This window comes from Nocardia sp. NPDC049737 (assembly GCF_040674755.1).
Classification (GTDB): domain Bacteria; phylum Actinomycetota; class Actinomycetes; order Mycobacteriales; family Mycobacteriaceae; genus Nocardia.
The window spans coordinates 1-57,671 of the sequence record NZ_JBFANH010000039.1; the positions used below are offsets into that span (position 1 = coordinate 1).

The window sequence follows — 57,671 nt, forward strand, 5'->3', positions numbered from 1 at the left end:
GCGACGTACCAGCATGTGCTCACCGTGCTGGGCTGGGACGGGACGCACGGCACGCCACCCGAACCCGTGCAGCAGCTGGCGCACGCGATCAACGCCGCCGGATACCACGCGGCGCAACTCAACGGATGGCAGATTCCCGCTGGCCGACAACTCGGCGACTGGCTCGCCGAGCACATGCGAAACGCGTTGGTGGACAGCACCCTCCATATGACCAACCCCGAGATCGCAACCATCACCGGCATACACAACGCGCTACGGAACGGCCACGACCTCAGCCCGCGCCAACTCGCCGCGATCCGAACGATGACCGAGGCAGCGCGGGCACAGGTCGCGAGCGACGCACCCGACACCCGCCAATCCACTGCCCCGACCACGAACAACACCACTTCCGAGACACGATCCGGCAGTCCTGCCGCATCCGCTCGGCAAGACCCCGGACAGACCGACTCCGAGCCGACACCCGCACCCACGCCGCCCGCAGGCACCCACGCCGCGGCACCCGCGAAGCCGGTCGTCGCCACCCGCTCGGCGTCCCACTCCAGAGCATCGGACCTGTTCCAGGACGAATCCTGGGTCGCGAATCCGCCCGGCAGCCGCCGCGACCCCGCAATGGTCACCGCTGTCGACCCCACCAACCCCATCGGACCGAGCGCACGCGTCCCGTACCGGCCAGCCGCCGCGGGCAACGACCCGGAGGTCACCGGGCACAGCGAAACCCCTGCTTCGCCCGCCCGACCGACCGTCTCTGATGAACCGGCTGCGCTCGGACCCGAGTCGACACCCCGAGATCCAGGCGAAAATACCGCAGCCGAATCGCCGCAGGTAAGCAACGTGGCCCACGCGGATTCGACCGACGCTCCGCAGCAACCCCTACCGTCCGATGCCCTGGACGAGCCCACCGACGACCTGATCGCCCTGCTGCCATTGGCGCAGCAGGGCAACCACCGAGCCACCCAGACCTTGAGACGACGCCTACGGCGCGGCACAACCCAGCGCGTGTCGGCCCTGCTCGGCTGGGATCCGACCCACGGCACACCACCGGGGCCGGTCCGACGGCTCGCATCCGCGATCAGCCTCACCGCGCTGCGTTCTGCCGAACGCGGCCGCTGGGCGGTCCCACAGGGCATGGATATCAGCGACTGGGTGTTCGCCGCAGCGCGAAATACATTGCTCGACAACCTCGCTCAACTGACTTCCGCCCAACGCCAACTCGTCACGAACGCCACCGACTCAGCACGCCACCGGATCGATCTCACTGACCGCCAGGCCGCCGAGATCGACCGGCTCACACGGCAGGTGCACCAACGTGCTCGCGCCGAAGAGCCGGCTTCGTCCGATCCGGTTTCACATTCCGAGCGCCGGGGCGATCTGGATCTGGACCGGACTTCCGCACCCGGTGATCCGGTCGACTCGGTGCCAGAGAATCCGCGCCAAGCCGACGGAATCGACGGTGACGCACCCGCATCCGCCGACCACACAACCGCGCCACCACCAGCAGCACCGACGACGGCGAACGACGTCGCGGATCGGGGCCCCAGCGAACTGAGCAGTCGCGAGCGCGAAGTACTACGCCTGATGGCTCAGGGTCTGTCGGCCGCGGAAGTCGGTGCGACGCTGACCTTGTCACCCACCACGGTCCACAGCTATCTCGCTCGCGCGGGAGAAAAGTTCCACACCAGTGGCGTGATCCCCACGATCTTGGCGGCCGCTCGGGCCGGGGAACTCGGTGATAACACCGAGCAGTTCGAGCCGGTCGAGCTGTCGGAGGCCGAAACCACGGTGGTCCAGATGGTGGCAGACGGCCGGACGAACAGAGACATCGCGACTGTGGTGGGGGCGGACCGGGTGACGCCATTGCTCGCCCAGCTGTACGAGACCCTGGATGTCGACACCAGGGTCGGCCTGGCGTTGGCAGCGCAACGCCGGGGACTGCTCGACGGCTCCGGTCCGGCTCCTACCGAAGCGCCGGGGAGCACCCCCGCCGCCGCACCGCATACCGAAGCCACCTCCACGCGGGCCGTTGCACCGGCGGTCGCGGATATCGGGGCGGCGAGTTCCCCGGGTCCAGAAGTCCTGCACGAACTTCGCGCCGAGTTGCGCAACGCGCGGGCCCGGACGCGGGCCGAGACGGCCGAGCTGTCCGACCTGTTGGACGTGGATCCCTATCTCGTTCGCCCGGGATCGGTTCTGCTGGCCCTGTACGTCGTCCAGCAACAGATCCGAGGCGGGAGCGTGGAACCCCAGGCCGTCGCCGCTGTGGCCGAACCGATTACGCGATGGATCCGATCATGGATCGAACTACATGACGACATCGAAACCGCGACCAACGAAGGTGCGAAGGTCGCTCGGGCCGATCCAGATGTTCAGCGGGACTTGATCAAGCGGAACGAACAGCTGGCTACTCGGCTCAGCCGATTGCTGGGACTTCCGAGGCGGAGTCCGATCGGCCACACGCCCGAGGACGATCCGCTTGCTGTGCTGCGTGAGGTCGTCAGTGTCACAGGCTCCTCGGAGATCGGTCGCCTCATCGATGCGGTCGCAGCCTTCCTCGACAACTACGGGAGCGACGAATCGGCGCCCGCTCTCGATGTCGTGCAGGTGCGGGCGATCCGTCGACGGTTGGCCGAGGCAATCGGATGCGCACCGCACGAGGTCGGTCGCGAAGAGCTGCTGGCGCTGGGGCTCAGCGCAGCCGAGGTGGACCGCGAGCCCAGCAGATCCGACATCGCCGAGTTGGCCACGGTGAGCGAATCATTCGTAGACGAAGTCCTGAACAGCGCCGAGCCGAGATATTCGGAGTCCGCGCAGCGGGTCTTGGTCGCGGCACAATGGCTGGGCTGCCTTGACACCTATGAGGATGTCATCGATCCGGAATACGTCGAACAGCGATTCGTTCCACCACACCTTGTCGACGGTAGGTTCGTACCGGCTTGGTTCGAGGATCAACCGCAGATGATCGACGTGGCGGAAAGCGTCGGTATGAATCTGTCGACGACCAGCCGGGCATTGCGGGGAATCGGAAGCCCCGGCGGGGTGCGTCGGGCACGCGCCGCAGCAGCCTCGGCCAAGTATTGGTATCACCCTGCCGGGCCGTCCGGCCCATCCACCGATGGACCGGCCCAACCCGGCTCGCCGCAGTCGCATGACGAATCGGAGCCGACCCCACCGGCCGCTCAGGTAGAGATCGACCGCGAGGAGTCGGGCACCCCCGACACGCCGCCAACTCCTTCGCCGACGGGTAACGGCAGCAACCTCAGCAAAGCCGCCTCCGCAGTGACATCCGGTTCCGCCACCGCATCGTGGATACCGCCTGCATACTCGTTGCCCGAATCCCCCGTTCCGCATCCCGACGCGGAAGCCGAGAAATACCTCAAACAGGCGATCGCGGCAGATTTGTTCCTGACCTATGGAATAGAAATAGTGGGTCTGGACAAGTCGACGATTTCGATAGATACGGCCCTATCGATCCGAAATGCGATCGTAGACGAGTTGACGGAGGACGACTCGGTTCGAATCGATGCGATCGTCGTCCTGCCCATTGAAAACGAAACATACGCTGCCACCGGACCATGGGGCGGCCCGGAACATCTCATTCTCCTCAACGAGACATATTTTGGAAACCCGGAAAGCTTTCGAGCTGGATTCAAAAGAAATGTCGAAGCGGGCTTGTTGAACGCACCGACCGGAGATCCCGCCTACGATCTTATCCGCCATGAAATAGCCCACTTGCGCGATCCATACCATTACTTGTCGAGGGAGGCAAAACCACGATACCCGGAACTCACCGAACAGCGGATCGCCGGCACGCTCCCCTCGGACGCTCGTTTCGATAGGCGACGCGACTACAGCGGCTGGCTGGAGGCAAAAGCGTTCGGCTTCCTGTACACCCATTTCGCGGGACTGAAGCAGGCGGGTGCCCTCCCGAAGGAAACTCGGTTCGACGAGTGGCTGGACCTGCTCGATGGTTATAGCCGAGAACTGAAGGAGCTGTTTCCGGGCGAAGGGCATGAGCAATCCCGGAAGCCGGGCGTAGCCGAGCCCACCCTCGGTGATCGCCCGGTCTTCAACCCGAAAGAGGCGCTCGCCGAGGCGAACAATGCATTCGGTAACAGCGCCCCCGCCGATTTCACCCACCCGGCCTACGCGCTACAGGCACTACTGCGTGGGATTCCGGTGGCGCAGGTATGGCGGGATGCGCAGCGGCGCAATGTGGTTGCCGCTGCCCGAGCACAGGACCGCGGACCGATTCCCGAAGCGTTCGGATTCCGCGCAAGCATGCGCCCCGATGGCGTACTGGTACGGCTGACTCGGAGATGGCGTGACCTGTCGCCCGACGAACAGCAGCAGATGAAGACCACCGATCCGATCCTGATGTGCGTCGGCCGGGACGGTCGACAGACCTTCGGATTGGATGAGCTGGCCCGCTCGGTGGATCGACAACGAGCCGAAATGTGGGGCGCCAATACCCACAGTCATGAATCCGATACCGGCGACCCGCTGCCCGGATTCTCCGAGTGGGAGCATGCACCGACCGGCGAACTGGGGCAATGGCTGCATGATATGTCCGAAACGGCCTGGCAGCGGGCCGATCTCCTGCGAGAGGTCCGGCAGCTGCTGGTCGGGACCGATGGACTGGCCGAATTCCTCGGTCTCGGAGCGTGGGCCGACGCCGGTGCCGCGCAGGCATACCTGGATGTGGTCGATCTGCGTGCCCGGGCCGAGGCAGCACTGTCCCATCCGGATACCGACGACCGGATACGAAGCCGGTTGCGGGCGTTGCTGAGTCATATCGATGCGATCATGCGGCGCTGCGCCGGTTTCGACGCCGAGTTGGCGTACGCGCGTACCCGAGCCGAACGGCAGGTGATGCGGCACGTCGCCGCTGCTCGCGGTGGTCTGTCGCTGGGTCCCTATGGACGGATCGTCGACGAGGTCGGGGTAGAGGTTTTCGAAGGCCGAGGGCAACCTTCCGAGGCAACCAACATACTGCGGGATATGCTGGAGCAGTTGGGGATTCCCGTGATAACGCGCCGCGTCCGGGTGGATTCGACCGGCCGAGTCCTGGTCGAGAAACCCCCAGAGCCGGTGCGGGCGTCGACCGCCGGACGCCAGGATCGACTGTGGCAGCTGTGTTCCCCGAACACCGACACACAACCGTTGTGGGCGGCCGACGAACCGGACGAGCCCTCGGCGAGGCCGCGGCAGCACAATGCATCGACAGCGGAGCTGCCGCAGGCCCAGCCCGTATGGGGCGCGCGGATCGCCGACGCACAGCGCAAGCTCGCCCGAACCGCAAAGGTTCGACGGCGGCTGTTCCCCGACCCGGTGGATCCGGACCGGATGACTCCGGCCGACGCTGCCAGACAGCGCATGCTGCTTGCGCGCCTGGAGATGCTCACCGAGTATCTGCGAACAGTCCGTATACAAGCCGCGGCCGCCGCGGCCCAGCAGTGCCTTGATCAATTGCCGGGACAACGAATCGGACGGTGGGCCAGGCTCGACGGCAATCTCCTCACCATCGCGGCCCCGTTCGCCGATCCCGACCATCTCCTGCCACTGCGGACCCGGGAAGCCTTGGCGCAGGCTGGGATTCGGGTCGAATACCGGCGTGTGCAGGTCGATGACCGAGGCCGCGCATGGTCCACCTCGTTCAGCCCGACGCGACTCGAACCGCAGCCCGTGACACCTGCCGGTCAGGCCGCACACTCACTCATCGACAACATCGTTTCCCACCTCGATCGGCTCCTCGAACGCCACGGCGTCACCAAATCATCCGGCGATCGAATCCCGTTGCCGCAGTTGCTCGATGACCGCACCAACCTGGTGGCCGAACGCGAGCGCGCGCGGGCAGCACGGGACCGATGGCGCGCGGCGCGCGACCGGTGGCCCACGGCGCGCGACGACGACACCGCATCGGCGCAGCAGCAAATGGCCGCTGCACACGCAGCACAATTCGAGCGCGAGTTCCACCGTCTCGACGCGGAGATCGCACGACTTACCTTGCTCGCGTTCGGTGCCGCCGAAGCCGACCCACAACTGCGCGCGCATCGAGAATCGTCCCGCCGCATGCTCCGATCCGACGCGAAGACGCAGAGCCTGGTCAGCGCCGCCCGCACACCCGAACTGCTGCAGGAAATTCGTGACCCGCTGGTAGAGCATCTCCTGACAGTCGCGCAGCGTCTCCGAGCAACTCTCGACCAGCCAGGCCCCACAGAGCCATTCGATACGACGGTGGCGCTGACGGAGATGTTGGAGGACATCAACAACCACCAAACCGGAGTGTCCTCCGATGCACCCGACGCAGATCGTCCCACCGGTACCGCGCAGGCCGGAGCCAACATCCACTCCGAACTCGCGCCGGCCGCCGCAAAGCCCCGGCAGCTACGCAAACCCCCTGCACGACAGGAGAATCCGGCCGAAGAGCGGTCTGCCGACCTACCGGACACCGCCAGCGCCGCCACCCCCGGCAATCGCCCGCTGTCCAAACGCCAGCAAGCAATCCACACATTGATCACCGAAGGCAAGACCAACGCGGAAATCGCCGACAGTCTGGGGATGCCGGTGGAAACCGTCAAAACCCACGTCCGGCGGATCCGTGACAAGCTCGGCGTGTCACGACGGAGTGAGCTCGCACCGCAGCCTGCCAGTTCCGCTGCCGCCGAAGAGTCTCCGCACAAACTGGCCGCGCATGTCCGCACAATATCTTCGATGCACCGGGCGGACACCGGTCCCGAACTATCCGGAATCGAGAGCGCGATACCGCGCGGAATCGCGGAGAGCAAGACATACACAGACCAGCCCACATCGACGCCATGGCAAAAGTCGCCCACGCAGCCGGACCGTGCCGGCACCGATCACGCCCTCGACCGCGTCGGCAGGCCAAGCGAATTCAGTGAGGCACCGCGCGGCAACCAGGACGATCTCGGCGTGCTGAACGCCTACGGAAAGGATATGAAGGGTCACGCTCACCGGCTACCGGGCGGCCGGAGGCGCGGCAGTGCCCAACGGGCGCAGGAGGACCCCGACAACCCGTGGTCCGCGCTGAAACGCAACGCCGGCAAGCGCTTCCGCCATGCTGGCGATACTCCGGCCGCCGACACGTCCGCCGAGACGAATCCGAACACCGAAGTCGACCCCGAGATTCCGGACCGCGCGCAGGCTCTGCTCGACCGGCTCGGGTGCGGGCCGGCCCAAGTGGAGCAACTGGCCGTAGGTGGCATCGCCGAACTGCGGAAGTACTTGGGACCGGACGCGGCGCTGTTGTCGTTGACGATGCCGGTGGATCCCCAAGATGTGGTCCAGGCGTCGGCTGCCCGTGCCACCGCGGTGGCTCGATGGTGGAACGCCCTCACCCACATTCAGCAGGCCGCGCTGATCCTGCGACATCCACATCAGATCGGCAACGCCGACGGTGTTCCGTACACCGTGCGGGACGAGGCGAACCGCCGATCGATCATCGACGACATCAAGGGCTTCCTGGAACGCAAGCCCGACGCCGACAACGAAGGACTTCTCACCGAAGCACGGGCCCTGCTCCGACTCGGACGGCCCGGCCACGTCCTCTCCCCCGAAGAGACCGTGCACCTGACCAACCTGGTGCGAACTCTGCAACACCTGGCCGCCCTGGAACAGGACGTGCGCGAGTTCGATTCGCCCCCAGTGCAATTGATCGCCTACGACGCGACCGCCTATGACGGCGACGGCCGCATCATCGTGTCGATCGACGATGCCGACAAAGCGGCGATCGTCACAAGGCAGCTCGGTGGAGTGGGTAATACGCTCCAGAAACTGCCGAAGCGTGCGCAGGCCGTCCTCGCGCAGTACGCGGAGTCGGCCCGACACAATCCGGGTGTCCCGACGGCCACCATTATCGATATCGGCTTCCATCACCCGAATACGGTCGAGGAGATCAGGTCGTCGGAACTTGCCGAACAGGGCGGCGATATCGTGGCCGCCGAGATCGCCGCCTACGACGCGACACGCGCGACCTGGGCGGGCCTACCCGGGGGCGCCGCACCGCCGCGACTGCGAACCGTGGTCGCGCACAGCTATGGCTCGACCACACTCTGCTACGCGGGAATGGGCCGCCGACTTGCCGCCCATATCGATCAGGTGGTCCTCACCGGATCCCCGGGGGCCGGGCCGATGGCTCACGCGGACGAATTCGGTATCGGTGCCGACAATGTCTTCGCCGTGGCCGACGATCGCGATCCGGTGACGCATGCCGGCGGCTCCGCCCCGCAGGCGACGGACCGGTATTTGGGCCTCAGCCGCGGCCGTAACCCGGTGGGCCGCTGGGGCGCGGTCCGGCTCGCCGCCGCTATGCCGTCGACCGTCCGCAGCGTCAAGCGGATCCATGGGGGCTATCTGATCTACCTCGATTCCGAGCTGCGCGTGCCGACGATATCGCTGCGCAATATCGCTCTGGTTTGCGCCGGTAAGGCCGACCTGGCCGAACGTGCACAGCACCGTCCACCCTCGGACGCGGCGGGACGACTACGTGACCTGTTCTGGTGGCGAGCGAACGCGACGGCACTGGCCGCGGCCATGGGCGCCGATGCGCCGGAATCCGAGGACGAGCCGAACATACTGCCGGACAATGGAACTCGGCGCGCCACCGGTCCGGTTACCCACGCGACCACCGCGTCGCCGTGGCAACGGTCCGACGCCGACGCCGGACGCGGACTCGAACCCGCACCTCACCGCCGCGGTGCCGTACCCGATGTGGTCGAGGCTCTCGACCTCCCCAAAGGCAAGCGCCCGGACCCGACCGGCCTCGATCTCGATCGAATCCCGGTGCTGCCCGGACAACACCGCATGGGGATGGTATTTGCCCGCGACCCGAACCTCGACGGTGACGCCCACGCGACGGGACCATCGGACGGACAGCCGAATCCGCCTGCCGAAGAACCGGTTTCGCTGCGCGAACTGCTCAGCACCAATAAGCCCTACCGGCAGCTGTACATCTCCAACGCCCTCACCGGCATCGGCGACAACGTACAACGGTCGGCGCTGCCGCTGCTGATGCTGGAGCTGACCGGCTCGCCGATGGCCGCCGGCTTGGCCTCATTCGCCGTGTTCATCCCGCAGGTCTTGTTCGAACTCCCCGCCGGCTACGTCGCCGATTTCCATGACCGGTGGCGGACAATGCTCATCGCACAGTCCGTCGGTCTGATGAGTACCGCGGGCGCCGGCGCGCTGGTCCTGTCCGGAGCGCGCGGGCATCTCGGCACTGCGCTCGCCGCGGCAACGATGGTCGAGGGTACAGCGACCATCTTCTACCTGCGCAGTCTCCGGTCGGTAGTCCTGGACCTGGTCACACCCGCGCAGCGCCCGCGAGCGAACCGCCTATCCGAAATCGAAGCCTCCATCGCGGCGACCGGCGGACGAGCACTCGGCCCCATCCTGCTGGATGCGGTGAAAACGTTGCCGTTCGCCGCCAATGGCGCCTCCTACGCATGGAACCTGGGAACGCTGTCTCGGCTGCGCGACGCCTTTCCGCGCCGCACCTCGGCGCCGACGCATGGCTTCCGAGATTCGGTGCGCCATATCGGCGAGGGTGTGCGGGCGGTATGGCAGGAGCCGTTTCTGCGCGAATATTCCGGTCTCACTCTGCTCACCAACGCGAGCTTCGCGGCCCTCAACCTCCGCACCGCCGCCGTGCTCGACGATGCCGCACTGCCCGGTGTCGCCGCCGGGGCGGTGTTGGCCGCCACGGGGGTGGGTGGCGTTGTCGGCGGACTGTTGCCGGTCCGGTTCATCGAGAAGGTGCGGGCCGATGTCGTGTATCCGGTGTCACTGGCTGGGTTCACGGGTGTCGCCGCGCTACAGGCGGTCAGCACCAACCCTATTGCGCTCGCAGCGGGCGCATTCGGTATCTCAGCGCTCGGTGTCAGCATGAACGCCAGGATTGCGTCTTACGAGCAGAATGTTCTTCCGCGCAGCGTCTATGGCCGGGCGACAAGCGCGAAAAGTCTGGTCCTCGGGGCCGGCCCCGCAATCGGCGGATTACTCGGCGGCGCCCTGTTGTCGTCTCAGGGCATCACGCCGGCCGGCTGGATTCCGGTGGCTGTCATCGGAGCCGCCGCAGCCGGGGCTGCCGCCCGCCGCGTGGTCAACCGCGGCGGTGGTTTACTCGGATTGCTTTGGCACCGAAAGGCGGTCTCGACCGAGAACGCTGCGACACCGGTCCCTGATCCGGTGACCGATGCCCAGCGGGCGCTGCCCGACCACGCGGATTCATTCACGCAAATTCAGGCAGGTTCCGACCGCGACTTCGCCGCCGCGGCGCACGCGTATCTATCGGATCTGATGACCGTCGCGCGGTATCACCTGACGCAGACCGGCGATCGCACCACCGGACTCGACCTGCTGAGCAGAATCACCGAAGTCCTGTCCGTGGTCGATACCCGGCTGACACTCGGGCAGGCACCGGGGACCGCCCATCGCGAGATACGCCGATTACACGGCGAGCTCACGTCGTTGCTCGACGACACAACGCAGGACCGCGGCGACGAAATAACGAACCTGGCGTCCAGCCGACTCGCGCCCTCGATGCCTGGCACGAACGCACTCGAACGAACACTGACCCGGCTCCGCCGCGTGGGTCACCCCCTCGAGGATTGCGTCAACCAAACATCGCGGGCAGCTTGGGCGCTCGGCGTCGACGCCGGAATCCAGCCCGCCCCAGGCGAAAACGACTGGGAAGCCCTGGAAGCAGCCATCACAGCACAGCTCGTCCCGGTGCATCCGCCGACCGGCGCGACCGTGGCCGATATGCTCGCGTCGAGCATCGAGGAGGTCCGCAACCGGGACAACGGAACCGACAGTATTGCGTTCCTCGTCGACGACGGCACCGAAATGCACAGCTGGCTGGTCACCGGAGTCGACGACGACGTCATCGTCTTCGACACCAACGTCGGGGACCCCGATCCAGACGCCGACCCAGACGCCGAAGAGCCGTCGACGCCCCGCATCCGAATGCTCGACAAGTGGGAGCAGCCCTACCCGCATATCGAGGAAGCCTTCGTCGCCCGTCTGAAATCCGCTGGCAACAAGCTGTCCGCCCGCGACGAACCGCTCCCCGACGCAGCCCGATCATTCCCGCGCCGAGGCCCGATCACGGGACCACCGGCGGCCTCCGACGCCGCTGCTGCCGCTGACAAAGTGCCACTCACCCGAACAGCGGGCACACAGCAGGAATCGGCGCGCGGCGCTACGGCACACACCGAACCCGAACCGCCGGACAATCCGAAGGCATTCACCGCCGAGGAACTCGAAACGATCGCCGACCTGAAGCGGCAACTGCTCGAGATCGATCCAGATGCCTTCTGGTATATCCGCGACCTGCCGATGCCGGAACCAGAGGACTTGTACGGCGACGAGTGGGTCAGCAATCGAGGGAAATGGTTCGACGCGTTGTTCTCGGGAGATATCAAGACGCTGCGCAAGGTGGAGCTCACCGAGAAGGACTTCCTCGAACTGGGACGGATACTCGAGCGATTTCCCGCCTATGTGACCCTGACCCTGCTCGTCGCAACGGGTCTGAAGGCCGAGCAGCTACTGCACCTGCCGCGCACCAGCCCTGGCTCACTGTTCTTCAAACAGGTCAAACGGGTGCAGGGCGATAAGACGACCATCGTGTACAAGTTCCGGACCATGCCCGAGGAAGAGCCGGAGCAACCGAGCAACCGCGACACCGCCGAGCGCATCAGCCGGGGGCAGCAGTTCGCACGCGACACATCGTTCGACGAACTGCCCCAGCTCCTGGCGATCGCGCGCGGCCGGATGCAGTACTTCTCGGGCAGGCCGATGCTCGACGGCGACCGCGAGCGGATGCGCGGAGTACTCACCCCCGAGGAATACAAGATCTGGAATGCGCACCTGAAAGACGACCTGTGGTCGGCACTGCACTTCCCCGGCTGCCGAGCGCTCGACCCCGATTCGGACGAGTACCTGCGCTCCCGGTATCTGGCCGCCCGACTCTGGTCGATGATCGGCAGTCGACGGGCCGAGGAATACATGATGAAGGTCGTCGACGGCTACTTGCTCGGCATTCTTCCCGGGAAATTGCGAGAGTTGGTGTGGGGCACCGGAACCGATGCCCTAGCCGGCATCGCACACGTGCTCGGAAGAATCGGCAACTGGACGCGGCGCGTGGCACTCAGCGTATTTCCGGATCCCGACACGCAGACGGCGGTCGGCGGCCCCCCACCGGATCCGACGGACGTCCCAGCGCGGGGCGCGATGCCCCCTGGCGCCGACACCATCGCGGCGGCCCTCGGCATCAGCCCGCGCCGTGCGCACGAGATCTGGGTGGACCAGGCGAACGCCTCCGTCCACGGCGGACCGAATCCTATGGTCCTCACCCAGTTCGGCCCTTGAGACGCCGGTCGCCGGGATGAGCCCGCCGACGAACCCGAACTGCTACCCGGCGCCCCCGGACGAAGCGCGGAACTCCGACGGACCCGCAATTGTTCGAAGCGGGCGAACACCAGCGAAGCGCCGAGTAGGACTAGGACTAGGCTTCGACCGACGGTAACAACGCCGAACGGAGAGGGCTGATATATGGCGTCCGCAACAGGATCCGCACAGATCGGGGTTACCGGCCTGGCGGTCATGGGTAGCAATATCGCCCGGAACTTCGCCAAGCACGGCTACACGGTGGCACTGCACAACCGCAGCATCGCCAAGACCGACGCCCTGCTGGCCGAACACGGCGGAGACGGCAACTTCGTGCGCACCGAGACGATCGAGGAGTTCGTCGCGGCACTGGAGAAACCGCGTCGGGTGCTGATCATGGTCAAGGCGGGCGATCCGACAGATGCGGTCATCGAGGAACTCGCCGCCGCGATGGAGCCCGGCGACATCATCATCGACGGTGGCAACGCGCTCTACACCGACACCATTCGCCGCGAGGCCGCCATGAAGGCGCGCGGATTGAACTTCGTCGGCGCGGGCATCTCCGGCGGCGAGGAAGGTGCGCTCAACGGTCCGGCGATCATGCCGGGCGGCCCGAAGGAATCCTACGAATCCCTCGGCCCGCTGCTCGAGTCCATCGCGGCGCAGGTGGACGGGACACCGTGCTGCACGCATATCGGCCCCGACGGCTCAGGACACTTCGTCAAGATGGTGCACAACGGCATCGAATATGCCGATATGCAGCTGATCGGCGAGGCCTATCACCTGTTCCGTGACGCGCTCGGCCTCGGCGCCAAGCAGATCGCCGATGTCTTCACGCAGTGGAACTCCGGCGAACTGGAGAGCTACCTCGTCGAGATCACCGCCGAGGTGCTGAACCACGTCGATGCAAAGACTGGTCAGCCGCTGGTGGATGTCATCGTCGACGCGGCCGAGCAGAAGGGCACCGGGCGCTGGACCGTGAAGTCCGCACTCGATCTGGGCATCCCGGTCACCGGAATCGCCGAGGCGGTTTTCGCACGTGCGCTGTCGGGATCGCGTGCGCAGCGCAAGGCGGCGGTCGGTCTCGCCGCGGGCAAGCTCGGCGAAAAGCCCACCGACGTCGCCCAATTCACCGAGGACATCCGCCAGGCGCTCTACGCGTCGAAGATCGTCGCGTACGCCCAGGGCTTCGATCAGGTCGCCGCGGGCAGCGCCGAATACAACTGGGACCTGCACCCCGGCGACCTCGCCACCATCTGGCGCGGCGGCTGCATCATCCGGGCCCGCTTCCTGAACCGGATCAAGGAGGCCTACGACCAGAACCCGGAACTGCCGAGCCTGATCCTCGCGCCGTACTTCCGTGAGGCGATCGAGACGGCAATCGACAGCTGGCGTCGCGTGGTCGCCACCGCCACGCTGCTCGGAATTCCGGTGCCCGCGTTCGCATCCTCGCTCTCGTACTACGACGCACTGCGCGCCGAGCGACTGCCCGCCGCCCTCACCCAGGGCCAACGCGACTTCTTCGGTGCCCACACCTACGAGCGCATCGACGCACCCGGCAAGTACCACACGTTGTGGAGCGGCGATCGCAGCGAGGTTTCGGCCGACTGATTCGAGGGCGATTCCCAACCGTGGCAACGCCTTACCGTGGTACGGGTGTCGCGGGATGAACCGAGGATAGTCTCGCGGCTGCCCGGAGTTCAGGACAGGATGGGCGACCGTGCTGATTGCGGCACGGTCGGTTCGGCGCGCTGCGTGCCGGACCGCTGAATGAGACACTCGGCGTCTCGGCCCTCCCTACCTATCGCCGATGCGGATATTTCGGTCCCGGATGGCGGATGATGTTGCCGCGCCACTGCCCTAGATTTCGAATTGCAGTAGTCCGGTCCCGGCGAAAGTCGGCCGGGCAGTGCATTCGAATGCTGCCGAGAGGTGTCGGGTATGCGGGTGATCGTGGTCGACGATAACGACGATGCGGGCGAGGCACTGGTGCACAAGCTGCGCCTGCGTGGGCATCATGTCGATCGCAAACGTCGGGGCGCGGATCTGCTGGTTACGCATCATCGCTATCACGCGGTCATCCTCGACCTCGATCTGCCGGATATGTCCGGGCTGACGGCGCTGCGCAAGCTGCGCGAAGTCAGCTCGGTGCCGGTGGTCGTGCTCACCGCGGATACCGATGAGCGTTCGGTGGTGCGGGCCTTGCGCAGTGGCGCCGACGACTATCTGGTGAAACCGCCGCGGGTGGCCGAGTTGGCGGCTCGGCTGTATGCGATCACGCGACGCATTCCAGTGGCCGCCGTCTCAGCGCCGACAACGGCGGTCGTCGCGGGCGATGTTCAGGTGGACCTGGAGACCGAGACGGTCGAGGTCGCCGGTCGACAGGTGCAGCTGACCCGGGTCGAGTTCGCGGTGTTGCGGGCCCTGCTCGAACAGCCCGGTGCGGCGGTCAGCCGTCAGCAATTGCTGGATCGTATCTGGGGAGATGCGTTCGTCGCGGTATCGCATTCGCTGTACGTGCACGTCAATGCGCTGCGAACCAAGTTGAACCGCCCGGGATTGATTACGACCATCCACAGCTACGGCTACCGATGGAATCCGGCTGCCGCCGCGGTGAATTCGGTCGATGCCGAAGCGGCGCTGACCATGAGCACGCTGGTGAGCCGCACCGCCCGACCGGGCACCGGATCCGCGATTTGCGACCACCGCACGGCGTCGACGCCGCGGCGAGTGACGCACTCGCAATCAAGCTAGTCGCACCGCACTGGCCTTCATTCGGGCCGTTCGATGAGCGTCAGCACCCATTCCGACGCGAAATTCCGGGATTCCGTGGATCAGCTCGGCACCGGGCGAACAGGCCGATCCTCAAACCATCAGGCTCGATCACCGTCGGCGATTGCGACCGCCGAGGATCAAGGCCACGGCCGGTACCGGTGCGCCACAGATCAACAGAGCGACACGGAAGCCAATACCGAACGCTACGACGAGTCGCGCCCGGGAAATGCCTTCCCGCCGTTCGGGGACGGCGAGCACGTGTACGGCCAGCACACCACCGAGCTCGATCACCGCAGCTTTGAGTCCGACCGCCGCGGCATCAAGGCCGCGGCCAGCACGGCACCGGTGAGAAGCAGTGCGCCACAGATCAACACGGCAATGCGGAAGCCACTGCCGAACACGACGGCATCGGTGAGTCGCGCGCCGGAAATACCGACCAGCCCCGGCAGCGCGGCGACGGCGAGCAACTGCGCGGTGCGGGCGACGGCATTATTCACCCCGGAGGCGATCCCGGAGTCCGTTGCGGATACCGCCGCGAACACCGCACCTGTAAGCGGAGCCACGAACACCGCCAACCCGATACCGAGCACGACAGTTCCCGGGAATACTGCGCTGAGATAGGTTGCGCGCGAACCGATCCCGGTCAGTAGAACGGCGCCACACGCGGCGAGTAAAGGCCCGAGGATCATCGGGATCCGTGCGCCGTGTCGCTGCGCCCACCGACCGACCGACGCGGACGAGACCAGCATGATGCCGCTAATCGGCACCGTCGCCAGGCCCGCCGCCAGCGGCGAGTACCCCGCGACCATCTGCAATTGCAAGGGCAACAGAAAGTAGACGCCGCCGAGACCCGCGTAAACGGCGGCGGTGACCAAGTTGGCCGCGGTGAACACCCGCGAGGAGAACAGTGCCGGCGGCAACAGCGGATGTGCCCCGTGCATCTGGATCAATGCGAATATCCCCAGCAGCGCCGCGCCGAGCAGCGATATCCACCCGCGCGCACCAATGAACCCGTAGGTCAGCGCACCCAACCCGGCCACGGCGGTCGCCGCACCCGCCAGGTCCAGCGGCCGCGCGTCCGCATCCCGAGATTCCGGAAGGTAGCGCACCGATACGACGGCAACGGCTACGGCGAACGGCACATTGACGAGAAATACCGAGCGCCACCCGGCCAGCTCCGTCAGCCAGCCCCCGACGATCGGACCCACCGCCTCGATGATGCCGATGAGCCCGGCCCACAAGCCGATTGCGGCACCGCGGTCGCGACGATCGATCGAGGCCGAGATCAGTGCCAGGCTGCCCGGTGTGATCAACGCACCCGCGATACCCTGCACCACCCGCGCCGCGACGAGCATTTCCATCGAGGTCGCGACACTGCACAACAGTGACGCCAACGCGAAACCGACGCTGCCCCAGATAAATACCGTGCGCCGCCCCAACCGATCCCCCAGCGCCCCGCCGACCAGAATCAGCGATGCCAATGCCAGGGTGTAACCACCGACTACCCACTGCAGATCGGCCACATCGTCGCCGAGACTCGAGCCGATCCGTGGCACAGCGATATTGACGACCGACGCGTCGAGCACCACTACCGCCGAACCGAGTACCGCCGCCGCGACAATCCAGCCTCCGGTGACCGAACGCAGCCGCGGTGGTGCGGGCGCGACCCGGTTCGGTGCGACGAGGTCGCTCATCCTCTGCGGGCGAGAACCAGCGCGAACCGATCATCCGGATCGGCCCACGATTGCTGCACCTGGAAGCCGGAAGTTTCGAGTTCTCGATGAAATTCGGTCAGCCGGAACTTCGCCGAGATTTCGGTGCGCAGCTGCTCGCCCGCCGCGAAGTCGACGACGAGATCCAGCTCGGCGACCGTGACCGACATATCGGCGGTGGCCTCCAGCCGCATCTCGATCCACTGGTTGTCGGGATCCCATACCGCTATATGCGCGAAACGATCCGGCTCGAAATCCGCGCCGAGCCGCTGATTCACAACCTGCAGGATGTTGCGGTTGAACTCGGCTGTCACACCCGCGGCATCGTCGTATGCCGGGACCATGACGGCGGGATCGACCACCAATCCGACTCCGAGCAGCAGCTGTTCTCCCGGCTCGGTGACCTCGTGGACGCACCGATAGAAATCCGCGCGCTCCTCGGGGATGAGGTTGCCGAGTGTGCCTCCGAGCAGGGCGATGATCCGCCGGTCACCGCGCGGCAAGGTATGCAGCATGCTGGTGAAGTCGCTCACCACACCGTGCACCGCGAGTTCGGGGTACTCCTCGTGGATCCAGGTCACGGCCGCGCGTAGCGCGGATTCGGAAACATCCTGCGGTAGATAGGATTTCAACGATCCATGCGCGCACAATGCGGTCAAGAGCAGACGTGTCTTCTCCGATGAACCCGAGCCGAGTTCGATCAGTTCCCCGGCCTCGGCCGCCACCGACGCGATCGCATCGGCCGAGCGGCGAAGCAGCGTTCGTTCGGTGCGGGTGGGGTAATACTCGGGCAGCTCGGTAATCGCTTCGAACAGCTTGCTGCCCCGCGCGTCGTAGAACCATTTGGACGGCAGCCACTTCCGGCGCCCGGTCAGCCCCCGCAGGACATCGGCACGCAGTGCGGCCGCGAGATCGTCCTCGGTGAGTTGGATATCGATACTGACGTGAGGCCGCACTGGCTTACTCCGATCGATGCTGAATCGCCTACGCCGTCGAGTACAAACCTTGCGGTCCACTTCTCCGACAACGGAATTGTTGACGCAGCCACCACACCCCCGCCAACCGGCGAATCGCACATTTACATCGGCTTAGGTTTTCGTCACCTTCAGCCGACGCGCTGCGGATCGATGCCCAGTTCGGAGAGGTTCATGGCCATCGTGTGGTGCACGGCCGGGACCCAGTCCAGCGCGCGCAGTACCGTATTGCGCAGGCCGCGCAAAGGTGCGCTGCCGACGGTCGCGACGCGGGTCATCTTGTCGGTGAATGCGACGACGTTCTCCGCGACCGGACGGCGTTCGGCCTCATAGGTATCCAGCACACTGTCCTCGGCACCGTCGCGGATGACCGCGGCGAGTTTGGCCGCAAGATTCAGTCCGTCCTGCAAACCCGTGTTCATGCCCTGTCCCCCGGCCGGGCTGTGCACATGCGCGGCGTCACCGGCGAGGAAGATCCGCCCGGCGCGGTAGTGCTCGGCCAAACGATGATGCACACGGAAGCGCGAACTCCACACGATCTTCTCGACGGTAGCCGGATTCCGTTGTGGACCACGGGTACTCAGCAAATGCTGGACATGGAATTGGTCGGGCTGCGGTGGGGCATCGTCCACCGTCGCCACGATGCGGTGCCGTCCGCCCGGCAACGGTGCGATGACGGTAACGCCCTCCGGCGAGAAGTACAGCCGGATCTCCGCATCAGGAACATCACCGCCGAGCACGGCGTCGGCGAGGACGAAGGACTGTGCGTAGCTGTCGCCTTCGAAGGCGATACCGGCCTGCTCCCGAACAAGACTGTGCATACCGTCGGTGCCGACGACATAGCGCGCCCGGATGACGTCGCCGGAGGCCGTGGTGGCGGTGACACCGTCCGGGTCCTGAGCCAGCGCCGTCAGTTCACACGGCCGCGTCACCCGGGTACCCGTGGCCTCCAGTCGCTCCAGCAGGATCTGCTCGGTGCTGTCCTGTGGGATCAGCAGGGTATAGGGATAGTCGGTGGGCAGATCGTCGAAACCGACGTGCAGCAGCACCCGGTCGCGTTCCCGAACGGTGGCCTGCGGCACGATGATTCCGCGCGCGATCATCTTCTCGGTGACGCCCAGCTCGGTGAGCACCTCGAGTGTGCGGGCGTGGACCACGGCGGCCCGCGAGGTGTTCTCGCCTGCGGCCTGCTTGTCGACGAGGACGACGGGAACGCCATTATCGGCGAGCGATGCGGTCAGTGCCATGCCGACCGGTCCGGCGCCGACGACGAGCACATCTGTCTGGGTGGGGATGTTCATGCCGGTGACGCTACGGACGAACACAGCGTGGCCGCGTCTGTCGAATGACTGTAGTAGCCCGCAAGATTCGCACAGACACTTAGGTCATCGCGTACCTGGCGAGTTCGGCACGCGAGGCCACACCCAACTTGGGGAAAGCCTTGTACAGGTGATAGCCGACTGTTCGGGCGCTGAGGAACAACTGGGTGCCGATTTCCCGGTTGGTAGCCCCGGTCGCGGCCAGTCGAACCACCTGAAGTTCCTGCGGGGTAAGCGAAGCCAGCGGATCGGATCCGCGGCTCTGGTCCGATACCGAGATCCCGGTCGCCCGCAATTCCGCCGCCGCACGCTCGGACCACGGGACCGCACCGAGCAGATCGAAGGTCGTCATCGCCGCCTGCAACTGTGTTCGCGCCTCGATACGGCGGTTGTGGCGGCGCAGCCATTCGCCGTACATCAGCTCGGTCCTGGCCTGTTCGAAGGGCTGATCGCCGCGCGCGTGCAATCGCAGTGCGCGCTCATAGAGATCGGCCGCATCGCCGTCGGTCAGCAGGGCGTGGCAGCGATGCAGGACCGCGAGTGCCCACGTTTGGTCGATCGCCTTGGCCCAGTTGGTGAACCGGGTCAGCGCCTGCTGTGCGCGCTGCGGATCGCCGGTACGGACGGCGGCCTCGACATAGTCGGGATAGGCGTAGCGCCAGACGAATGCGTGCCTGCACGGACCGGCCGCCGCCTTGTCGAGCCGGTCCAGCACCTGCGCATACCGGCCGTAACCACAGTCGAGCGCGGCCAGTGCGTAGGTGGCCCAGGCCATGCCGGTCATCCACATCCCACCCTCCTCGATCGCTTCCGCGGCGAGGGCTGCACATTCCTGCTCCGCACCCGCCACTCCCGCCAACCATGCGGCGATACCGGCCAGGTAGTACTTCCAGTAGTGCTGGCCGATGTCCTCCGCGAGCCGCCGTCCCTCGGCGGCGGTGGCCTGTGCGGCCCGGTGCCGACCGGTCGAGAGTTCGGCGATCGCGAGCATCATCATGGCCTGGGGCATGCGTCCGATTCGGCCCGCGGTGCGGCAGGCGTCGACCAGGCGCGTCGCGTCGCGGTACATACCGTCCACATCGCCGCGGGCGAAGCCCAGATAGGCGGCGACAAGATGCAGGTCGATCGGTAGGGCGGCAACATCGCCGAGATCGTGCGGCGCGATATTGACCGCCAGCCGATCCCCTTCCAACAACAGCCGGATATCGCGCGCGAGCGCGTGAATCGCGTGCTCCGGCCCGCACACCTGGGCGGCGAGTTCCTCGGTGCGGCGGGCCAGTACGAGTTGATCCGGATGCGGGCGGCTGGACCAGGCGTAGATGGCGGCCCAGCCGAGCATCGCCAGGCTGGCCTGTTGATCCTGTGCCGCGGTGAGTGCGAGGACACCGTCGTGTAGCAGGCGCGTGGCTTCGAGCGGATGTCCCGCCTCGAAGGCCAGCCCGGCGCGCACCCTGGCGAGTTCCGCGACGATCGCTGGCTCGATGGGCAGCGCCGCTGAGTCCGCGTGCCGTGCCGATTCGATTACAGGCTCAGCCCCGGGTGCATGCTGGGCCAACCCAGGGCCACACTGGACCAACCCGGTTGTCCGCTCCGCCAACCCGGATGCACGCTCGGCCAACTCGGACGCACCCTCAGTCAACCCAGACGCACCCTCGGCCAACCCAGCTGCATGCTCGGCCAACCCGGTTGCGCGCTCCACCGACCCGGATGCACCCTCCGTCGACTCGGATGCACTCTCATTCAACCCAGGTGCACGACCGCCCAACCCAGACGCACCCTCAGTCAACCCAGACGCACGCTCGGCCAACCCAGGTGCACGCTCAGTCAACTCGGACGCACGCTCGGTCAACTCGGTTGCGCGCTGCGGTAACCCGGCTTCATATGCGGCGGTGGCCGCGATCGTCCAGCGTCGTGCCCTGTCCGCGGCGGCGGGCGACAATTCGGCGGCGCGGGCATAGCCCGCACTGACCGCGATCTGCCCACCGCGCCGTCGTGCTCGCACCGCGGCCCGTTCCAATCGTGCGGCCACCTCCTCGTCCGGCAGCGCGGTCACCGCCGCCAGATGCCAGGCCCTGCGGTCGTCGTCGACGGCTCCGGCCAGCGCCGTATGCGCCGCGACGCGCTCGGCGACATCGCAGGCCAAGCGGGCGGCGGTACGGATGAGCGGATGCCGGAATTCGATGCCCGAGGACGTGACTCGGGCCAAACCGGCATGCTCGGCGGGCGCGAAATCGGTCAGTGCCGCACCAACCGCGGGTAGGGCGCGGGTCACCGGCTCGATATGCCCGCTGTCTTCCAGGGCGGCAACGAGCAGACAGAGTCGGGCGGCGTCCGGCAGCGCCCGGATCCGTTCACGGAATCCTGTCAGCACCCGACTCGACGGCGGTTCGGAACCTCCGAGTGAGTATGCGAGCGCGGATCCAGCGCGCTGCGCGGGTGTGAGCGTCCGCGGAATCTCCAGCAGGGCGAGCGGATTGCCACCGGCCTCGGCAACCACGTGGTCGCGCGCGGACGGTGCAAGGGTGGCGGTGGCATCGACGAGCTGTTGCGCAGCCGTGGGATCCAACCCAGTCAAATTCAGCTCGGGCACGCCGGGTGCGAGAAAGGGACGTTCCCCGTCGCGGGCGGCGAAGATCAGCATGACCGGCTCGCTGTGTAGCCGACGCACCGCGAACAGCAGTGCGTCGGCCGATTCCTGATCGAGCCAGTGCGCGTCATCGATCAGACACAGCAGCGGTCCGTCCATCGAAAGTTCGGTCAGCAGGCTCAGGGTGGCCAGACCGATCAGGAAACGGTCCGCCGGTGTCGCCGAACCGAACCCCAGTGCCGCCAGCAGCGCATCGGATTGCTGTCGCGGCAACTGCGAAACCGTCTCCAGCACTGGACCCAACAGCACATGCAGTGCGGCGAAAGGAAGCTCGGTCTCCGACTCGATGCCGGTAACCCAGAGCAGGCGAGCATCCGCCGACTTGGCGTATTCCAGCAACGCGGACTTGCCGATTCCCGCTTCACCACGCACGACCAGGGCACCCGGCCGCCCCGCTACGGCATCAACGAGCAGCTCGTCGATCGTCCGCTGCGCCGCCGTCCGGCCATACAGCATCCACCTGCTCCTGCACCTCGCACACCATCGATCAGAGCGCACACTAGCGCCTGCCGAATTTTTCTTCTCGGTGCCGGGAGGTTGGCAGCGTCCAGTTCCAGAGGCGGACGGCCTCGCGTGCGGCCACGCCGCCACCGACGATCCGGGTGAACCGGGTCAACAGTCCGTAGCCGAGCGGACTGGTGGACAGGCAGGCTGATCCTCGGATCATGTCGGGCCATGCGCTGCACCCGCGGGCGGCGTCGCCGATTGTATTGCGCGAGAGCCGTGCGGATTCGACAGTGCCGGTGAGTTCAGCCGCGAGCACGGCGGCCTCCTCGAACGCCTGGCATCCGCCTTGGGCGCGGAACGGTGCCAAGGAGTGGGCGGCGTCGCCGAGTAAGACGATGCGGCCGTTGCGAGCGGGTCGAGGTCGGAAATGTCGTGGCGCAGTATCTAATCCAGCGGTGTCGCGTCGAGCAGCGCGGGAATCGGGTCGTGCCAGGAGCCGATGTGGCGACGGACCTCGGCGAGGTCGTCATCGAAGCGCTGACCCGGTTCTCCCCGACGAATGGCGAGAAACCAGGGCAACGCACGGTGATCGTCTGACCAGCTGTGATGGACGGAATGCCGCGTGCGGCGGCCTTGTGAATGCCAGGATGGTGTTGGAGGTGATGGCGGTGGCGGAACGGGCTGGGGATTCGTTCGGTGGTCGGCGGCCGACGAGTCACGAGCGGACGACGGGGCTGCCGTGGGATGCGTCGTACCAGGACGGGCCTGCGCCTTGGGATGTCGGGCCGCAGCCGGCGATCGTGCGATTGGCGGCGGCAGGCGGATTCAGCGGGGCCGTGCTCGATGCGGGGTGCGGGTCCGGCGAGAATGCGCTGCACGTTGCCGCGCTGGGATTGCCGGTGCTCGGCGTCGACGTGGCCGAGACGGCATTGGCGCTCGCGCGGGCGAAGGCCACGGAGCGTGGGATCGCGGTCGAGTTCGCCGTGGCTGACGCATTGCGGTTGGAGCGTTTGGGACGCAGATTCGACACAGTGCTGGACTGTGGACTGTTCCACACCTTCGACGCGGACGAACGCCCGGAATACGTGGCGAGTCTCGCGTCGGTGACCGAGCACCACGGCACCCTGTATGTGTTGTGCTTCAGCGACATTGGTCCCGACACCGGCCCGCACCCGGTATGTCGGGAGGAGCTGACTTCGGCGTTCGATGCGGGCAACCAATGGAAGGTCAGCGCGATCGAACCGGATCGGCTCCACACGAGATACCACGACAGTGGCGCACCCGCGTGGATCGCGACTATCGAACGGGTCTAGCCGACCCTCGATTGCCGTTCGGCTACCTTGGCGATGATCGGGAACTTGGGGTTGAGGGTAAGGCCGGACATCGGGGTGAAGTCCGGGTTCTCGATGGTCACCTCGAACCGTCGGACGATGGTGGACAGCGCCAATTGCATCTCCATCATCGCGAACGCGTTGCCGATACAGAAGCGACCGCCCGCGCCGAAGGGCAGGTATGAATTCCGGTCCCGAGCCGCGACGGCGGCGGGAGCGAAACAGTCCGGGTCGAAGGTGTCGGGCAGGATGACTAGGGCGATTGTGTGCCGAGCAGGCGGGCGAGGCAGGTCTCCGCCCGAGTGCATCGGCTTGCCACAAACCATGCAGGACTTCGAAGTCAGCGTTACTTCCCAGAGAGTGCGGCGGCGATGTCGCGGCGGGATCCGATGCCGAGTTTCGCCAGAATGTTCGAGACGTGGGATTGAATTGTCCTGCGCGACAGGAACATCTGCGCCGCGATATCGGAGTTCGAAAAGCCTTCGGCCACCAAGGCGGCTACCTTGCGTTCGGTCTCGGTCAAGGCGTCCCGTCCAGACTTGGGGCGGTTGCGAGGTCCGCGGACGCCGCGGCGAATTCCGTACGGGCGCATGCGCGCTACCGCTCGAGCGGTATCCCAAGATGCACCGAGGCCGGTATAGAGCTCTATGGCAGCATCCAGGGCGCTACGGGCGTCGGAGCCGGACCCATCTGCGGCGAACAATAGTGCCGCGTTCTCGTATGCCTGCGCCTCGTAGAACGGTCGTCCCGCCCGTCGGAACTCGGCGGCAGCGGCGCGCAGGACGGTGGGATCGCGCTCGGCAACACCGCGGCACAGCAGAGCGGTGCCGGTTCTGGCCGCGGTCGGTTGGCGTCGAGCCAGCTCGGCGGAGGCCACGACCACCGCGCCAGCCGCCTTCTCGTCGCCGACATCGGCGGCGAGACGGGCTATCTCCGGGAAGATGTAATACAGCGTGGGCGAGGTCAATCCGCCCGCGAGGCGCTGATGCGCATCGACGAGTAGATCCAGCGCGCCACGCGGGTCACCTCGGGTCTCGAGCATCAGGGCCTTGACCCACGGATAGAACTGGCCGTAACCACTGCTGCCCAGTTGGTCGTTCGGTGCGGGGATGCCGTCCGGATCCGGCAGGAAGGTGCCGCGGTGGATGCCGATCAGCGCGGACAGACTGTGCAGGATCGGGGTGTAGCCGAAGGCGTCGGGTATCGACTGGCCGGAAGTACATTCGACCAGCGCATCGTCCCAGCGGCCGTCCAATACATAGAGCCGGGCCTTGGCGACCACACTCGCACCCAGATAGACACCGTGGATCCGCCGACTGTGCCCGATCGCCTTGTGCAGCACCGCTTCCGCGTCGGCGAGCCGATCGAGCTCGATCAAGCAGTGCGCGTAGAGCACATAGGGATCGAACTGGTCGGAACCGAATCCGTTCTCGAAGACGGCCAGGATGCGGCTGCTCAGCTCCAGGGCCTCGTCGAGATAGCTGTGGGTATAGCGCACCGCACCCACGGTCAACAGTCCGTATCCGGTCACGAGCGGATTTTCGGTCACGTCCCCGATCGCCAGCGCCTGCGCGCCGGCCGCCTCCGCCGCGTCGAACCGACCGAGGAAGAAATTGTTCAAGCCGCTCATCCCGTGGAACCTGCCCGCATCCTCGGCCGTGAGATTCGGTGTGGCAAGGGCCTTTTCGGCAACCGCGACGACTTCGCGCAGATCGCCGCGCGCATGGCAGGCCTGCATCAGCAACCAACGCAGTTCAATATCATCCTCCGGCCGGTTCAGCAGAGCCGTGCGCACCAGGGCTTCGGCCTCGGCCGCGCGACCGTTCCACAGCAGCGCTTGGGCGTGCAGCCGCAGCAGTACCGGACGCATGCCGAGGTGCGCGGTGCCCGCCGCGCGCTGCAGGAGTTGCACCGCGATCTCGGGTGCGCGCACGATCAGCTTGTCGGCCACCGCGACCAACCAGTCGAGCGTCTGCGAATCGAGCTCGTTCTCCCCCGCCGACAGGTAGTACGCGATCCGCTCGATGGGTGCGTCGGTGGCCAAGAGGATCTGACCGGCCCGGCGCAGCAATCCAGCGCGCAGTGAATCGGGCAGCTGATCGGCGAGCACCTGACGAATCAGGTCGTGCCGGAAGATCAGTTCGGAGTCGGCGCGGGTGAGCAGACCACCGTCGGTCGCCTCGGTGACGACATTCCAGATTTCCAGGATCGGACTGTCCAGTACTGCGGCAAGTTCCGCGACGTACACGGTCGGCCCGAGTGCGGCGGCCATCGGAAGTACTTGCCGAGCCGACCGTGACAGGAATTCCAGCCGCTGCGCGATCGCTCCCGCCAGCGATGCGGAGGGACTATCGGCCGGATCGGTCGGGTCGGCGGTATCGGCGACCACCGTAATCGCCTCGTCACGCAAGAGCGAGGCCACCAATTCGGTGATGTAGAGCGGATTTCCGCCCGCACCGACGACCTGTCGCATCAGGCCCGGCCCCGGCGTCGCACCGACCATATGCCGAACCAGTTCCGTAGCGGCCGGTTCGGGCAGTGCGCCGAGCCGGATCGTCGGCGCACCACGTTCGGCGAGTTCGGCCGTCAACGCGACGAATCCGGTGTCGCGCGGCAGCGGACGCGCCGCCAGGACCAGCAGGAGTGGCAAATCGGCGATGACACCGCAGAGCCGGTTCAGCACCGCGAGACTCTGCCGGTCCGCCCAGTGCACGTCATCAATGATCAAGGCGACCGGACCAGCGGCACACCAAGTGTCGACCAGATCGAGGATCGCCTCGGTGATCGCGAACTCGTGCGTGGCCGCACCGTCGCCCGCTCGATCGCCACTGCGCAGCAGCGCACGCACTGGATCGGAGCCACGATCGCTATCCAGCCAGGAGCACACGGCCGAGAACGGCACCTGCCGCTGCAACTCCTTCGCGGCTCCCCGGCGCACGGTCAGACCGTTGGTCCTGTATCGGGCAACAGCCGCATCGAGCAGCGCGGTTTTGCCGATACCGGGCTCGCCCTCGACCAGCGCCACCACCCCCTTGCCCGCAGTCGCTCGCAGACCGTGCGCGACCACACGCTCGACCTCGGCGTCTCGACCGACGAATACGGAGGTAAGGGGACCCTGCACTCAGGAGATCCTATGCCCCAGCACGACGTTGTGCAGAATGCACGCCCCCGCTCAGCGCGATATTTCGCCGCGCGATGCGGATATTCCTACCCGCTATGACGGATGTTCCGGCTACCCGGTTTGCCATAGGGTCCGAGAGCGGCGGCTCGCTACCAGCGAATCGGCAGCGCATCCGATCGGTCGCCGAGCAGAGGAGATCCGTTGCAGTCCGAGGCACCCGCCCGGCACCCCGCCCTCGCGGTTGTGCGTGGAATCACCCGCATCGGTGGTCATCTCGCGCGGGAAGCGGTCACCCGCCCACAGGCCCTGCGTGCGGGCGATGTGCCGGTGACCGGTCGAGAATTGACCACCGATTGGCTGAGCGCCGTGCTGTGCTACGACCATCCGGGTGCGAAGGTGGAAGCGTTCGATATCGGGGGCAACAGCAGCGGTACCTCGACACGGTGGAAACTCACCGTCGGCTACAACGAGATCGGCCAGGTCGCGGGCCTGCCGGAAAATCTGTTCGGGAAGACCACCGCGGACTTCAAACAGCGGCTCACCCTCGACCTGGCCGGTATCCTGCACGGTGAACCCGGCTTCTTCAAACATGTACGCCCCAATCTGGAAATCGAGGCACCGCGCGGCTATCACAGCGCCGTCGACAGCCGGTCGGGGCGTTCGATCTCGCTGCTCGAAGACATCGTCAGCACTAAGGGCGCAAGCTTCTGCACCCCTGCCACGCCCATCGGACGCGTACAGATCGAAGATCTGTTGCGCACCATGGCAACCTGGCACGCCCGGTACTGGGACGACGAAGGGCTCCGACTGCACAGCTGGCTCAAGGCGCCGCGCTCGCATTTCGCCAATCTCGACCGGTTGATCGGCATGTCCAAGCGGGCGCGGGTCGGGGCTCGACGCGCGGCTTCGGTGATTCCGGAAGTACTTCCCGCCCAACATGATCGGCTGTACCGCACGCTGGAACGCTCGCTCGAGATCGCCAGTACCGGACCGCAGACCTTCCTGCACGGCGACAGCCATATCGGCAATACCTACGTCACCTCCGCGGGCCGGATGGGTTTCACCGACTGGCAGGTCGTGCTGCGCGGCAGTTGGGCCTACGACTTCGCGTATGTTGTCGCCTCCGGTCTGGACGTGGCCGACCGGCGAGCCTGGGAACGCGAGCTATTAACCGTGTACCTAGAACGCCTGGCGGCCTGCGGCGCGCCAGCACCGGACTTCGACACTGCCTGGCTGGCCTACCGCCAGCAAGCTCTGTACCCCTACTTCATCTGGCTCTCGACCATCGGCCACAGCGCCATTCAGCCGAAGTACCAGCCCGATGAGGTCTGCCTCGGAATCATCGAGCGCACGGCGACCGCCGTAGTCGACCTCGATGCCGCCGGTGCCGTCGAGGCGGCCGGATGAACGGACGGAAGGTAGCCGATGCGCATCGTCAGTAATCGTTGCCGCACCGTCGAATACACGGTGACGACGGCGAGCCCGTGCGCTATTGATATCGAACCGTCGGTGATCGGAGCACGCCGATGCTTCCACGACTGCCTGCTGATCACGATCGGGGTGGATCGCGGCGATCGCACACTCGTCGGCACCGTCGTGCAACTGCTCCGGCGCATCGTCACCGAATCCGATGCCGGACCGATCGTCGTCGAGGGCTTCGCGTGCCTGCCGCGTCCCGGCGAAAGACACAGCACACCAGCGGGATTCGATGTGCTCGCCGAACTCGCCGAGGCGCTCGACGTACTGACCGAGGTCACCGAGCGGCTGGAGGAACATGGTGAGCAGGTACATCTCATGCCGTTCGGCTGGCACAAGAACTGTCGGATCGACCCGCTCGACGAGGTCGGGTCACAGCATGTGATCCATATGTCGGCCGATGACAACCGACAGTGCGAACCGGTGCTGCGCTGGCCCGGCCCGCGCTCGCAGTTCCTCGCGCATTCGGCGCTCGCCGCGCGGGTCACGAGAGTATGCGTGACTCCTGAGCGTGGCCGACGCTGAACACCGAGCCGTCCGGCTTGAACAAGCGCTGGCAGGCCGATGTTCTCGACGGCGTGTGGGAGCAGCGCGTCGTCCACCTGCCCGCCTGAAGCAGGTTGTCCCCGCTCTCGAGAAGGAGCTTGGTACAGCACCCACTACTGTGCGTGCGTGGCCGAATCCACTTGCCGCACTGGCGTTCGAATCAGCATGCACCGAACCCCGCCTGAGCCCTCGAATCTGGAAAGATTTGAATTTCCTAACGGGTCACTATTGATTGTGCCGCTGAATAGCGGCACAATAGATCTCAGACAACCTGCATTCCCGGCACACTTCACTTACCGACCAAGTCCGGGCTCGGCGGGACGAAGGAGATATCGGTAACCATGAACCTCAAGTCGAAGAAGGTCGTCATAGCCGGTGCGGTTGCCGGTGCACTGGTGATCACGCCCGCCGCGATGGCGATTCAGTCGACCGTCGCGGCCCCTGGGAACCACAGCAACAGCAATGGCGGGGGTGCCCGCGGCGGCGGGTACAGCAACAGCAACTCGGGCAGCCGTCGTGTCGCCGATCAGGATCACGCCGCCTCCGGCGACAACTCGAGCCGGGGCGGCTACGAAAGCAAGGACGGCGGACGGTGGGTCTGGGTACCCGGCGAGGGTAACAGCCGCTGACCCACTCCCCTTGCGGCTCTTAATATTACGAATGCGACCGGCGCTCCGGATGGAGCGGCGGTCGTATTCGTATGTGCGACGTACCCGACTGATCACCTCGACATCCGCACCGCCTACCCCTGCCAGCGCAAACCGTGCCAAAGAGTCAATTGCACCCCGCGAGTACGCAATTGACTCCTCGACACAGCTCGATGCCCTCCCGGTTGGCGTGCACGGAATTGCACGACCGTCCGAAAGGGCATCGGCGGTATGAAGTTTCGCGGTCGATGACTCAGGTCAAATTGCCGTCGACGCACAGGCTCGACGACCGCCACGACGGTCCCGGCCGGTTCGCGGCCATATCGAAGGTCCAGTCCGAAATCGGCCCGGCCGCACGCCAATACAGCCCACCGCGACCGTCCGCAACGGCCTCGTAGATATCTTCGCGCCCCTCGATCAGCTGACTGCCGACGCAGTAGTCCATGTAATCGGTGCCCGGCTGGCGCGCGCCCGGACTGAACTTGCCCGCGGGGTTGCCGTTGGTGCCGGGGTTGTACACGCTGCTGCGACCGGAGGCGTACCCCTCACGGTTCCAGCGCGCGAAGCCGAAGAAATCGGACTGGCACCGGTACATCCAGCCGCCCGCGGCGATCGCCACGCCCTGCGGCACGGCTTCACCGGCCCACAGGCAGCGCACGCCGATATCGGCGTTGGCCGCGGGTGTCTCGGTACCGATACCGAATCCGCCGATTCCCGCCGCGATCGCCGCAAGCAACGACAGTGCTCGGATCTTATTGCGCCCCTTGGCATTACGTGCCTGGTCGGGACATTCCGTAGGTCTGGGTGTGCCGCGCAGTTCGCTGACGTTGATCATCGACGTCTCCTTCATCATTGTCTCGCCCACCGGCCGACGTCGATACGGGCCGACGGGAGGTGCTGTTCCCGCTGCCTAATGTAACGCTATTTAACGGCACGTTGGTCTAAGTATCACCACACGTGGGAACGATGAAAGGGGAAGGTCCTGGCCAGGCCAGATTGATCAACCCGCCGATCGGGCGAAGGCATACCCGCCATCGGACGCATGAACGAGAACGCCTCAGGCGTCCGGCAGCGCCTCAGCGATTTCGCTGTCCTGCTCGAGATACCGCGCGATAAAGCGATTCACGAGTTCGGCGGTCGCCTCCCCTGGCCGCACCCGGGTCTCGGCCGCCCGCGCGGCAAGGGCCGCCTTATCCGCGGACGTACGTTCGGACCGCTGATAGGGCTCCCAGGCGGTCCGATGGAACAGGTCGACGAATCGGCGGGCGATCCGGTCGCAGTCCGCCCGCAGCCGCTCCAATTCACCGAGCAGGTCATCTACCGGAATGCCCGCCCCCTCCAGTTGGTCGAAGGTGCGAATCAGCTGCGGATCGGCAATGCGGTAGGTGGCGGCGTCGACCGGTTCGTATAGACCGGCGGAGACCACGCGCGCCAAGCCGTTGGGCACATCCCGATAGCGCTGCTCGAGTTCGGTCGCCGCGATCGTGTCATCCGTTGACGGCGCGGTGGTCTGCGTCGCACCGGGCTCCGCGACGCCGAGGATGTCGCCCAGATCGTCACCGCGATCCCATGCCTCCAGCAGTTCCCTGATTCCGTTGAGCTTGATCCCCCGGTCCAGCAGACGGCTGATCGTCTGTACCCGATTGAGGTGATCCGGTCCGTAGAAACCGGTGCGGCCCTTCACCTGTGGTGGGGGCAGGATGCCGCGCTCGGCGTAAACGCGCAGGCTGCGCACGGTCGTACCGGCCTCGCGCGCCAGCTCGTCGATCGTGTATTCCACGTCCCCTGCCATATGTCTAGGAAACCACACAGAAACATTACCCAGAGGTAAGCATACGTCAGTGATGTCGGACACCTATGGTCAGTGAGGCGCTGTCAACCCCCAATGACACCCCCACCTATTCCCGCCGTTGGCAATTCGACCCTCCGAATCGGAGGCAGCGGGGGCTTATCCTTCCGATATGACCGAGGCGCAGGCTTCTCGAATTACCGTGACGGAACGGGAACGGGCGCTGGAGCAACTGTCGCACCACCTCGGGACAGGGCGGCTGAGCCTGACCGAGTTCGACGAACGCAGTGCCATTGCCGCGGCGGCGACCACCAAAGGACAATTGGCGGAATTGTTCGTCGACCTGCCGGGTACCACACCGGCCGCACCCTTGGTACAGCCCGACAATCGACTGCGACAGCTCTCGACAGTCGCCGCGGTGATCGCGATCATCGCCGTCGTACTCGCCGTCGCGACGGGGAGTTGGCTGTGGTTGCTGGCAGGCACCGGCATCGTCGTCGTATGGGTGGTCGAGCGACTGCGCTGAGTGACGGCCGCCCTACCACCTGGTGCGCGGTCGGACGTAGTTGGCCAGATCCACCAGCCGGTAGCGATGCCAGCGATCCGGCGCGGTTCGGGCCAGCGCGCGCAGACTCGTCTCGAGTCCGAGCCGCAACCCCGCCGGGGTGAGCGCAAAACCCAGGATGGTCTGACTCGATTTCCGCGGTCGACCACCCACGCGCAGCCACTCCATCGCGGCGCCGACCACGATGACCTGAAGTTGCAATGTACGAGCGTCATCGGGCAGTGTCTCGAGCCGTCCCGCCGCGGCACAGATATCCGCCTCGGTGATTTCGGCAATCGGCCGCGACACCAGTAGCAGGCAGCCGGTGGTGTGCGCGACGCCGTGATGGCGTGACGCGGCCGGCACCTGATCGAGCACCGCGACGGCCTCGAGCAGTTCTCCGTCGGCCGCGAGCCGCCGAGCCAGACCGAAGGCCGCACTCACCACCCCGTGGTTGGTCCGCCATACTGCCCGGTAGTGCTCCATCGCGGCCCGGTGCCAGCGCTCGGTATCGACCGGAATATCGAGATGCTGCAGCACCAGCTCGGCCGTGGCGGCCAGTGCCAGCTCCGGGCCGATTTCACCGGGCAGCATCGCGTGCACGATCTCGAAATGCTGCCAGGCCCGGTCATAGTGGCCGTCGAGCAATGCGGCGACACCCTCGTACCACTCTATGCGCCAGTCCGCGCTGTAGCTCGGTCGCAGATCGGCGAGCTGTTGGCGGGCCGTTGCCGTCTCCCCCAGGTCGAGGTATGCGCGCACCGCGGTGAGCGGCCCCTCCAACTCGAAGGATTCCGGGGCGACGATCGTGCCGGAGCGGATGCGCTCATGGGCGCGGCGCAGGGCATCCAGCGCATGCCTCGGCTCGCCGTGCAACAGACTGGACAGCAATTCGGCGCTCGGATCCTCGCTGTCGATCAAAGGTGTCGGCAGTGCGGCCACCACATCACCGACCGTCAGCATGGGCATGCGGGTCACCCCGTCGGTGATCCCGTCGGTCTGGCCGATGAGCGTGTCGGTGCCGAAATCGTCGCGCATCGCACTGAATTCGACCGATGGCTGTGGATGTTCCAGTCCGGTGTCGATGGCAAGCACCATCCGTAGCGCACCGGCGAGTTGGCAGTACATCGAATACGCGGACGGGAACCGGCGCTCCGGCTCCGGATCGGTGGCTCGCAGCAGAATTCGATACAAGCACTGATAGCGCGCCAGTAGCGGATCCTCATCGGGCTCGGGTATCCCGCCGAGAAAGTGGCCGTCCCGGTCCCTCGGCAGGTTCAGCGCAAGGGCGGCCAGGGTTCGGCCGACGGTGTAGATATCCGACACCACCGTTGGTCCGGTTTCGGTGATCTCGGGTGCCTGGAAGCCGGGCGTGCCATAGATACTGCCGTAAGAGTCCATGGCCGCGACCGCACCCAGATCGATGAGTTTGACCTCGTGCTCGCTCACCATGATGTTGTCGGGCTTCAGATCGTTATAGGCCAAGCCGAAGGAATGCAGATAGTCCAGCGCGGGCAGAATTTCCATTATGTAAGCGATGGCCTCGACGACCGGAATACGCTCCTTGCCGCGCGAGTCGAGCAGCTTCTTCAGCGATTGCCCGCCGACATATTCCATGACGATATAGCCGTCCGGAACGTCACGGCCGGACCGATGCTTGACGAAGTTGTAAATCTTCACAACGCCAGGGTGGGCAACTTCGGAAAGAAATTGTCGTTCGGCGAGCGCGACCACATGCGCCTCGAAGTCGAGCGGATTCTGCAATCCCTTGAGCACGACCCAGCGGTCGCTCACGTTGCGGTCGACGGCCAGATAGATCCAGCCGAGGCCACCGTGTGCCAGGGACCCCTGGACCTCGTACTGGTCGGCCACCAGTTCGCCCGGCTGCAGGGCGGGTCGGAAATTGAACGGGGATCCGCAGCGCCCGCATTCACCGACTACCGGGCCCGGCCCGGATTCGCTGCGCCGACCCACCGGTTCCTGACACTTCCAACAGAACCGTTTGAGTTCGGGCACTTCGGGATTGGCGAGAATGGCGCTGCGTGGATCGACCGGCGCCACCTGTGGCATCGGAACCAGACCGGCGCCGAGTCGGCGCACACTCGGGCGCGAGCGACCACTTCGCCCGGAACCGGGCTCGTCGGCCTCGTCGAGCTCGTCGAGTCCGACGATCGGACCGGAGACCGGCTCGGAGGTATCCGCGATCGGCTGGGTCATGGTCGCCTCGACCGGCGAGCCCCGCGGCCCAGGACCGGGGAGCGGGAACCGTTGCGACGGCGTGCCCTCGATAGTGCGTGGGCGCGACCACGGATGCGGAAGACGTTGGGACGTATCGACTTTCGACATGCCTCTGGTCGCCCAGGGAAGCGGAGTTCGCCGTGGCACCTCGGTGCCGCGCATCCGCCGATTCGCCCATGGGTGCGGCAGCGGATTATCGGAGGGCCTGGCTTGCTCCGGCATGGGAACCTTTCGAGCCTGTTGAATCGCGGTCCCATTCTCTTCCGCCGTTCGCCGCTGCGCGCCTGCCTTGTTCCCCGCTATGGGAATAGCTCCGCCCCGGACATGTTGTCCGGGGCGGAGCTTCGGGTTTATTCCTCGTCGGGCTTGTCGAGAACGACGACCGGGTCGTCATGCTTGCGCGGCGGCCGCTCGGCCAGCACCGGGAACTGACCGGTGATGCCCTCGCGTTCCTGAGCCACCTGCAGCACCCGCTTGCGGGCCAGGAACCAGCCGCCGACGAATGCCGGAACCACGACCACCGCCATGGCGATCACCGCACCGCGCTGCTCGATTTCGTGACTGCATGCCATCAGCACGATCACCGCGACCAGGAACACCAGCGTGGCGTAGCTGGTATAGGGCGCGCCGATCAGCTGGAACGAAGGACGCTTGGCCAGCCCCTTCTTCGACCAACGGAACAGCTGCAGCTGGCAGACCACGATCGCGCCCCACGCCGCGATGGTGCCCAGCGCCGACATGTTCAACACGATCTCGAAGGCCTTGTCCGGCACCATCGCATTGAGTCCGACACCGACCAGCGCGATCGCGCCGGTGGCGAGAATACCGACGTAGGGCACACCGCCGTTGGACATCCGCGAGGCGATCTTGGGCGCACTACCGTTCATCGACATCGACCGCAGGATGCGGCCGGTCGAGTACAGGCCCGCGTTGAGGCTGGAGAAGGCCGCGGTCAGCACCACCAGGTTCATGATCGAGCCCGCACCGCCGACACCGAGCTTGGAGAAGAAGGTGACGAACGGGCTCTCGCCGGACTTGAAGGCGACATAGGGCAGCAGCAGGCCGAGCAGCACCAACGAGCCGACGTAGAACAGTGCGATGCGGGCGATGACCGAATTGATGGCCCGCGGCATGATCTTTTCCGGGTTCTCCGCCTCACCGGCGGCCGTGCCGATCAATTCCACTGCGGCGTAGGCGAATACGACACCGGTGGTGACGGTGACCAGCGGCAGCAGCCCGGTCGGGAACAGGCCGCCGTTGTCGTGGATCACGGTGAAACCGGTGGTCTCACCGTCGACCTTGAATCGACCCGCCAGGAATATGGTACCGATGATCAGGAATGCGACCAGCGCGATGACCTTGATCAGTGCGGCCCAGAACTCCAGCTCACCGAACCATTTCACCGAGATCAGGTTGATGCTGACCACGATGGCCAATGCCACCAGCGCGATCAACCACTGCGGTATCGCCTCGGTGGCTCCCCAGAAATGGACATAGGTGGCGATCGCGGTGATGTCTACGATGCCGGTCATGCACCAGTGGAAGAAGTACATCCACCCGACCGCGAAAGCCAGCTTCTCGCCGTAGAACTCACGCGCGTAGGAGACGAACGATCCGGAGGAAGGACGATGCAGCACCAGCTCGCCCAGCGCCCGCAGGATGAAGAAAACGAAGATGCCGCAGACCGCGTACACGATGAACAGTCCGGGACCGGCCGTGTGCAGCCGACCACCCGCACCAAGGAACAGTCCGGTCCCGATCGCGCCACCGATCGCGATCATCTGCAGCTGGCGCGGGCGCAACGCCTTGTGATAGCCCGCATCCTCAGCATGCAGAGCGTCCGCGGGCGCCGGCACTTCCGCGGAGTGTTGAACGGTTGTCATGGTGAGGCCTTTCACGTGACGGCGATCATATCGCTGCTTAATGTATCGCTATTCAACGGCACGTTCAATAGAGAGTCAAGAGTTGTAACTTCACGGAAACGAAGTGGAGGCCTGTCACCCGCCGTGACCTCGGCGTTAGTTGATCGTGCCGCTGAATATCGGTACGCTGGATACGTTTACGGCTGATGGAGCGCGCGCATGGCATGGTTCGAACGGGAGTTCATCGCGGTCCCTGAGGGCCGCAAGAATCAACTTGTCTACAAGTGGCCGGATGTCAACATCCGGCGCTACAGCCGTGCCATCGTCAATGCCGACGAGATCGCCCTGTTCGTCAAGTCCGGGCAGGTCCTGGCCACGATGGGCCCGGGTCGGCATCGGATCGATGCCGATGAGCTGCCGGTACTCGGCGCGCTCGTGGATACGCTGACCGGCAACAACTTCTACCGCGCCGAACTGTATTTCGTCTCCACCCGCGAGTTTCCGGGCATCAAGTTCGGCGGTCGCCTCGCCGATATCGCCGATCCGGTCAGCGAACAGGTCGTGACACTGCGGGTCTTCGGGGAATTCGCGCTGTCGGTGCGGGATCCGGCCGAACTGGTCACCTCACTGGCGGGCACCACCGACCTGAGCACCCCGGCGACGGTGGAGTCCTGGAGCTCGGACCTGCTCCTGAAGTCCATGAAAGTCGCTGTCACACAGGGCATTTCCCGAGGTGACTGGCCCGTGCTCGGCCTGTCCGGACAGTTGGAGCCGATCGAGGCCGCCGTGGTGCGCCAGACCAACCTGACACTCTACGAATACGGCCTGCGCATCCCACGGCTCGGCAACTTCGATATCACCTTGGCGCCGGAAGACGCCGACCGCATCAAGCGACTTGCCAAGGATGTCACCTACATTCGCCTTGCTGGTGACTTCCAGCGTTACGCGGCAGGCGAATTGGCACTCGGCGCGGGTCAGGGGTTCGCCCACGGCCACGGCGGTGGCGACGGATTCCTCGGCGCCGCACTGGGTTTGAACGCCATCCAGCAGCAATCGCCGAGCAATCCATGGCAGCGACAGGCGGTTCCAGCTGTCGCACAACCGATTCCTGCCGGCACGCAGCCGGTATGTGCCAGCTGCGGAACCGACAATCCCCCAAATGCGCGATTCTGTATGAACTGTGGTGACCCAATGGCGGCCCGCCCGCGCCACTGCACCGAATGCGGCGCGGACCTGGCTGCCGCAGCGAAGTTCTGCGGCAACTGCGGCACCGCCACAAGCTGACCGCTCTCATACCAGCCGCCCCGCCGTCAGTCCCTGACGCGCGCACACCTTCCGAAGCTCACGCATACCTTCGACGCGCTCGCACATCGACTCACCGCACGACGCACCGGTAGCAAGACCAGAAGCTATGCGTGAGTTCAGATTTGTGACCGGCAACAGGTTCCTGCCACGTCCTCCCGCGCCACTGCCGCCGCTATCGCTGGGTCCGGTCACTCGCAGCAAGTGGTCTTGACCCGTCCTGAGCCTCGGCACGGCCAGTCGGCCGTGAACAACGCTTCGCAATACCCTGCCCCGCCCCAATGAACAACACACCACCGAGCATGAACCATGGATTCCACAGCACCAGACTCCACAAAGTTTGGTGCGGCCCGACCTCGCGACGGACGCCGCCTGCATCCACAGCCAGCGCGACCTCGACCAGGACACCTGTGTTTTTACCGCAGCGATCGCTACCGTGTTCCGGTGGTGCAGCTCCGAAGGAAAATCCCCGTCATCCCGGCGAACACCGGGACCCACTGCGGAGGTATGGGTCCCGATGTTCGCGGGGATGACGGGGGACTTTCGCCGAACTCTTTGCGCACCCCCGCGGTCTCGGCGGACCGTCGGCCGAGACCGCGGGGGCATGCGGCCAGTTAGCTCGAAACAGGTACCGCCGCAGCGGATTCCCCGCTGCTGACCATGCTGCGCACCTGCCGCGCGGCCACCGAGAGGGTAGCCAGGTCGTGGGTCCCGGCGGCGAAGATCTCGCCGAGTGACGCACCGGCGCGGGCCAAGCGGGGGCGGTTGACCGACTCCCATTCGGCGATCTTGTCGGCGGTGCTCTCGTTCGGTTCGGACGCGGTGAGCACGTCCAGGGTGAGCGAGCGCAGCGAATCGTAGAGATCGTCGCGGACCGCGAGCCGGGCCAGGGTGCGCCACCGGTCGTCGCGAGCCAGGTTGCTCACGGCGGTCAGCAGACGCTCGATCTGGAAGTGATCGTCGAGTGCGTAGTAGAGCTCGGCGACCTCCAGCGCATCGCGCTCGGCGATGTCGGCCACGTCGAGGATGTCCAACAGCGGGAACAGGTGGATGAGCCGGTACACCTCCTCGGCCAATTCCGCCGGCGCACCCCGCTCGACGACCGCGCGCGCATTCGTCGCCAGATCCTCGGCGTGCGCCGCGGGCAGCCGGGCGGGCAGCATGTGGGCTGCGAGCTTGCGGACTCCGTCGCGGTAGCGGGCGATATCGGCGCCGATGGCAATCGGTTGCGGGCGGCTGGTCAGCAACCAGCGGGAGACCCGGTCGAGGGTGCGCCTGGTCTCGCGCTCGAGTTCGTCGCGCGCCGCCGTCGGCATCGGCGTGGTCCGAATACGTTGCCAGAGCGTGTGCAGATCGAAGATCTCCACGGCGACGGTGAAGGCGCGCACAGCGTCGTCAGTGCTCGCACCCGCCTCCTCCGCCAGTCGGAACGCATAGGTGATACCGCCGTGGTCCACCATGTCGTTGACCACCATGGTGGCCACGATCTGACGGCGCAGCGGATGCCTGCCGATCGCGTCGGCGAACCGTGCCCGCAGCGGCGCGGGGAAGTACGCCAGCAGCGTAGCGGCGAAAGCCGCGCTATCCGGCAGATCCCCGGCCAGCAGGTCATCCTTGAGCGAAAGCTTCACGTGCGCAAGCAGATTCGCCAGTTCGGGCGAGGTGAGTCCGCTTCCGGCGGCGGCCCGCCTTTTCAGCTCGCTATCCGAGGGCAGTGCCTCGAGCCGGCGATCGACACCGCGCCGGAACTCGAGGTCGGCGATCAAACGGCGATGCACGCCCGACATCGGCACCGATTGAGCGCGCGAGAGCCCCATCCGGAAGTTCTGCGAAATATTGTCGCGCAGAACGAGTTCGGAGACTTCGTCGGTCATCGCGGCGAGCAGTTCGGTGCGGTCGGCGGCGTCGAGTTCGCCGGACGAGATGACCGCGTCCAGCAGCACCTTGATATTGACTTCGTGGTCCGAGCAGTCGACACCAGCCGAATTGTCCATGGCGTCGGTGTTCATCCGGCCGCCGTTGGCGCAGTATTCGACACGGCCGAGCGCGGTCGCGCCCAGGTTGCCGCCCTCACCGATCACCTTGGCGCGCAACTGGTTCGCGTCGACACGCACGGAATCATTGGATTTGTCACCGGCATCGGCATTTGTCTCGGTGGATGCCTTGATGTAGGTGCCGATACCGCCGTTCCAGAACAGGTCGACCGGTGCGAGCAGGATCGCCCGGATCATCTCCGGCGGCGACAGGGTGGTCACACTCGGATCCAGGTCCAGTGCCTCGCGCACCTGGGGGCTGACCGGAACCGCCTTGGCGGACCGATCGTAGACGCCGCCGCCCGCGCTGATCAGCGACTTGTCATAGTCGGCCCAGGACGAGCGCGGCAGTGCGAACATCCGCTGCCGCTCCCGGAACGACGTCGCCGCATCGGGATTCGGGTCCAGGAAGATGTGCCGATGGTCGAACGCGGCCACCAGGCGGATGTGCTCGGACAGCAGCATGCCGTTACCGAACACGTCGCCGCTCATATCGCCGACACCGGCCACGGTGAAGTCTGTTGTCTGCGTGTCGATATCCATCTCGGCGAAATGCCGTTTGACACTTTCCCACGCCCCCTTGGCGGTAATGCCCATCGCCTTGTGGTCGTAGCCCACCGAGCCACCCGAGGCGAAGGCGTCGCCCAGCCAGAAACCATATTGGCGCGCAACATCATTGGCGATATCGGAGAAGGTGGCGGTGCCCTTGTCGGCGGCGACGACGAGGTAGGTGTCGTCACCGTCACGGCGCACCACCCGTTCCGGCGGCAGCACCTCGCCGGAGGCGTGGTCGACGTTATCGGTCAAGTCCAGCAGACCGGAGATGAAGGTGCGGTAGCAGGCGATGCCCTCGGTCAGCTGCGCTTGCCGATCCGCCGCTGGATCACCGGTCGCCGTCGGCGGCTGCTTGACCACGAACCCGCCCTTGGCGCCGACCGGCACGATCACCGCGTTCTTTACCGCCTGCGCCTTCACCAGACCCAGGACCTCGGTGCGGAAATCCTCCAAACGGTCCGACCAGCGCAACCCGCCACGCGCCACCGGACCGAAGCGCAGATGCACACCCTCGACTCGCGGCGAATACACGAAGATCTCGAATTGCGGTCGGGGCCGCGGCAATTCGGCAATGGCGTGCGGATCGAACTTGAACGACAGGGATTCCGGTGCGTTTCCGTCGGCGTCGCGCCGGAAGTAGTTGGTGCGCAGGGTCGCGGTGATCAGTCCGAGCACGGCGCGCAGGATGCGGTCGGTGTCGAGGCTGACGACCGCGTCGATCTCCGACTGCAGCCGCTCGGCGATACCGGCGGCCCGAGCCGAGGCAACGGCGCCGAGGCCATCGGGGTCGAAGTAGGCATCGAACAGTTCGGTGAACAGCCGCGCCATCGCCGGTTGCGCCAACAGGACCCGGGAGATGTTGCCGAGCGTGTAGGCGAATCCGGCCTGCTGCAGATACTTCGCGTAGGCGCGCAGTATCGAGATCTGCCGCCAGTGCAGACCGGCACGCAGCACCAGTTCGTTCAGGCCGTCGACCTCCGCGCGACCGAACCACATGGCCGCGACGGCCTCCGGAAAGCGTCTGCGCACACTGCCTTCGGCGACGGGCTCGTCGGCGGGCTGGGTCAGATCGGATTCCAGATCGGCATCGATCGCGGTGCGCAGCAGCGTGGCGGGCACGCGCAGCCCGAAGTCGTAGATCCACTTCTGCTGCCCGTCCTCGAACGCGACGCGATAGGGCCGCTCGTCGACCACTTCCACGCCGAGGCTGTGCAACACCGGCAGCACCCGACTCAGCGATACCCCCTCCCCCGCGACATAGAGCGTGAATCGCCATTCCCCCGAGGGTGATTCGACGTTTCGGTACAGATTCGTATCGACGGCCCCGTCGGCGAGGTTCTCCAGACGCTGCAGATCGGCCAGCGCACGGGCCGGCTCGAACTCCTGCTGATAACTTGCGGGGAATGCGGCCGCATAGGCCGTGGCGGCCTTCGATGTCACCGCGCTCACCCCGGTGGCCTCCGCGACCACGCGGTCGGCCCAGGTCCGGGTGCTGGCGAACAGCAACTCCTGGATGCGCTCGCGATTGGATTCGGAGACATCGGCCGGATCCGCCTCGGGACGGCGGTGCACGGTGAAATAGACTACGGCCAGCTCGGATTCGCTCGCACGCGCCGAGTAATCCACCTGCTCGCCGTCGAACTGCACCCGCAGGATGGCCTCCATGCGCAGCCGGACCTCGGTCGAATAGCGATCGCGTGGCAGATAGACCAGGCAGTACACGGCGCCGCTGCGGCCGTCGCGCCGGATGAACAGTCGTACCTGGCGACGCAGTCCCAAATTCGTGACGGCGGAGACGGTTTCGAACATCCGTCGGGCATCGGTGGAGAACAGCTCGGCCCGAGGGAAGGACTGCAGGATCTCGAGCATCGCTTGCCCGGAGAACGAATTCAGTTCGAAGCCGGCCCATTCGATGACCTGGTGCACGCGGCGGGAGATCACCGGAATGTCGAGGATGTTCTCGTGCAGGCCGGTCACCGTGAAGGAACCGACGAATACGTGCTCACCCTGGACCGGACCCAGCCCCTTGGCTCCCACGCCGCCACTGCCGTAGTCGGCCACGCTGACGAAGTAGAGCTCACCAGAACCCGGCATCAGCGAATCGACCGAACCGTTGGCCAGGCGCAGCACCGGCCGCGCGCCGCCGAGTACCGGGACGTCGATATCGATATTCGATCCGTTCCACAGCACGCCGAGGCCGGTGCCCGGGGCCTGCTGCGGCTCGACCGCCGTGGCCGACGAGTTGTACCGGTAGTAGCCGTAGCCGAGCACGGTGAAATGACCATCGGACAACCAGCGCAACAACTTCGCGCATTCGGGAATCTCGGGGTCATCGGACCGGTTCGCGATGTGGTCGAGCCGACTGGCCAACGCGACCATCGCATTCGCCATACTCGGCGTATCGTCGACGACCTTGCGCAGCACTCGCAGCAGTGTCGGCAGTTCGCGATTGATCCGGTCCAACTCCGCGGCACCGACCGAAGGGCTCAGCTGGACGTGGATCCAGGACTCGGGCAGGGTCTGACTGTCGGGCACTTGGCCGCCCTCGCGCTCGCGTGGGGCGATCGCGCGCAGGCGGCCGCGGCGGTCGCGGACGATATCGAAGACCGGGTGGACTACCTCGGTCACCGTGGCGCCGAGCCGACGCAGCGCGGTGGTCACCGTATCGACCAGCAGTGGCATATCGTCGTTGACGATCTGGATCGCCGGGCCGAGCCCACTGGCGTCCTCGGGCCGGTACACCCGGGTGATCGCCGCCCCCGGCAGGCGGGTAGCCGCCAGCTCCAGGTGGTGGCGGAAAATCTGTTCGGCCCGATCGGTGATCGTCGGCGCGGTGGCGCCCGGCTGGATCCACCGGAAGTAGGCCGCCTCGAGATCGGTCGGATCATCACGGAACCGCTTGAAAGAAATCGTCTGTTGGGTGGGTGCCGCCATCGACCCGTGCCTTCCCGAGATTTTGAGACCGCTGTGTACGGTTCCCATACGTTACCTGTTTAATGTGCCGTTGTATAGCGGTACGTTAGATGTGTAACAAACGTGCCCCGACGAATCGGTACTGGTCAAGGGCATAGATCAACTCGGGCCCGGCGGCTCACCTTGCGAGGCCCGATCGCGATAAGAAGGTCTGCGCGCCAGCGCGGCCGGTGAACGAGCCTGTTTCGATGCGCACCCCGGCCGCGATATTGGCGTACCACACCGTTGCCGACGGTCCGATCGCCACGAAGACCGGTCCATCGGCGATCACCGTGCCACCCGCGGCCCGCCAGCGGGAGATGTTGGCGGGCAAGCGATCCGGCGAATCCCGCGTCACCGACAGGGACAGTTCCCGACCGCCGGTGATACCGCCCGCGAGTAGCGGATTATCGGACCGTATGACGCATTGCTCTGCCGAAGTATCGATTTGCTGACAGGACGCGGCCGCACGTACCGCTTCCGGCAGAGCCGCAGAGGCACCGACGGAGGCACCGAGATCGGGCAGCGACGGAACCAGCGGCCCCGAACACGAGTGCACGATCGCGAAGACGAAGCCGAGTACCGTCGCCACAATTCCGCCGATAGCGGCGCGCCATTGCCAGTGCTGCGGATACCGCTGGGCGAACTTTTCCACACCGGTCGCGACGGATTCGGCACCCGCGACCACGTTTTCCGCACCCGCGACCACGTTCTCCGCACCCGCGACCGCCTTTTCGGTGTCGCCGACGACGGTCTCCCCCGCCCTCGCAGCCGCCCCGGTTGCGGCCGCGAGGCGATGCAACGGCGCGCCGCAATGTGCGCACCGGGATTCCGTGCCCGCGTTCGGGTGCGAGCAGTACTGGCAGACCCGTTCGACGAAGGTCAATGTCCCGTTATCACGATCGACGAGATGGCAACGGTATTGATCGTCTGTTCGCCCTTCGATTGCAGGACCGTGAGAGTTATTTTCGAGGCACTCACCGGCGGCTCCATCTTCGTGACCACCAAGGTTCGCTGATCCAACGTCTGCTGGGTATAGGTGGTCTTGTTCGAATCGTCGAACTGGTACGAAACCCGGCTGACCGTACGGTATTTCGCCCACTGGTCCGAACCGTCGGTACCGACGCTGTCCCAGCCGGGGACGATGCCGATCGAATCGACTTGATAACTCTTGCCGAGATCGATGGTCAGCACCTGACCGTCGACCTTGAAGGCACGCACGCACGACCAAGCCTTGCCCTGCTGTCCGCTGAAGGCGTCCATACCCGGCGTACTACCCGACGGGCAGTGCGACTGAGCGGCTTTCACCTGCAGCGGTCCCCCACTGGTCGGGACCGCGGACTGCTCGGGCTTCGACGACGGCGCCGCGGTCGGGGTGACGACCGCGAGCTGCTGCGGTCGTTTCGTCTCGTCTTTGCCGCCGGTCGTCATCAGCGCGAGCACCAGCAGTACTGCCATGACGGCGCAGACGGCCAGGGCTACCTTCGGATTCTTCAGGTGCGTGACGACCTTGGTGACCCGCTCGGAGAACTCCGGCTGCTTTGCCGACGATCCCCGGGTCTCGGCGCCAGCTGAAGCGGACTCCGCCGGTGCCGTCCGGCTGGCGGCCTCGGAGAAATCCGACGAAAAGTCCAGTGCCGGTGCGGAATCCGATGTCTGGCCGTTCAGCAGCGCGATGATCCGTTCGCTGGCCTTGGGGCCGTCGGCGGATCGGCGGCCGGCCGCCTCGGGTGGCAAGCCGCCGATCGCATGCGCCAGATCATCCAGGGCCTCGGTCGGTTCACCGGTCAACGGCCCACTGAGTTCCGGCGTATCGATCCCCGCACCGGTTTCGCTGAACGACGGATCGGACAGCAGTGCGTCCAATACCGCGGTTCGATGGCGGAGAATCACATCCCCAGAGTCCTCGGCGGGCATAATCCGGATCGTATCCAGGCCGGACGGCGCACTCGGGGAAGACTATTCCCGCTGGGGGGAACAGCCGCTCGTCAGCGCTGCTTTTCCTCGGTGACGAAATACTCTGGGGGAACGTCGAATACCCGGGCCAGCGCGATGATCAGATCGAGCCGCGGAATCGCGTCACCGTGGATCAGTCGATACAGGCCGGATTGGGAAACCGGGACATCCGGATACGCCAATTCCAAATGCTGCGCCAACGAGTACAGCGTCAAACCGCGCGTCGACCCGTCTTCGGTCGAAACCACCGATTCCGCGATCAATTCCGATAGTCGACTGGAGAAGATCGAAGCCGCGGCTTGCCTCGGGGTGAGCGCGTCCTCGCCATCCTGGGTGGGAATCTGGCCGCTATCCGACTGGGGGTCCGCTACCACACCGACAAACATTACCGTCTCGATTCGTCCGTTCTCGCCTCACCCGGTTGCGGAACCGTTGCCGGCTGCGCGGGCAGGTTTCCGTTGTCGTTGCGCGCGGGCGGGCCGATCGAGGCGTCGTAGTACCTGGTCTCGCCGCGTGGCTCGATCAGATCGACTCGGACCGTGCGCATCGGAATGCTGACGTCGACCGCGGTGGCACTGACCTGATTGATCGCCAGATCCACCGACCGGCGCCGCGGGGTGCCCGGCTCACTGATGGTGACGGTCGTATGCGCCGCGGATACCTGCGGGGGCACCTGGTCGAAGACCGCGATGGTCGCGGGCGGCGTGGCCGAATCCGCATCCGGATTCACTTCCCGGCTTTCGGTGGCCAGGCGCAACGAATTGGGATCGCCGACCGCGGATACCAGCTGCGACCACCGATCCGGGCGGGCCGAATGGACCTCGACATCGGCACCGACGACCATCGCGCGCAGCACGATCTGTTGTGCCACCGCCAGATTCGCGTGCACATCGATGGTGCGCCTGCGCGGGTTGTAGCGCGCCGGATCGAACAGTGGCAGCGCCAGGGTATGTCGCGGCTGTCCGCTGATCGCGCCGAGAATCTGGCCGTTGGGACCGATGGTGACGGCGAGATCGAGTAGATCGTCCGGCGTGATATCGACGCCGGTTTCGTCGACCGCCAGATCGTGCACCGACGTGCCGGTCGGCAGTGTCGCCAGTAGAGCCGTCGACTGTCGGCCGCCGAGCGGACGCAGGAATCCGGGCGGTTCGCTGGTCGGCGCTGGCCCAACACAGCGGACGAGACCGCGTGAGCCGAGCGCACCCCCGGCCAGACTCACTACAACGGTGGTCCGGCCCCGGTTCCAGGACCAGCAGTCGTCGAGTCCGGCATCGTCGAGCTGGGTCCAATCGATCAGGAAACTGGTCACCAGCCGCCCCGGTGCCGAGGATTCCAGATGGCCCCATTTCTCGCGCAGGTCGGACAGTTCGACACCGGCGTGTAGCAGCCGAGTCGCGTCGCGCAGTGCGTCCGCGGGCAGCGCGTGGGCGGCGATACCGCGTTCGCGCAGCCGGCCCGCGATTCGGTGCGCCGCGGAAGCAAGTGCCTTGGGCGCCGATACCGCGACCGGCCCACGGCGCGACAGCGCCGACAGGTTGCGTTCCTGGTCGAGGCGCACCACCAACCAGGTCACTCGGCTGCCCACCACCGGATGAGATCCGATGAGCTGGTCGTAGAGCATGCTGTAGCTGCTGGCCGGACGGACGCGCTGACCGGTGGTCACGATATCGATATCGACGGTGATGCCGAACTGATCGCGCAGCGGCAGCAGTGCACCGACCGGCACCACATCCTCGGTGTAGAGGCTCTTCTCGGAAATGACGGTCGGCAGATCCAGATTCGGTGCCAGCTGGATCATCGCGACCAGCGTCGAGCCCGCCTCGTGCACACCGCAGACCCCGGCGGCCACCTCGACATCGCGCAGCGCCAGCCGTTCGGCACGCTCACGTGCCCTGGCCTCGAGGCCGGACCGATACGCACCCCAGTCCAGCAGCCAGCGCGCCGTGGTACGGCCGTTGACCCGCACAATCACCGTCACCAGCAATGCGGTCACCACCGCGGGGCCGACCCACAACGGGACCCGGGCCCACAACCCGACCAGCACGAAACTACTGGCGATCACCACCACGGCAACCGGTCCGCGTTCGAGACCGCCGACTCGAATGCTCGGAAAGCTCACCGACGTCTCCCGATCACCTTGTTCGCATAACTCGCGCCGAGACCGAATATCACGGCCGCCGCGATGATGATCGTAGCCACGACCGCGGGTCGACGGTCTCGCGCACGCGGCGGCTCCGGCATGACCAGAGTCGATGATCGGAACAGCCCGGCCGGCGGCTTGGGCGGTGTGCGAAAGCTCAGCGCCGCAAGGGGATCGATCACGCCCGCGCCCACGGCATTATCGATACCGCGGGCCGGAGCATGTGCGCTCGCCTGCAGCCGCGCGCTGATCTCCCCTGGGGTCTCATTCGGAAAACGTGATCGCAGCAGCGTGGCAGCACCACTGACATACGCCGCGGCGAAGGATGCGCCGCCCACCGGTACCAGCTTGTCGGGCGAGCCGACGCCATTGATCAGCCCGCCACCGCCCGGCCCGAGCGATTCGATGCCGGTGCCCGGCGCGGCCACCGAAACCCATGGCCCGGACAGCGAATCCGCCATCGGCGCACCGGTGGCCGTCGTGAAGCCGACCGTCAGCACGTCGGGTGCGAACCAACCGGGTACCGAAATGGTCTTCACCTGTTTCCAGTTCCGGGAATCGAGCGGTTTGGCCGGATCGATCGCCGGATTCTGCTCGCAGCCAGAGCTACCGGTATTGCCCGCACCGGCGACAATGAGCGCACCGCGAATGTGCACCGCGTATCCGATGGCCGCCGACAGGATCGACTGATCGACCTTGGCATCCACTGGAACACAGACCGGCAATGCCACGGTAATGACGCCGGCCCCGAGATTCGCCGCATGTGTTATGGCGCGGGCAAGGGTCCGGATCTCAAGTGAAAGCTGTTGATTCGCATCACTATTGGCGCTGTTCTCGGGACTGAACGCACCCGATCGGACCCGGATGGAAATCAGCTGGGCATCGGGCGCCACCCCGACGAAACCGTCGCTCGTACTCGCCGAGGCGCCGATGATTCCGGCGATCAACGTCCCGTGCGCGTCGCAGTCCGACAGCCCGTCACCGCCGGTCGCGACATAGTCCCCGCCGCCGGTCAGATTCGGCAGCCGCGCACCGGGCGATATACCGGTATCGATCACGGCGACGGTGACACCACCCCCGCGACTCAACGCCCGCGCGCGCGGCAGATCGAGCGCTCGTTCCGGCGGCGGCGCCTGGGTCAGATCGCTGTCGGGCAGCACGCCCGCGGCCAAGCAGCCCTTGTCCTGTTTGGTCGGTGCTTCCGGTCCGGGCGGACCATCCGCAGGCGGCGTACCTACCACCACCTGCGGCGGTTCCAGCGCACTCGCGGGCGCGGCGCCAATGGCCAGCGCCACCGCGGCCAACCCGACGGCCGCGGCCTTGCCGATCCGCATCAGATCGCTCGCATCGCCGTGTAGATGCCCATGATCCAGAACGCGATGACGGGAACGATGAGGATCAGCGCGTATTCGATGAGGTCGATGACCCGGCGGGTGACCGGCGAGAGCCGACGTCCCGGCAACCGGGTCGCGGCGACGCAGCCGACGATACCGGCGAGCGCGACCACCAACGCTACCGCCAGGCGCGCGAATGCCGTGTCATAGGCTCCGACCAGCACGAATGCGACGCCGACCACCGTGATAGCGGCCGCCGTGAGCAGGGAGATGGCCTGCACCAGGTCCGGATACCAGCGCGCCCGCATGGCCAGCAGACCGGCAACGGCCGCTGCCATGACGATTTCCCGGATACCGCCCGGACTGGCCGCGGCCGACAGCACGACCGACACCGACAGCAGCACCGATACCGCCGCGATCAATCCGCGCAGACTCGTCACCGCGAGCCGCGCGCGACCCTCGATACCGTGGCCGAGTTGTTCGCGGCGCAGTTCGGCATCATCCTGTTCCGGCTCCGCATCCCTGGCGGCCTCGGCGTCGAAGATGTCCGTCAGGCTCGTGGGGGCCACATCGGTGCCCGGATCCGGCAGGTCGGGCGGACGGATTCGCGCGGCCACCACGGCCAACCTCGGGGCCGAGGTAAGCAGCACCAGTCCGACGAATACGGCGCCACCGGTGACCTGCCGCACCGAAATATCGAGATAGGTCACCGGCAGCACCATTGCGGTAACCACGACGCCGAGCACTGTCACCGCCATCAAGGTGGCGATGCCGAGCCGGGTCAAGCGCAGCATGGTCGCTGCGGCAATGGCGGCCACCACCGACCCCGCCGCCACATTCGCAGCGGCGAAGCCGCCCGGCTCGTCATAGGCCGGTGGCACCAGCATCGCGCCACCGGCGAACAGCAGCGGAAGGGCGGCCAGGGCCAGGCCGAGGCAGACCCGCGGTGCGGCCCGACGCCGACCGGAGACCAGCGCGGCACCCCAGCAGATCGCCCCGAGCAACAGGGCGGGCAGCCCGCACCACAGGATCGAACCGCTCTCGGTCCACGACCACGACAGCAGACCCGCCATGGTGGCCGAGCCGACGCCGAGCGCACTCAGGCCGACGATCGCCGCGGTCTCGACGTTGAATTCGGCGAATTCGCGCTCATTGATCATGGCGAGCGCATCGGTGATGTCCTCGACGACCGGTGTGAACACCTCCGCCGATTCGACCACCGAAAGCATGAGCACGGTGCCGTCGACGACATCGTGGTCGGCGAGGCTGCGCCAGCGCGGCATCGGCGGTTCACCGGGACGGCCCAGACTCCATTGCCCGCTGGGCGGTGTGAAGTCGAGGTTGTCGTCACCGATCGCGCGCACCAACACGCCGAGCAGGTCATCGATGAAGGTTTCGATCGTGAACTTGGTCGGCACGACCACGTCGACCTGATAGGAGGCGACCAGGACCGCGATCCGGGCCCGAGCGACCTCCGCGGAAGGCGGCGGCGCCGCCGGCGACGGCGGGGGCGCGGGCGCTATGGCAGTGCTCATCGCCACTCTCCGCGGTCCTGAGACGGACGCTGGGCCTGGTAGCCGTCGAAACCGTCGGCCAGTGTCGCGGCCAGTTCCTCGAAGGCGAGCAAAGTTTCGGAATCGAGTAGCCGCAGATCGACCGGCCCACCCTCGGCCAAATGCTCATCGTAGGGCACCACAAACGTCGGCCGCTGCGCGGTCGCGAACAGCTTCTCGATCTGGTCGACCTCGACGGTCGGCTTGGTCGGGTGGTGGTGCATGATCGCGACGATCGACTTGGCGATCAGATGCTGCATGCCGTGCGAGTTCAGCCAGTTGAGGGTGGCGACCGCACCCTTGACACCGCCGACGGTGGCCGGGGTGGCCACCACGACCGCGTCGCTGGTCTGCAGCACGGTGCTCGTCGCCGAATCCAGCACACCCGTACCACAATCCACCAGCACCAGGTTGTAGTGCCTGCGCAGGATCTCGACCGCCATCGAGTACTCCCGGCCCGAAAGCGCCTCGGTGGCCTCGGTATTCCACGGCGACGCGATGACCGCGAGATCGGCGTCATTGATCGAGGTGAACGAATGCACTGCGGAAAATGCCTCGAGATTCGATGAGCGCACCAGATCACGCAGGGTCAGGCCATACGGATGCGGGCTCGTGCGGGTGGGCAGATCGCCGAAGTCCGGATTGGCATCGACGGCCACTACCCGGTCGGGGCGCAGATGCGCGAAGGTGGAACCGAGAGTCGCCGCGAGAGTCGTCCGGCCGACACCGCCCTTCACACTGATCACCGCGATTTGATAGGGGGCGGTGAGCTGTCGGCGAATCCGGCCGCGCCGGTCTTGTTTGCGTTGTTCGGCCGGTGACAGTCCCAGATTGAAGCCGACCTTGTTCAGCGCACCGCGCATGCCGCTGGTGGACTTCAACTGCGCACGCCGAGCGGCCGCGATATCGGAGAGCAGATCCGCCGATGTCAGCGCGGGCAGGACCTCAACACGCTCGGACGGATCATGGGACGCGTGTTGGATGCGGTCCGGCAACCACGACGCGGGTTGCTCCGCGGCTCTCGGAGGTTCCGGGTTCGCGGCGGATTGCCATGGTGCGCCAGCGGTTTGGGCCGAGGTCTGGGTGGATTGCCATGCCGCCCCCGATGTTTCGGCCGTCGCAGCCTGAGCCGGATACGCTGGCGGCGGAGTCGCGGTGGTAGGCGGTTCGACGGTGGCCTGCGGCGTGGCAGTAGGCGCAGGCCTCTGCACCGACGGCGGGCCGACGACAGGCGCGGCAGCGGTATTCGGCTGCGGCGGTTGCGCGCCGGATACGGGAGCGCCGACACCTTCCGGCGCGGCGGTCTGGCTCGGCGGTTGCGGTGGGGCCCCGATCACGGGCTCACCACCATCGAAATGCGGCACGGGCGGAACCGTACCGCCCGGAGCACGATCCGCCCCGGCGGAAGGTCCGGTTGTGGCCGATGCACCGGCCGCGCTCGAAGCCGCGGGAGCCGATCCGTCCGCAGCCGGGGGACCGCTCTGTTCGGGAACGGGTGAGAAGAAGGCATCGTATCCGCCTCGAGCCCGGACGGACTCGGTCGAATGACCGTTCAAACTCGGTGCTCGGTTCACTTCGCTCATCCTCTCGAAAACACTGGCGGCACAATTCAGTCGGCGCGGCTGGTTTCGAACCAGCTGCGGCTGGGTAAAAGATCGACCAGTGCCCCTACGCCCGCATGCAATGCCGCGTCGTCGCCGGGTGCGTATGTCGACCACAGCTGCCCGTCCATCGCAACGCTCGGAGTCACAATGATCCGCCCCGAAGGGGCGTCCAGCACGCTCACACAGAATCCGGGCTGCGCCTCACGGCCGTCGTGGTGCTCGATCACCACCACCTCGGCCCGCCTTACCACCTCATCCATTACTCGGCTCAGCACTCCGGCGGTATGCGGTTCGGCACCGAGTTCCACCAGGGCACGCCGCCGTTCGTCCTGGTCGTCGGGCACCTCCCCGAATTGTTCGGCGGTCGCAGTCACCGGCTCGAACCGCACGGCAGGCATCGGACCGAGCGCGGCGCCGATCGCCGCGGTCAGCGTGCCCAGCTGGCGATCCGGCTGGAATACCGACTGGATGACCACATGGTCGTCGGAGCGCACCGCGAGCACATGCGTCTCGCCCGCGCGCACCAGCGACAACCGCAGCATTGCCTGCGATTCGTCATCCCAGCCGGCATCCAGGATCCGGGCAACCAATTCCACATCCGGCCGGTAAAGACACCGCAGCCAATGCTCGACGACCGGGTTGACCACGCCGTCCTCGAGCACGCCCACCTTGGTGAGCTGTTCGACGACAACGGCGTCTACCCGGTCCCGGTCCTCGGGCCGATAGATATTCGGCAGCAGCGCCAATACCGGCGGATAGGAGTCGATGCCGACCAGCCGCTGAAGCAGCAGGGCGGCATCGACATTCAGGTCGATTGCGATTGGATCGTCTTCCACACCTTCACCGAATGTCGAGTAATCGGAAACAGCCCGGCCGCGCCGCGAAACATGCAACGGTACGGAAAGGGACGGCGCGATCGTTACGCCCTACCGCCTGCGAACCTATTTCCCGCCAGGTGATCGGTGTGGTTGATCTCGAGGGCGGCCGCCTCGACAGCGTTGTTCAACTTCTGGACCTGCGTGTCGTAGGCACTCAGGTCGTTGTTGTAGCTGGTCATCGTGCCGTGGTACGCATCGCCCATGGCGCCCTGCAGCACGGCTTCCAACCCCTTCTGGAGCCCACGCAATCGCTCGGTGTTCGTCATCATCGCGGTGACGAGCGCCTTGACATCGCCAACGGCGGTTGCCGCGGCGCCGTGATTGAGGTGAATAGGTTTAGTCATCGAACTAGTCCTTCCTAATTTCGAGTACGGCGGTTACCTGAAACCTCACTGAAAATTCAAGTTGAGGTTCTGCGTGGAGTTGACCCCATCGCCACCGATATGTGCCAAAACCTTTTGAGCTTCGGACATATCACTATCATCGAAACTGACGCCGTTTATTTTCATTATATCGATGATATGCTGCAAATCCTTGGCAAGATTCTTTCCCTGCTGGAATGCATCACCCATCGCCTGTTGGACCGCATCACCGGTATTACCCTTGATCGCGCTGTGCAACTCGATCGCGGCGCCCTGCATCCTTCCGAGATGCGTTTCGAGCTCACCCATACCGATGGTTGTGTTATTCGCGGTGGTCTGGACCAGGGCCGGATCGACATCCGTAATGGCCATTGTTATTCCTCTCCATCATTTGGATATTCGGCCTCGGTGTGCTTCACCGGGGACGTTCTGCCGAGGCGAGTACGGCTTCGTCTTCGACTCGCTCGATGACGCCGACTGCCAGGACCGGTTCGAGCACGGGCTCGTCGCGTCCACTGCCGTCCGCGTACTCGATAACGCCGATGACCGGAGCTTTTTCGAGTACCGGCACTTCCTGAGGTTCGCCGGGTACGAATACCTTCGACGGCCTCTTCTCGTCGTCGCGGCGACGCCGCATCCGAGACTTGGGCGCGACCGCACCACGCGGCGGCCCGTTGCGCGGCCCCATCGGACCTGATCCCGTCTGGGCAGGCGTAGCACCGAAGACCCGACTCGCACCCAGATTCCAGTTGGAAGGCATCCGGAATCCAGTCGAAGCGCCCGGCATTGATCCGACGCCGCCGCGCAACATATTGAGCGCGACGAGGCTGCCGACCCCGCCGTTCAATCCCGCCAGTGTCGTCGAATACTGCGATGTGCCGACGAGTTCCATCTGGTCCGCCGAACCGTAGTCGAGGCCGTTCGCGCCCGAATCACCGCTCAGCGCACCGGGATCCGCCTGCGGCGCCAGCTGTTCGGGATCGGTGGGTGTTGCCGAGTTCGTCGGATCCGTCGGTGTGGGATCGGTCGGCGAATCATTGCCGCCCGAGCCGCCGTTATCGGATCCACCGGTCTCGTTGTCACCACCGCCGGTGTCGTTCGGACCTCCGGTGTCCGACGGGGTATGGGTCGTCGTCGTCGTTTCGGTCGTTCCGGTAGTGGTGTGGTCGGTCCCGTCGTAGGTCGTCGGGTTGTCGTAGGTGGTGTAGTCCATTTGCATGCCCGGATCACCGCCGGTCACGATGGGGGGCGCCTCGATCGGCGGCGGAAGCGCCGCGAGCGTGGGAAGCAACGCTCCGGCATAGCTGACCATCACACCCGTAGCAGCCGCCTTGATCGCGAAATACTCCATCTCCTGGGCGATCAGCAATGGACCGGTCGGCGCCCCCATGGCGGTCGTGGCCACCAAGGCGGCCTCCTTCAACCGGAACTCGGCCAGCCACGCGGCTACCCCCGCCATGGCGGTCTCCGCGCCGGAGTAGATACTTGCCACCTGGTCGGCCAACAGGCCGGTTTGCTCGGCCACAGTGGCCTGCTCGCGCAACCACATCGCATGGTTGCGAAATGCCAGCTGCGCCTTCTCCGCCGACAGCCCTTGCCACGATCCGCTCATTTGGGTCATCGAGCCCTCGGTAGCCGCAGCAGCAGCGTGCAACTGCATGGCCATGGCCTGATAGCCCGCCGACGTCAGCAGCGTTCCCGTGATCCCGGGACCGCCGAGTAGTCGGGCAATTATTTCCTCGGGTGTTTGCGCGATGAAAAAAGGCACGAGCATATCATCATGCTTTCGCTCGGGCTATCCTCGATTACTTGCCGACCATCACGGTGTTACTGATGACCTCGACGCCGCCACCCACATCCGTAACCGCGTACGAGACACCCACTTCGGGTAGTGCCTCCGCACCGTTCACCCCGTGTACGACTCCGTTTGCGGTGCAAGGGATTACAAGCTCTGCCTGCCGACCGAATGCGGTGGGAATGCATGCGCTCACATCGTCCAATCCCGGCGGAAACGGGACTGCCACCGTCGCGACCGAACCGAGCATCTGCATCAGATCGGCGGCACTGACACCGAGCTGCGAGGCGATAACCGGGAGATAGTCCGGAACAACATCCAGGTTCATGGAAGTCTCCTAACGAGAGGTGCCGACTCTTCGCGAGTCGATACACCAAGAACGCTAAGGCATTCCCAACTCTGGGAATGCGCACGGAAAAGTCCTTGACCAGGGATCATTCCGGCTGCGGAGTCCAGGCGGCCTGCACGAGATCCTTGCGGGAGTGCAACGGCTCGACGAAGATCCCACGCCCGACGGGCTGCTTGCTCGGCTTTACATCACCGATGAGCATGCCGTCCAACTTTGAACCATCCATGATCAGTCCGGAGCTGTTGAGATTCTTGAGCTGCCCGAGCACGTTGTCGTAAAGCGCCATGTCGGCCTGGGCGATATTGCGCGCCACGATGAGATGGAAACCGGTATCGCGGCCGTCGACGATGAGGTCGCGCAGCGCGTCCAACGGGTTGATCGAACCGCGTGGCGCCACCATGTGGTAATCGTCGACGACCACAAAGATCTCCGGTCCGTTCCACCATGAGCGGTCCCGCAACTGCTGCGGGGTGACTCCATCAGGTGGACGGCGTTCGCGCATCTTCGCGGCGAAGGCAGGCAGCCCGTCCTTCAGATCGCGCTCGCTGGTCAGATACCCGACAAGCTGTTCATCCGGAATTGTCTCCATGTGCTGGCGGCGGTAGTCCACCAGGAGTACCCGGGCCTGGTCCTTGGTGAATTGCGTCCGAATCGACTCCAGCATCGCCGCAAGCACCGTCGATTTGCCACAGCCCGACGAGCCCAGCACGACCATATGTGTCGAGACACCGAAATCGATGGCGGCCGGTCGCAGATCGGATTCCCGCACACCGAACGGCACAATCAGTCGCTGTGCCAGAGTGGTCGGATCCGGCCGATTCGCACGGATCTCGGCCAGGGTGATCCGATCTGGCAGCAGCTTGACCTCGGGTGCCCGGCGTCCTTGGTATCGACGGGTGAGCTCTTCGATCGCGCCCGCGATACCAGCGGGCGCCGACTCGGCATCCCCGACACCGTCGATGCGCGGCAGCGCGGTGAGCATATGCAGCCCATCGTTGGAGAGGCAGCGTCCTGGACGATCCGCCGGAATCGCCGTCACCACGCTGCGGTGTTGTGAAAAGACGGTGTCGGTGAGGTCACCCAGGCGCATTTCCAGACGCGTCTGCAGCAGATCCTTGATGTTCGGGCGGATGGCGGCCCAGCGCGAACTGCTGACCACCAGGTGCACGCCATAGTTCAGACCCTGCAGCGCGATCGACTCCATGACCGGTACATATTCGTCGTAGTACGGGCCGTTGACCGAAAAACCGATATCCCATCCATCGATGACGAAGAAGACATCGCCATGTTCGTCACCGTGGGCCGTGAGCTCCGACGACTCCCGCGGCACCCCGCGGCGACGCCGGAACTCGCGCATCGACTCGATACCGAGTTCGGAGAACAGCGCCTGCCGACTCGCGAGAAGATTGGTGATCAGGGCGAAGGTGCGCCGGATCCGGTCACCGTCGCGCGCGGAGGCGACGGATCCGATGTGCGGAACATTGCGCAATGGAGTCAGACCACCGGAGAAATCGAGACAGTAGAACTGCACCTGTTCCGGAGTGTGGGTTAGCGCGGCCGACATCACGAAGGTCTGCAGTGCGGTCGACTTGCCCGACTGCGGACCACCGACGACGGCAATATGCCCGCCTGCGCCGGATAGATCCACCGTCCACACGTCCTGACGTTGCTGACGCGGCTTGTCAATGATCGCCAGCGCCATCTGCAGTGCGCCGGGAGTGACCGTTCGGACCAGCCGATCCAGGGTGGGTGGGACGCCGAGCGGCGGCAGCCACATCTTGTGCGCCGGACGACCATGACCGGCCAACTGCTGCAGCACGGTCTCCATCAGCGTGACCGGTTCGCCGTCGGGATCCGCCTCGGGCGCGATCGGGTCGGGTGCGACAACCGGCTCCGACCGGACATTGATGATCTGGGTGGCGGTGAACCGCTGTGGCGGCCGGTATCCGCCGCCGATTCGACGCGCGCGCTGCGCGCTGGCCGTGGCGGCCTGGGCAGGTGCGGTGTAGCTGGAACCCACGTAGGCGGCCTGGAATCGCTGCAGATCACCCGAACCGACCCGCAGATAACCCGAGCCCGGCTTCTTCGGCAAATGGTAGGCATCGGCGGTGCCGATGGCATCGCGGGAATCAGCGGTCTGGTTGGTGCGCAGCGCAATTCGATACGAGAGATGTGCCTCGAGCTCACCCATACGGTTCGCGGGCACCTTCTGCGAGGCGAGCAACAAGTGGATGCGCAGCGAGCGGCCGAGTCGACCGATGGCCACGAACAGCTTGGAGAAATTCGGATGCTGTTCGAGAAGTTCGGCGAATTCGTCCAGGATGATGAGCAGGGTCGGTAGCGGCGGTAGTTGTGCGCCCTGTTCGCGGGCCCGTTCGTAATCGGCGACGCTGGCGAAGTTGCCCGCATCGCGCAGAATCCGCTGCCGCCGGGCCATTTCGCCATTGATCACGTCTTCCATACGGGTGACGAGATCGGCTTCCTCTTCCATATTGGTGACCACGGCGGTGACGTGGTGCAGCCGGTCGAAGCCGAGGAAGGTCGCACCACCCTTGAAGTCGACCAACAGCATGTTCAGCACATCCGGCGAATGCGTCGCGACTGCCGAAAGCACCAGTGTGCGAAGGAATTCCGACTTTCCGGAGCCGGTGGCGCCGATGCACATGCCGTGCGGGCCCATGCCCTCCTCGGCCGATTCCTTGATATCGAGGAAGACGAGTTGACTGGTCGGATCGTGGCCGAACGGAATATTGAGCCGCGCCCGATCGCTGTCACGCCTGCGCGGCCAGTGCAATTCGACCGAAATATTGCCCGGATCCAGAATGCCGACCATATCCTCCCAGGAGGTACCGCCGCTGGCCTGTTCGGCGGCCACTGCCTCCACCACGGTCGACAGGCGGTGTGGAGAAAGGTTGCGCGCCAACGCGGTTGCCGCGGGTACCGACATGGCATCGGACGTCCCGACCCGGCGCGGACCACGCGCGGTAACCTCGTGCAGGTCCCGGTTCTCGCTCACCATGAATTTCAG

33 protein-coding genes and 1 pseudogene (1 of these 34 running past the window's edge) are annotated in these 57,671 nt (G+C 65.7%); 9 read left to right on the forward strand and 25 right to left on the reverse strand.

Going from position 1 to position 57,671, the window contains the following annotated elements; genetic code table 11:
• The first annotated feature begins 15 nt into the window (after nt 1-15).
• The 3 genes and pseudogenes from AB0J47_RS36435 to AB0J47_RS36445 all read left to right on the forward strand — a co-directional run.
• Nucleotides 16-12,384 (forward strand): MFS transporter, encoded by a 12,369-nt coding sequence (locus AB0J47_RS36435; RefSeq protein ID WP_364357127.1) that lies wholly within the window; start codon nt 16-18, stop codon nt 12,382-12,384.
• A 183-nt stretch (nt 12,385-12,567) separates the two neighbouring features.
• Nucleotides 12,568-14,013, forward strand: a complete 1,446-nt coding sequence (gndA, locus tag AB0J47_RS36440; RefSeq protein ID WP_364357130.1) for an NADP-dependent phosphogluconate dehydrogenase — start codon at nt 12,568-12,570, stop codon at nt 14,011-14,013.
• Between the two features lie 330 nt (nt 14,014-14,343).
• Nucleotides 14,344-14,997: pseudogene (locus AB0J47_RS36445) on the forward strand (response regulator transcription factor); the annotation flags it as partial.
• 467 nt (nt 14,998-15,464) lie between these two features.
• Here the strand turns inward: AB0J47_RS36445 and AB0J47_RS36450 are convergent.
• The 5 genes from AB0J47_RS36450 to AB0J47_RS36470 form a co-directional block, all read right to left on the reverse strand.
• Entirely contained in the window at nt 15,465-16,871 is a 1,407-nt protein-coding gene (locus tag AB0J47_RS36450; RefSeq protein WP_364357133.1) for an MFS transporter, read from the reverse strand.
• A complete protein-coding gene (egtD, locus tag AB0J47_RS36455) occupies nt 16,868-17,845 on the reverse strand; it encodes an L-histidine N(alpha)-methyltransferase (RefSeq protein ID WP_364357136.1) in 978 nt (325 codons plus the stop codon). Before egtD ends, AB0J47_RS36450 begins: the two co-directional genes overlap by 4 nt.
• 149 nt (nt 17,846-17,994) lie before the next feature.
• Nucleotides 17,995-19,164: an FAD-dependent monooxygenase gene (locus AB0J47_RS36460; protein ID WP_364357139.1), complete on the reverse strand. Its 1,170-nt coding sequence runs from the start codon at nt 19,162-19,164 to the stop codon at nt 17,995-17,997.
• Between the two features lie 79 nt (nt 19,165-19,243).
• A complete protein-coding gene (locus tag AB0J47_RS36465) occupies nt 19,244-22,285 on the reverse strand; it encodes an AAA family ATPase (protein WP_364357142.1) in 3,042 nt (1,013 codons plus the stop codon).
• A 43-nt stretch (nt 22,286-22,328) separates the two neighbouring features.
• Nucleotides 22,329-22,769: an FAD-dependent monooxygenase gene (locus AB0J47_RS36470; protein ID WP_364357243.1), complete on the reverse strand. Its 441-nt coding sequence runs from the start codon at nt 22,767-22,769 to the stop codon at nt 22,329-22,331.
• Nucleotides 22,770-22,944: 175 nt separating this feature from the next.
• Between AB0J47_RS36470 and AB0J47_RS36475 the strand changes: the two genes are divergently transcribed.
• Nucleotides 22,945-23,589: a class I SAM-dependent methyltransferase gene (locus AB0J47_RS36475; RefSeq protein WP_364357145.1), complete on the forward strand. Its 645-nt coding sequence runs from the start codon at nt 22,945-22,947 to the stop codon at nt 23,587-23,589.
• Here the strand turns inward: AB0J47_RS36475 and AB0J47_RS36480 are convergent.
• Together AB0J47_RS36480 and AB0J47_RS36485 are read right to left on the reverse strand one after the other, a co-directional pair.
• Nucleotides 23,586-23,915 (reverse strand): cytochrome P450, encoded by a 330-nt coding sequence (locus AB0J47_RS36480; RefSeq protein ID WP_364357148.1) that lies wholly within the window; start codon nt 23,913-23,915, stop codon nt 23,586-23,588. The genes AB0J47_RS36475 and AB0J47_RS36480 overlap by 4 nt on opposite strands.
• Nucleotides 23,916-23,953: 38 nt before the next feature.
• Nucleotides 23,954-26,728 (reverse strand): AAA family ATPase, encoded by a 2,775-nt coding sequence (locus tag AB0J47_RS36485; protein ID WP_364357151.1) that lies wholly within the window; start codon nt 26,726-26,728, stop codon nt 23,954-23,956.
• A gap of 201 nt (nt 26,729-26,929) precedes the next feature.
• On the opposite strand from AB0J47_RS36485, the gene AB0J47_RS36490 reads away from it, so the two are divergent.
• The 3 genes from AB0J47_RS36490 to AB0J47_RS36500 all read left to right on the forward strand — a co-directional run bounded on the left by AB0J47_RS36490 (nt 26,930) and on the right by AB0J47_RS36500 (nt 29,379).
• Nucleotides 26,930-28,135 carry a phosphotransferase gene (locus AB0J47_RS36490; RefSeq protein ID WP_364357154.1) on the forward strand — a complete coding sequence of 402 codons (1,206 nt, stop codon included), beginning with the start codon at nt 26,930-26,932 and terminating at the stop codon, nt 28,133-28,135.
• Between the two features lie 18 nt (nt 28,136-28,153).
• The gene (locus tag AB0J47_RS36495) at nt 28,154-28,729 is read left to right on the forward strand and encodes a hypothetical protein (protein ID WP_364357157.1); all 576 of its coding nucleotides are present in this window, start codon (nt 28,154-28,156) and stop codon (nt 28,727-28,729) included.
• Between the two features lie 362 nt (nt 28,730-29,091).
• Complete coding sequence (locus tag AB0J47_RS36500; protein ID WP_364357160.1) at nt 29,092-29,379, forward strand: hypothetical protein; 288 nt, start codon at nt 29,092-29,094, stop codon at nt 29,377-29,379.
• Between the two features lie 271 nt (nt 29,380-29,650).
• Here the strand turns inward: AB0J47_RS36500 and AB0J47_RS36505 are convergent, their stop codons facing one another.
• Both AB0J47_RS36505 and AB0J47_RS36510 read right to left on the reverse strand, forming a co-directional pair.
• Nucleotides 29,651-30,232, reverse strand: a complete 582-nt coding sequence (locus AB0J47_RS36505) for a hypothetical protein (RefSeq protein WP_364357163.1) — start codon at nt 30,230-30,232, stop codon at nt 29,651-29,653.
• Nucleotides 30,233-30,454: 222 nt separating this feature from the next.
• Complete coding sequence (locus AB0J47_RS36510) at nt 30,455-31,189, reverse strand: MerR family transcriptional regulator (protein ID WP_364357166.1); 735 nt, start codon at nt 31,187-31,189, stop codon at nt 30,455-30,457.
• A gap of 169 nt (nt 31,190-31,358) precedes the next feature.
• Here AB0J47_RS36510 and AB0J47_RS36515 point away from each other — a divergent pair, with 169 nt between their 5' ends.
• On the forward strand, nt 31,359-31,712 hold the full coding sequence (locus AB0J47_RS36515) for a DUF1707 domain-containing protein (protein WP_364357169.1): 354 nt from the start codon (nt 31,359-31,361) through the stop codon (nt 31,710-31,712).
• A gap of 12 nt (nt 31,713-31,724) precedes the next feature.
• Here AB0J47_RS36515 and AB0J47_RS36520 read toward each other — a convergent pair whose 3' ends face one another.
• Together AB0J47_RS36520 and AB0J47_RS36525 are read right to left on the reverse strand one after the other, a co-directional pair.
• Entirely contained in the window at nt 31,725-33,947 is a 2,223-nt protein-coding gene (locus tag AB0J47_RS36520; RefSeq protein ID WP_364357172.1) for a tetratricopeptide repeat protein, read from the reverse strand.
• 371 nt (nt 33,948-34,318) lie between these two features.
• On the reverse strand, nt 34,319-35,851 hold the full coding sequence (locus AB0J47_RS36525; RefSeq protein ID WP_364357175.1) for an amino acid permease: 1,533 nt from the start codon (nt 35,849-35,851) through the stop codon (nt 34,319-34,321).
• A gap of 198 nt (nt 35,852-36,049) precedes the next feature.
• Here AB0J47_RS36525 and AB0J47_RS36530 point away from each other — a divergent pair, with 198 nt between their 5' ends.
• Nucleotides 36,050-37,114, forward strand: a complete 1,065-nt coding sequence (locus AB0J47_RS36530) for an SPFH domain-containing protein (protein ID WP_364357178.1) — start codon at nt 36,050-36,052, stop codon at nt 37,112-37,114.
• 632 nt (nt 37,115-37,746) lie between these two features.
• On the opposite strand, the gene AB0J47_RS36535 is transcribed toward AB0J47_RS36530, so the two are convergent.
• The 14 genes from AB0J47_RS36535 to eccCa all read right to left on the reverse strand — a co-directional run.
• Entirely contained in the window at nt 37,747-42,654 is a 4,908-nt protein-coding gene (locus AB0J47_RS36535) for an NAD-glutamate dehydrogenase (RefSeq protein ID WP_364357186.1), read from the reverse strand.
• A gap of 157 nt (nt 42,655-42,811) precedes the next feature.
• A complete protein-coding gene (locus tag AB0J47_RS36540; protein ID WP_364357189.1) occupies nt 42,812-43,558 on the reverse strand; it encodes a hypothetical protein in 747 nt (248 codons plus the stop codon).
• Entirely contained in the window at nt 43,555-44,589 is a 1,035-nt protein-coding gene (locus AB0J47_RS36545) for a discoidin domain-containing protein (protein ID WP_364357192.1), read from the reverse strand. Before AB0J47_RS36545 ends, AB0J47_RS36540 begins: the two co-directional genes overlap by 4 nt.
• A gap of 71 nt (nt 44,590-44,660) precedes the next feature.
• Nucleotides 44,661-45,002, reverse strand: coding sequence for a helix-turn-helix transcriptional regulator (locus AB0J47_RS36550; RefSeq protein ID WP_364357195.1), 342 nt, complete (start codon nt 45,000-45,002; stop codon nt 44,661-44,663).
• 11 nt (nt 45,003-45,013) lie between these two features.
• Entirely contained in the window at nt 45,014-46,747 is a 1,734-nt protein-coding gene (gene eccE, locus AB0J47_RS36555; RefSeq protein WP_364357198.1) for a type VII secretion protein EccE, read from the reverse strand.
• Nucleotides 46,744-48,102, reverse strand: a complete 1,359-nt coding sequence (gene mycP / locus AB0J47_RS36560) for a type VII secretion-associated serine protease mycosin (protein ID WP_364357201.1) — start codon at nt 48,100-48,102, stop codon at nt 46,744-46,746. Before mycP ends, eccE begins: the two co-directional genes overlap by 4 nt.
• Complete coding sequence (gene eccD, locus AB0J47_RS36565) at nt 48,102-49,637, reverse strand: type VII secretion integral membrane protein EccD (RefSeq protein ID WP_364357204.1); 1,536 nt, start codon at nt 49,635-49,637, stop codon at nt 48,102-48,104. The genes mycP and eccD overlap by 1 nt, the downstream gene beginning before the upstream one ends.
• Nucleotides 49,634-51,019, reverse strand: a complete 1,386-nt coding sequence (locus tag AB0J47_RS36570; RefSeq protein ID WP_364357207.1) for an AAA family ATPase — start codon at nt 51,017-51,019, stop codon at nt 49,634-49,636. Before AB0J47_RS36570 ends, eccD begins: the two co-directional genes overlap by 4 nt.
• Before the next feature lie 245 nt (nt 51,020-51,264).
• Nucleotides 51,265-52,095 (reverse strand): ESX secretion-associated protein EspG, encoded by an 831-nt coding sequence (locus tag AB0J47_RS36575; RefSeq protein ID WP_364357210.1) that lies wholly within the window; start codon nt 52,093-52,095, stop codon nt 51,265-51,267.
• 83 nt (nt 52,096-52,178) lie between these two features.
• Nucleotides 52,179-52,481 (reverse strand): hypothetical protein, encoded by a 303-nt coding sequence (locus AB0J47_RS36580; protein WP_364357213.1) that lies wholly within the window; start codon nt 52,479-52,481, stop codon nt 52,179-52,181.
• 45 nt (nt 52,482-52,526) lie between these two features.
• Entirely contained in the window at nt 52,527-52,871 is a 345-nt protein-coding gene (locus AB0J47_RS36585) for a hypothetical protein (RefSeq protein ID WP_364357216.1), read from the reverse strand.
• Nucleotides 52,872-52,914: 43 nt separating this feature from the next.
• Entirely contained in the window at nt 52,915-54,273 is a 1,359-nt protein-coding gene (locus AB0J47_RS36590) for a PPE domain-containing protein (RefSeq protein WP_364357219.1), read from the reverse strand.
• 31 nt (nt 54,274-54,304) lie between these two features.
• Nucleotides 54,305-54,622 carry a hypothetical protein gene (locus AB0J47_RS36595; RefSeq protein ID WP_364357222.1) on the reverse strand — a complete coding sequence of 106 codons (318 nt, stop codon included), beginning with the start codon at nt 54,620-54,622 and terminating at the stop codon, nt 54,305-54,307.
• Nucleotides 54,623-54,728: 106 nt separating this feature from the next.
• A protein-coding gene (eccCa, locus tag AB0J47_RS36600) for a type VII secretion protein EccCa (protein WP_364357225.1) crosses the window boundary here: on the reverse strand, nt 54,729-57,671 show its 3' portion. The gene runs 1,068 nt beyond the window's last position; only the last 2,943 of its 4,011 coding nucleotides appear in the window; its start codon lies off the right edge, out of view — the gene reads right to left on this strand; the stop codon is at nt 54,729-54,731.

Coding starts and splice junctions, on each gene's coding strand:
- gndA (WP_364357130.1), top strand. CDS start 12,568: ATGGCGTCCGCAACAGGATCCGCACAGATCGGGGTTACCGGCCTGGCG.
- AB0J47_RS36450 (WP_364357133.1), bottom strand. CDS start 16,871: ATGAGCGACCTCGTCGCACCGAACCGGGTCGCGCCCGCACCACCGCGG.
- AB0J47_RS36460 (WP_364357139.1), bottom strand. CDS start 19,164: ATGAACATCCCCACCCAGACAGATGTGCTCGTCGTCGGCGCCGGACCG.
- AB0J47_RS36465 (WP_364357142.1), bottom strand. CDS start 22,285: ATGCTGTATGGCCGGACGGCGGCGCAGCGGACGATCGACGAGCTGCTC.
- AB0J47_RS36480 (WP_364357148.1), bottom strand. CDS start 23,915: ATGCACTCGGGCGGAGACCTGCCTCGCCCGCCTGCTCGGCACACAATC.
- AB0J47_RS36495 (WP_364357157.1), top strand. CDS start 28,154: ATGCGCATCGTCAGTAATCGTTGCCGCACCGTCGAATACACGGTGACG.
- AB0J47_RS36500 (WP_364357160.1), top strand. CDS start 29,092: ATGAACCTCAAGTCGAAGAAGGTCGTCATAGCCGGTGCGGTTGCCGGT.
- AB0J47_RS36505 (WP_364357163.1), bottom strand. CDS start 30,232: ATGATCAACGTCAGCGAACTGCGCGGCACACCCAGACCTACGGAATGT.
- AB0J47_RS36510 (WP_364357166.1), bottom strand. CDS start 31,189: ATGGCAGGGGACGTGGAATACACGATCGACGAGCTGGCGCGCGAGGCC.
- AB0J47_RS36515 (WP_364357169.1), top strand. CDS start 31,359: ATGACCGAGGCGCAGGCTTCTCGAATTACCGTGACGGAACGGGAACGG.
- AB0J47_RS36520 (WP_364357172.1), bottom strand. CDS start 33,947: ATGACCCAGCCGATCGCGGATACCTCCGAGCCGGTCTCCGGTCCGATC.
- AB0J47_RS36525 (WP_364357175.1), bottom strand. CDS start 35,851: ATGACAACCGTTCAACACTCCGCGGAAGTGCCGGCGCCCGCGGACGCT.
- AB0J47_RS36530 (WP_364357178.1), top strand. CDS start 36,050: ATGGCATGGTTCGAACGGGAGTTCATCGCGGTCCCTGAGGGCCGCAAG.
- AB0J47_RS36535 (WP_364357186.1), bottom strand. CDS start 42,654: ATGGCGGCACCCACCCAACAGACGATTTCTTTCAAGCGGTTCCGTGAT.
- AB0J47_RS36545 (WP_364357192.1), bottom strand. CDS start 44,589: ATGCCCGCCGAGGACTCTGGGGATGTGATTCTCCGCCATCGAACCGCG.
- mycP (WP_364357201.1), bottom strand. CDS start 48,102: ATGCGGATCGGCAAGGCCGCGGCCGTCGGGTTGGCCGCGGTGGCGCTG.
- eccD (WP_364357204.1), bottom strand. CDS start 49,637: ATGAGCACTGCCATAGCGCCCGCGCCCCCGCCGTCGCCGGCGGCGCCG.
- AB0J47_RS36580 (WP_364357213.1), bottom strand. CDS start 52,481: ATGACTAAACCTATTCACCTCAATCACGGCGCCGCGGCAACCGCCGTT.
- AB0J47_RS36585 (WP_364357216.1), bottom strand. CDS start 52,871: ATGGCCATTACGGATGTCGATCCGGCCCTGGTCCAGACCACCGCGAAT.
- AB0J47_RS36590 (WP_364357219.1), bottom strand. CDS start 54,273: ATGCTCGTGCCTTTTTTCATCGCGCAAACACCCGAGGAAATAATTGCC.
- AB0J47_RS36595 (WP_364357222.1), bottom strand. CDS start 54,622: ATGAACCTGGATGTTGTTCCGGACTATCTCCCGGTTATCGCCTCGCAG.